This is a genomic window from Candidatus Tisiphia endosymbiont of Oplodontha viridula (assembly GCF_964264865.1).
GTDB lineage: Bacteria > Pseudomonadota > Alphaproteobacteria > Rickettsiales > Rickettsiaceae > Tisiphia.
Genome location: NZ_OZ183486.1, coordinates 1614802 through 1672472 on the forward strand (window position 1 = coordinate 1614802; position 57671 = coordinate 1672472).

A 57671-nucleotide genomic window follows, 5' to 3' on the forward strand; every position below is an offset into this window, starting at 1 on the left:
GTAATGAACATGCTTAAAGATTTTATCATTATAAAACATTCTACTCTTTTTATCTTACCTTATATATTTTTATATGGTCTATATATTCAAATTAATGGTGATGCATCACCAGGAGGCGGATTCCAAGCTGGAGCTATATTTGCTTCTATGATAATTGGTTTTGATTTAGTTCATGGTCAGTTCAAATTAAAACAATATTTTTCTACTGATTTACTAGTTGGTATGGCTACTATCGGGGTACTTATCTATGCCATGACCGGTATGGTATCAATATTATTTGACGATAATTACTTAAACTACTATTCTCTTGCAAATGAGAAATTATTAGCTCAACATATTGGTATCTTTATCATTGAAATTGGCGTTGGACTTTGCGTTGCATCGGTTATGTGTTTAATATATTCTATAACTCGATAATCAAGTTTTTTAGAATTATTAAAAGATACGTCTATTAGCGAGGAGTCGCTGGAAGCGGCGACGCGGCAATCTTGTGAAGTAGGGACAAGTATTACTTCAAAAGATTGCTACGATGCCGCTTTTCGCGGTTTCTCGCTAATAGACGGTTAAGGAAAAACTTGATTATCGAGTTTAAGCCATAGTAATAGTTATAGAATTTTAATGGATATAAAAACATAATGATTAACAATAAATTAGTACGTAACTATACTTCTGCTTTATTTGATAATGCATTGGCAAGTAGCTTGGAAGATAAAATATTACAGCAGATTACCATTATTAATCAATTTATCGAGGATAATCCGCAAATCAAGGCTGTTATATTTTCTCCTATAGTAAAGGATATTGACAAATGTAAAATAATTGAGTTAATTACAAAAACCTTTAATATCGAATCTATAGTTAAGCGGTTTTTGTTAATATTACTAAGGCATTCACGTATGCCTATTTTATCAAACATAATAGTATTATACCAACAACTACTTAATAACAGCAGAAATATTAAAATGGTAAAAGTAACTTCTTCTAAATCTTTGCAGACTAGAGAGAAAGAATGGTTAACAAAATATTTAGCAGATGACTTTCAGCAGAAGGTTGCTATAAATTTTCGCCAAAGTCAGTCAATTATTGGCGGTATTGTGGTGCAATATGATAGCATAGTTAGGGACTATTCTATTGCTGGAATGTTAGAAAAAATAACGAAAACCTTGAAATCTACAAAGATAACCGGAAGTTCGATGTAACTTGTTATAACTAAACTGGAAAGGTTTTAGCCAAAAAATCGTCTATTAGCGAGGAGGCACAAAGTGCCGACGTGGCAATCTCATGAAGTAATATCTGCCTTTGTTAGGCGACCTCGAGGTGTGATTTGAGTACTACTTCACAAGATTGCCACGTCGGCACTTTGTGCCTCCTCGCTAATAGACGGTTTTTTGGCTAAAACTTTTTCGGTCTAGCTATACATTGAACTTCCGGGATACATATAACGCGAATTCGGGATAAGAATTTGTCAATTCTTATCCCGAATTCGCGTAGGTTAAATAAATTTTATATGAGGAATAATTATGGGGTCTACCCAACAATTAAAGGCTGTTGAACTTGCTGAAATATTAAAAAAAGAAATTGCTAATATTGATCAGCTTAGCGATTTACGAGAAGTAGGGCAGGTTGTAACAGTTGGTGATGGTATAGCTAGGGTATATGGTATCGATAATGTGGAAGCTGGCGAGGTCGTTGAGTTTGCGTCAGGCGTGAAAGGTCTTGCTCTTAATCTTGAAACAGACTCTGTAAGTATTGTATTAATTGGTAGTGATCGAGAAGTCAAACAAGGTGATGTGGTAAAAAGAACTGGAAAGATTTTACAAGTACCAGTTGGTAAGTCATTGCTTGGTAGGGTCGTTGATGGTATGGCAAATCCTATTGATGGTAAAGGCGAGATTATAACTGATACATATAGGAATATAGAGGAAAAAGCTCCGGGGATAATTGTTAGAAAAAGTGTTAAAGAGCCGGTGCAAACGGGTATCAAAGTGATTGATGCCCTAATTCCTATTGGTAGAGGTCAGAGGGAGTTAATTATTGGTGACAGGCAAATAGGTAAAACCGCTATTGTTATCGATACTATTATTAACCAAAAACAAGCTCATCTTGACGGCGATGAAAAAAATAAAATTTATTGTATTTATGTAGCTATTGGTCAAAAAAGATCAACTGTTGCACAGGTAGTAAAAAGATTAGAAGACTCAGGAGCAATGGAATATACCACAGTTGTAGCAGTTACTGCCTCTGATCCTGTTGCGTTACAATATGTTGCCCCTTACACTGGTTGTAGTATTGGTGAGTATTTTCGTGATAATGGTATGCATGCACTAGTTATTTACGATGATTTAAGTAAACATGCTGTTGCTTATAGACAAATCTCACTATTACTTAGAAGACCGCCGGGACGTGAAGCTTATCCAGGAGATGTATTTTATCTACATTCTAGGTTACTTGAACGAGCCGCAAAAATGTCAGATAAAGCTGGTGGGGGATCTCTTACAGCTTTGCCAATTATTGAAACTCAAGCAGGTGATGTTTCCGCATATATTCCAACCAATATTATATCAATTACTGATGGACAGATTTTTTTAGAAAATGAGCTGTTCTATAAAGGTATCAGACCGGCAGTAAATATTGGTATATCAGTGAGTAGGGTAGGGTCAGCAGCACAAGTAAAATCTATGAAGCAAGTGGCAGGAAGTGTAAAACTTGAGTTAGCACAATTTAGGGAATTAGCAGCTTTTTCTCAGTTTAGTTCAGACTTAGACGTTGCAACTAAACAACTTATTTCACATGGTACAAAGCTGAGCGAAATATTGAAGCAGGATCAATATAGTCCTTTCCCTGTTGAGGAACAAGTGGTTAGTCTTTATGCTGGGGTAAAAAATTATCTTGATAGTATTCCTGTTGAACGAATAAAAGAATTTGAGCATAGAATGCTACAAGAAATGAAACTGAGTGAAAACGATATTTTAGTATCTATTAGAGAGCAAGGACGAATTACTGAAGAAATGGAACAAAAGTTAAAAATTTTCTTAGAAAATTTTGTGCAAAACTTTAATGCTTGTTCACTCGATAATCAAGTTTTGCCTTAACCGTCATCGCGAGGCATCTTTAGATGCCGTGGCGATCCAAGTAAACAGCGAAGCTGTTTTTTTAGAGTAACGCTTCGCGTATCCTAGATTGCCGCGTCGTCGCTTTTTCGCGACTTCTCGCTAATAGACGTATTTTTTAATAATTCTAAAAAACTTGATTATCGAGTGTTCAGTAAGTTAAATCGACTTCAGATTAAGATTAATTAGGTAGCTATGTCAGGTTTAAAACAGTTAAGATCTCGTATTAAGAGCATTACAACAACGCAAAAAATCACTAAGGCTATGCAGATAGTTTCGGCTACTAAGTTTACAAAAGCCAAAAACCAAGTTAAGGACTCAGAGGATTATATGGGGATTCTGCAGGGTATAATGTCTAGCGTGGCATCTAGCAATAATTTACAGGATATGCCTATCGAGCAGAAAAAATTTTTCTCGGAAGGATTATTAGACCAAGGTGACTTGAATATAAATAAGTCACATTTACTAATAGTAGTCACCTCCGAACGAGGTTTATGCGGAGCTTTTAATTTTTTACTGTCCAAGCAGGTAAAATCTGATATTGCAAATTTGGAAAATGCTGGTAAACAAGTAAGGCTTATTATTATTGGCAAAAAGGGTTATGATGCATTTAAGGGACAATATTCCCATTATATTGATGATTATTATGAGTTTCCAAAAGCTCATAATAATAATTTGTCATTTCAGATCAAAGAAAAACTGATGGAGATGGTAGAGGATTCTAGAATTAGCAATTGTCAAATATATTTTAATAACTGTAAAAATGCTATGATACAGATTCCAACTAAAAAGCAAATATTGCCAATAGAAAAACAGCTATGTTCAAATGAGAAATATTTGAGCTATGAATATGAAGGTGAAGAGCTTATTTTGCATATGATTAATCTTTATGTATCGGCTCAAATTAATTATGCTCTACTACAAAATAGAGCTAGTGAAGAAGGAGCTAGAATGACAGCAATGGATAATGCAACAAAAAATGCTAAGGAGCTTATTAATAAGTTAACACTAAAACTTAATAGATCTAGACAAGATCTGATTACTAAGGATTTGATAGAGATTATTGCAGGGGCAGAAGCCGTATAAAAAATAAATTAAGGTAAAATATGACAAAAACTATTGGCAAGATTGTGCAGATTATTTCAGCTGTAGTCGATGTGCAGTTTAGTAGTGATGGTAAATTGCCAAAAATTCTCAATGCACTTGAGTGCAATAATAATGGAGAGAAAGTGATACTAGAAGTATCACAGCATATAGGAGACGATATTGCTAGATGTATATCTATGGGACCAACAGAAGGGTTAGTAAGAGGGCAAGAAGTAATAGATACAGGTGAGACTATTAAGATACCTGTCGGTATTGGCACACTCGGACGCATAATAAATGTGGTTGGTATACCAATTGATGAAAGAGGTAAGATTGATTCAACTGACTTTGCTTCAATTTACAAACCAGCTCCAAATTTTGTTGATCAATCAACTGAAAGAAACATTTTGGTTACAGGGATTAAAGTCATTGATCTTTTAGCCCCTTATTCAAAAGGAGGAAAAATTGGGTTATTTGGTGGTGCTGGGGTAGGAAAGACAGTGTTAATTATGGAGCTTATTAATAATATAGCAAAAGCACATGGAGGATATACGGTTTTTGCAGGAGTTGGGGAAAGGACTAGAGAAGGTAACGACCTTTATCATGAAATGATTGCCTCTGGGGTAATTGATTTAAAAAATCCCCAAAAATCTAAAGTAGCTCTTGTTTATGGGCAAATGAACGAACCACCCGGTGCAAGAGCTAGAGTCGCTTTAACTGGTCTTACTATAGCCGAAAGTTTCAGGGATTTAGATGGAGGACAGGATGTCTTGTTTTTTGTCGATAATATTTTTCGCTTTACTCAAGCTGGTTCTGAGGTATCAGCCCTATTAGGTAGAATACCTTCAGCAGTTGGTTATCAACCAACATTGGCAACAGATATGGGAGAGCTGCAAGAGCGTATTACTTCAACAAAGCTTGGATCAATTACCTCTGTGCAGGCTATTTATGTGCCAGCAGATGACCTAACTGATCCTGCTCCTGCTGCTTCTTTTACTCATTTGGATGCGACTACCGTACTTAGTCGACAAATTGCTGAGCTTGGTATTTACCCGGCAGTAGATCCACTTGATAGTACTTCACAATTACTAAATCCGGCAATTGTTGGAGAGAAACATTACTTGGTTGCTCGTGAGGTACAAAAAGTTTTACAGACATATAAGTCTCTGCAAGATATAATTGCCATTCTAGGAATGGATGAGTTATCGGAATCAGATAAATTAACCGTTACTAGGGCAAGGAAAATTCAACGCTTTTTATCTCAACCTTTCCATGTTGCCGAAGTATTTACAGGTATAGCTGGAAAATTTGTCAGTTTAGCTGATACTATTGAAGGGTTTCATGGGTTGGTTTCCGGCAAATATGACTATTTACCAGAGGCTGCTTTTTATATGGTTGGTAGCATTGATGAAGCAGTAGAGAAAGGCGAAACACTTAAAGAAAAAGTGGCATAATGAATAAAACAATTAGGGTTAAAATTGTAACGCCAGCGAATGTTGTGTTTGACATGGAAGCTCAGATGGTAACAATGCCGGGAGAATTAGGAGAATTTGAGGTTTTACTAGGTCATGAGTTATTAATTGCAAATTTAAAAGATGGATTGACAAAAATTACAGTAGATAATTCTGTATTTAAGTATTTTATCTACTCAGGGTTAGCTGAGGTCACGTGGACAAATGTAAATATAGTAACAGAATTTGCTGTTGATACTAGTAGTTTGCAACTACATGAGATAATTAGGAAAATAGACTCTTTAACAAAAGAAATAGACGAAGAAATTGATGATACAAAAATTGATATTATTAAATTGGATATTGCTAGATATGAATCTTTGCTAGCTCATATTTAAAGAATTAAACAATTTTTCAAAGCAGAAGAGTATATAACATCATAGTACACATTTTTCTATAATCGTCATAGCAAGGCTCTTTAGATGCCGTGGCGATCTAGGTAAACAGCGAAGCTGTTTTTTTTTTCTAGTACGCTTCGCGTATCCTAGGTTGCCGCGTTGCCGCTTTTTCGCGACTCCTCGCTAATAGACGATCAGCAGCCATTTTAATAGTGGTTATATAAAAAATGTAGATACTATAGATATAACATCCTTCTAGGCTATTTTCTTAGATACCAGCCGCCTACGCCTGAGATGACATCAAAATGCATGGATGATATCCTAGGCTATTAAAACGATGTCTTACATCGATACTTGAGGTTAATTATGATAAAGTGTACTCGTAGAATTGAATTTGATGCAGGTCATAGAATTGTTGGACATGAGAATAAGTGTCAATTTCTACATGGTCATCGTTATGTCCTTGAAGTTACAGCGGGATCAAGTGTTACCGATAATCTTGGTATGATTGTAGATTTTGGTCACATGAAGTCAATAATACAAAAGTGGATAAATGATAATTTTGATCATAATCTTATATTACACCAAAATGATAGAGAAATGGGAGATAGAATATGTGACTGGACTGGTCAAAAAATATATTATATGCAACAAAATCCAACTGCAGAAAATATAGCATTATACCTAAAATTGAATATTTTACCAAAATTGTTTGCTAATAGTTCTTTTATTATTACAAAAGTCAAATTATTTGAAACACCTAATTGCTTTGTGGAGGTATAAGTGGTACAAAGATGTTGTATGATTTTAACTACAACCAATGACCAGCAGGTGGTAGACAAAATAACAACTAGCTTATTGGAAGAAAATCTAGCTGCTTGCATACAAGTAGATAATATAGTCAGCTATTTTAAATGGGAAGGCAAGATATCTTCTGTGCTAGAATATCGTATTGTGATAAAGGCTAAATCTGATAACTACAATACAATAGAAAAGGTGATTACTGATATACATAATTATGATCTTCCGCAAATAATAAAGCTCGACATTCAAGATGGGCTGTCTAGCTATTTAAATTGGGTAACTCAAAGTATCTAATTTAAGAGAGTGTTTATTAGAACTAAGATTTACCCAAACTATATAATCCACTGCTTCCTGAGTTTAAGTCAGCGATGTTATACTCTTCTGCTTTGAAGAATTGTTTTTTGAAAATATCATGGATTCGCATGCGTAACTATACTATATGTACTCCTAGCATGCTCACCATTCATTTTCAAATCCAATTCTTCAAATCATTTGAGTATATCTAGAATTCCAAAGTTGGTGTCATCCTGAACACAAGTGGACATTATCTTGAATTTATTTCAGGATGACGTCGGATCAAAACACTCTTTAAATTAATTAAGGAAAACAATGAAATTATGGAAAAAAGTTACCTTGGGATTAATCCTAGGTATAATGTTTGGTATATATTTTCCTGAATATGTATCTTATATAAAACCGGTAGGAGATATTTTTTTGCGTTTGATCAAAATGATTATTGCTCCTTTAATATTTTTTAGTTTAGTAGCAGGCATAACTAGTATGAGTGACCCTACTTCTCTTGGCAGAGTAGGAATAAAGGCTGTTGCTGCTTTTTTAGGAACTACTTTTTTTGCTGTAGTGTTTGGTCTTACAGTTGCTCTTGTATTAAAGCCAGGTCATGGTGTTCATATTAACTTTGATGTTGCCTCAAATATTTCACAAGAGAAATCCTTTAATATGATTGATTTTTTTGTGAATATTGTGCCTGATAATGTCGTAGGGGCTTTTGCCAATTCTAATGTTTTACAAATTGTATTCTTTGCAATATTTTCTGGACTTATACTAAATAAAATGGGAACTAGTGCTGCACCTGTTAAAGATTTATTTCATAGATTATCAAAAATGGTGTTAAAAATGATCTCAATGATCATTCAACTTTCTCCATATGGTGCATTTGCTTTAACGGCTTGGGTAGTCGGTACGCAAGGCTTTGATGTAATGATTAGTTTATCAAAATTAGTTGCTGCCGTAGTGATTGCCATGATATGTCAATATGGTATTTTTGGCATGCTAATTTATGTATTTTGTCGAATGTCACCATTACCTTTTTATAAAAAGAGTTTGGAATACCAAATACTTGCCTTTTCTACTTCTAGTAGTAAAGCAACGCTTGCTACAACTATGCAAGTTTGTCGTGAACGGCTAGGCATCTCTGAATCTAGTACTTCTTTCATATTGCCACTTGGGGCATCGATAAACATGGATGGGTTTGCTATAAATTTGGCTCTTACCACCATATTCTTTGCTCAAATGATGGGTATAGATTTAGCGGTGCATGATTATTTAGTCATTATTATTACCTCAACTCTTGGATCTATAGGTGGTGCTGGTATTCCAGGAGCCTCTTTAATAATGCTACCTATGGTTCTATCTTCAATCCATTTACCGATTGAAGGTGTTGCTATAATTGCTGGAATTGATAGGATATTAGATATGTTACGTACCACCATTAATATTACAGGTGATGCAACAATTACCTTGATTATTGATAACAGTGAAGGTACTTTAAACAAAGAAATATATAATTCAGTTTAGGTAATTAATTAAAATTCAAAGTAGAGGCAATGTATATGGTTAATTTGGATAATATAAGTTTTATTGAAGATTCACATGGTAAGAAGGCAGTGATTTTGTCTATAAAAGCTTATGAAGAAATTAAAGAAAGATTAGATGAATTAGAAGATATCAATGCTTACCAGCAGGTTAAAAGTAATATACAAGAAAATTTTCCTATTACTATTGCAGAAAGATTAATTGTAGGTAAAGAATCAAAAATTAAAATATTTAGAGAGTACCGCACACATACTCTAACTCAACTTGCTGAAAAGTTAAATATAAGTGCAGCATACTTGTCGCAGGTCGAAAATAGAAAACGCGAGGGTAATATAGATTTATATAAAAAAATATCTCAAGCATTAGATATAGATATTGATTTAAGTTAGTTATGAGGTTTATATGAAAGTTATTAATGTGAAAGAAGCACAGAATAATTTTGGTAATTTGATGAATAGTGCAATAAAAGCTCCAGTAGTTATTAACATGGTAAGCTATTTTCGATATTGATGTCTTATGAAGCATATGAGTATCTTAGTAAATTAGAAGATTTTTACTGGGTAGTATACTGTTCGTAAATGAAGAGTTGGTAGACGAAGGTCAACTTCAAGAAGAGCTAGGAGTGTCAAAGTCGAGCAGCGGAGCGTACATTAGTACGTGAGCAGCGGAGATCTTTAGACACGACGACGCCAATTCTTGAAGTTCATCGAGTATACAAGCTGAGCAAGCTAAGAAAAATGGTATGTTGACACAAAAGAAAACAGAAGAATTTTTAAGTAAGATATTAGAGGAGTAATGCTAAATATTAGCTTATCAAAAGATGCTAAAAATTAATAAAAAAATACATTTTTTGTATTAGTGAGCAACATAAAATATGATAAAAGAGAACATATGACAAATAATGGAATTAAAACTTTGGAAAATGTTGAATTAAAAATAGGTGATAAGTCTTTTAATTTACCAATAAAAAAAGCATCGATTGGTCAAGATGTTATTGATGTTAGCGGTATATATTCATTAACAGGCTATTTCACTTATGACCCTGGTTTTATGTCTACAGCAGCTTGTAAATCTGCAATGACGTACATAGATGGGGATCAAGGGATATTAAGACATCGGGGATATGATATTAAAACGTTAGCAGAAAAAAGTAATTTCTTAGAAGTCGCCTATTTACTGTTAAATGGTGAATTACCAACCACGAATCAGTATAAATCTTTTTCTCAGAAAATTACTAATCACTCTTTGGTTAATGAGCAGCTTAGAAGTTTATTTATGGCTTTCCGTCACTCAGCTCATCCTATGGCAATTATGTTGGCTGTGGTAGGATCTTTATCTGCATTTTATCCAAATTTTTTAAATGTAGAAGAAAATGAACGCGAGTTAGCTGCTATTAGAATGATTGCAAAAATGCCAACTATTGCAGCAATGGCATATAAATATTCAATAGGCCAGCCTTTTATATATCCTGATAATAGTTTAGATTTTACTGAGAATTTTCTCCATATGATGTTTGCGACGCCTTGTGAAAAATATAAGGTAAACCAAGTAGTAAAGAATGCCTTAGATAAAATATTTATTCTCCATGCTGACCATGAGCAAAATGCCTCCACTTCAACAGTACGTTTGGCCGGATCATCCGGTGCTAACCCGTTTGCCTGTATCAGTACTGGCATAGCGTCTTTATGGGGGCCAGCACATGGCGGAGCAAATGAGGCAGTAATTAATATGCTGAAAGAGATTGGGACAATAGACCGTATTCCACAATATATTGCAAGAGCAAAAGATAAAAATGATTCTTTCCGCTTAATGGGTTTTGGTCACCGAATCTATAAAAGTTATGATCCAAGAGCAGTTGTACTTAGAGAGACCTGCAAAGAAGTATTAGATGAATTAGGAGAAAATAATAACCCATTACTACAAATCGCTACTGAGCTTGAAAAAATTGCTCTCAATGATCAATATTTTATAGATCGTAAGCTTTATCCAAACGTTGATTTTTATTCTGGTATTATTTATCAAGCTATGGGGATACCATCACAGATGTTTACAGTGCTTTTTGCTATAGCAAGAACTGTTGGTTGGATGGGACAATGGAAAGAGATGCATGAAGATCCCGAACAAAAAATTAGCAGACCTCGGCAATTATATACTGGGTATGTACAAAGAGAATTTATTCCTTTTGATAAAAGATAATTATAGTAAAATCCTATATAGATAAAGCTAATCCGAGAAGGTTTAAGCATAGTACCTTTGTATCTTAAATATTGTCTTTAGTGAATAACTATAAGATACTTAAGAAAACTTAAGTAAGAAAGCTAGTATACAGAACAGATAGTACATTTCTTTATAATCGTCATCGCGAGGCATCTTTAGATGCCGTGGCGATCTAGGTAAACAGCGAAGCTGTTTTTTTAGAGTAACGCTTCGTGTATCCTAGATTGCCGCGTCGCCGCTTTTTCGCGACTCCTCGCAATGACGTATTTTTTATGTTAAATTAATATTTTGCTAAAAACATAATTTTAATCCTTTAAAATCATGTTTTTAGCTTTAGAAAGGTTTAAAATGCATTCGCGTTAGCCGCTTTAAGAATGCATTTTTCCTTATAAGCAAAATTAGGGTAATACTTCACTGTTAATTGTTGAATTGCTGAAGCTACCCTTGATTTTTTGTTACTTTTCCAGTAGTCTATTATATTAAATATAATAATAAATATCAAGTTTGTGCAAAAAGTGAAAGCCACTACTATAGAACCTAGGCTCTATAGTTGCACTCATTGTAAAATAATTCCCTACTTCAAGAGTTGTGAAAACAACTATTGAAGTAGGAGAGGTATACTAGTCAGTTTATGTCAAATACTAATGATTATGATAAGGCAACTCGTAGGGATTTTATAACCTTAACTGCCAGCAGTATGGTTGTGGTTGGAGCTGCATGTGCTACCTACCCTCTTGTTGATTCATTCAACCCTTCAGCGGATGTTCTTGCCCTATCTTCAATAGAAGTGGATTTATCTCACATACAACCAGGTCAAACTCTTACTGTTAAATGGCAAGGTAAACCGGTTTTTATTACTAACAGGACTCTAGAAAAAATTGCTGAAGCAAGAAATGTAAACCTTTCCGAGTTAATAGATCCTGAACTTGATCAAGTACGAGTTAAAGCTGGACATGATAAATGGTTAGTAACTATCGGCATTTGTACACATTTAGGTTGTGTACCACTTGCAAACCAAGGAGATTATGATGGTTGGTTTTGTCCATGCCACGGCTCTCAATACGACTCATCTGGTCGCGTTCGTAAAGGACCAGCTCCTTTAAATTTGGCTGTCCCACCATATGAGTTTATTTCCGATACAAAAATTAAAATCGGATAGTTATTTATGAATGAAACTAATGATCCTAAAAAATCAAACCCCGTTATAGAATGGATAGACTATAGACTACCTGTTTTCTCGTTCCTTAAACATTTGGGAGAATACCAAACACCCAAAAATTTAAGTTACCTATGGAACTTAGGGTCAATAGCTGGTATCGCTTTAGTAATTCAGATAATCACTGGCATTATTTTAGCTATGCATTACACTCCTCATGTTGATTACGCCTTTGAGAGTGTTGAAAAAATTATGCGTAATGTCAATTACGGCTGGTTAATACGTTATATACACTCAGTTGGAGCATCAATGTTTTTTGCTGCAGTTTATCTACATATCTGTAGAGGATTATATTATGGCTCATACAAAAAACCTAGAGAGTTGTTGTGGCATATAGGCATAATAATTTTTCTTACTATGATGGCTACTGCTTTCATGGGATATGTACTACCTTGGGGACAAATGAGTTACTGGGGAGCAACTGTAATCACCAATTTATTCTCAGCTATACCTATTATTGGCAAATCAATAGTTACTTGGCTTTGGGGGGGTTTTTCAGTTGATAACCCTACACTTAACAGATTTTTTGCTTTACATTATTTATTGCCATTTATTATAGTAGCTTTAGTACTACTCCATTTAGTAGCACTACATATTCATGGATCAAATAACCCTAAAGGGATCGATGTTAAGTCATCTAAAGATACTATTCCTTTTCACCCGTATTATACGGTAAAAGACTTCGTTGGATTCGGTGTTTACTTTTTAATATTTGCCTTTTTTGTCTTTTACCAACCAAATTATCTAGGGCATCCTGACAATTACATACCAGCTAATCCTTTGGTTACTCCAGCTCATATAGTTCCCGAATGGTATTTTCTGCCATTTTATGCCATTTTACGTGCAGTACCGTCAAAGCTAGGTGGCGTAATATTAATGTTCTCTAGTATTTTGTTATTATTTGTTTTACCTTGGCTTGACAGTTCAAAAGTTAGGAGTAGCAATTATAGACCAATGTTCCGCATAGCTTTTTGGCTGTTCATATTTGACTGCTTGACACTTGGGTATCTTGGAGGACAACCAGCAGAAGAACCTTACATTACCTTAAGCCGGTTTGCTGCTACTTATTATTTCTTTCATTTTTTAATTGCAGTACCCCTAATTAGCAAATATGAAAAAACTCTGCCATTACCGGATTCTATATGAAAGACAACAAAGTTATACAAAGGTATTTTATACAGGGGCATATGATATTTAAACCAATATTTAATGGTCTTTCAGGATATCTTTCTTGGATTCCCGCTGTAGCTCGGATGACGTTTTTTCTGTCATGGAGAAACTCTATTATTTGTCTATTCATATTATTACTATCAAACATCTCTATCGCAAACGAAGCACTACCTACAAAAAAGATTGCTTGGCCATTTGATGGAGTTTTTGCAACTGTTGATAGGAAAGCTGCGCAACGTGGCTTCCAAGTATATAAAGAAGTATGCAGTAGCTGTCATGGTCTTTATAATTTATATTATCGTAATCTTAAAGATCTAGGATTTTCAGATGAAGAAATTAAAGAAATAGCCAAAAATTATACTGTACAAGATGGTCCAAATGATGCAGGAGAAATGTTTGAAAGACCGGCTCTACCCTCTGATCCATTTGTTCGTCCCTACCCTAACGAACAAGCAGCAAGAGCTGCCAATAATGGAGCAGATCCGCCTGATTTATCGTTGATTATCAAAGCAAGACCTGATGGAGCAAATTATTTATATTCTATACTTACTGGTTATACTGATCCTCCTGAAAATTTTAAACTAATGCCAGGATTAAATTACAACCCATATTTTCCACATAGTCAGATTGCCATGCCAGCTCCCTTGTCAGATGGACAAGTAAAGTATATAGACGGAACAAACTCATCAGTCGAACAAATGGCTATGGATGTTACGATATTTTTACAATGGGCTGCTGAACCTGAAATGGAAAACCGTAAATCCATGGGTTTAAAAGTGATGATGTTCTTAGTAATTTTTATAATTTTCTTCTATATCTCTAAAAATAGAATTTGGAAGAATCTAGAAACAGAAGAGCATAAATGAAGAGTATAAATATAACACTAGTAAATGAAGAGTTGATAGAATCAACATTATGATAGTAGCAGGAGTCGAAGGGTCGAGGTACACAACTGTTGAAAGTTAAAACCGTCTATTAGCGAGGAGGCACAAAGTGCCGACGTGGCAATCTTGTGAAGAAGAGCTTAAATTATCTCGAAGCCGCCTAACAAAGGCAGATATTATTTCATGAGATTGCCACGTCGGCGATTTCATCGCCTCCTCGCAATGACGGAGTAATACTATTCGGGTTAGCTATAATTTGTTATAACGTTTGTACTATACAGATAAATTACTGTACTGAACAATATTAATAACAATAGCAGAAAAAATCCTAGCACTAAGAATATTGAATTAAAATATTGCCACAATAACATACAAAAAAATGGTGTTGTTGACGAAAATATCATGCCACCAAGTGAATGCGATATGCTACACATTCTAGCCCTAATATTAGTAATGAATAGAGATTGGACAATAACTTGTAATGGTACTACATAAAATGGAGCAAGGGCTATAAGAATGATGGGGAAGTAAATCACAAAGATTTCTTTATATAATAGAAACTGTACAATAATTATAACTAACAAACTTAATGATAACGATGTAATAATTTGTTTTTTAGGATAAATCCTATCAGCTAAAAAACCAGAAAACACTGACATAATAGCATAAATGGTTATTAAGACTATATTGATAATTTGAGCTTGATTGCTATTCATAAGCAACGCACTTTTTGCTGCAAAGACTCCCCAAAAAATAATTAAAAAATGGTAAATACCTCCTATGCAACCACTTATTAATATTGCTATGATAAATCTGCCAAATGAATTTTTTATAATCTTTCCTAAATCAAAAAAGTTGTAATATATAGATTTATGATCCTTTTTAGACTTTAAAAACTCTTCACTTTCACGAAAATAGTGCCTTAGACTTATGATAAATAAACCAAAAATTCCACCAATAATAAAATTGACCCGCCATAAATGAGACATTTGTTCAAACTTTGTCGAAAAATGATAAATTGTTGCAGCAAGCAATGCCCCAACCTGAGTACAAAATGACACGATACCATAAGTATAATTTTTGTGCCTCATACCCACCTTTTCTACAACATAAATTTTTATTGCATCGCTCTCCCCTGCCAAACTCATTAAAAATGTCATACGACAAAATATTAAAATTATTGTAGCATACATACCAATTTTATCAAAATTAGGGGTTAATCCTATAAGAATTGTAGAGATAGTAGCCAAAAATACTGAGATTTTAACTGATACAATTCTACCATATTTATCACTGATAAAACCAAAAATGATCGAGCCTATGGGACGAGCTATTACAGCTATGCTGAATATAGCAAAAAATAATAATATCTGCCTATCATTTGATCCTAGAGGTAAAAAATTCTTGGATAGAGCTGCTGCCGAGAGACCAAAAAGAGCATAATCATAATAACGCACGATTGTCGTAAAAAAAGCAATTAGGAATGCCGGTCTTGTCATACATCTATATCTATTATGTTTTTCATGGTATACTCTTCACCGCCCATATGGTAACTAAAGTAATCATTGCAATATAAACTCCTATGGCTATAGAAGAGCCAGTAAAATGCCAAAGAGCTATGCACACTGCAGGGGTAGATCGTCCAAATATTGAAGTACCTAAAGCATCACCAATACTAACTAGCATATATTTATCTGAACTACGGAATAAGCTATTAAGCCAATAATTTAGTGGACATGCAAAAGTTACCCCTAAGGTAATAATCCATAAACGAACAAAATTAATATACCATACAGAAGCATCAGTAATATATAACCATAATGGTACTATGCTAATAAATAGAATGCTAGTGCTTACGATCATTACATCCACAGGGCGATATTTTTTAATAAAATGCCCTACTAATGGAATCATTGCTACATCTATGATTAATAAAATAGTATTAACACTCATCATCGCCTCCAAAGATATAGAAGTGATAAGAGGTATAAAACTATTCATCACGACAAAAGGTATGACATATGTCATATAGGAAAAACCACTAACTATAGATACACGTAGAATATTGCACTTATTATTCAATATCACATTTGATGTAGAGGATTTCTGTTCTATTGCTCTTTGAGACGTATTAGAATAACGTCTAAGATAAATCCCGACAATCCCTGTACTCCCTCCTAATATAAAACATAAACGCCAATATTCATGGTGATTAGAACTAATTAGAATGTTACTTATAAAAGAGGCAATAATAATGCCAAACATTGTTGATAACTCGTATAGATAAGATGCTTTCACTCCTTGAATCTGCGTCTTATTTTCTACAATATATAATTTGGCAATACAGTGTTCTCCTTCGCCAAAAATTGCTAACATCATTCGAATAATGAGCAACATCAATGGTGAAAACCAGCCAATCATTTGATAAGTTGGTATAAATCCTATTGACATAGTAGTAATAGCAACACCTATTAATGAATAGGATAGAGCTAGAGTTGGCCCTCGTTTTTTGACAATTATACTGAAAATTATCGAGCCAACTGGTCTAGTAATGATTGAAGTTGTTAGCACACTATAGGTTAAGATTAAAGCAACTATAGGATCATCTTTGGGAAAAAAGATCATTGATAAAACTGGAGCAAGAAAACTATAAATAGCCGTATCAAAATGATCTAGAGCATTACCTATTAGAATTGATATATCTTTTTTTTGCATAAGAAACCCTAAATTTCTTGTTAACAAACTATCTACTAGCTTTACATGGGCTACTACTTTATACTACTATGATTTCAAGAGTTGGTACTCGATAATCAAGTTTTTCCTTAACCGTCATTGCGAGGAGGCGATGGAATCGCCGACGCGGCAATCTTGTGAAGTAGGGACAAGTATTACTTCAAAAGATTGCCACGTCGCTGCTGTCGCAGCTCCTCGCAATGACGATTTTGGTGTCTGTAGGTGCATCGCGATGATGATTACACAAAAAATGTACTATGGGTAAACATACACATAAAAACTAATTAGGCTATATTTAAATTGCAAAAATTATTTGACTATTTAAAAATTACCTCTCAGATTGAACCTAAAATTTTATGTTGCGACTCTAGACTAGTTAAATCAACTAGTCTATTCTTCGCCATTAAAGGAGCAAGTTCGGATGGTAATAAGTTTATTGATGATGTAATAAACAAAGGAGTGAAATTCATTGTTACCGATGATGCTGCAAGTTTGAAAAACCCTAACATTATCGCTAATGGTGTACATATAACGCTTGTGAGTGATGCACGGGTGGCACTGAGCCAAGCTGCTAATATTCTTTACCCTTTATTACCACAATATATGGTAGCTGCTACTGGTACTAACGGTAAAACCTCGGTAGTATCCTATTGCAGACAGCTATACACATTGCTAGGAGTACCCAGCTGTTCTATTGGTACTATCGGTATAGAATGTCCTGAGAATTTGGATTTAACAACCATCCAAGAGATTTCAGATAAGTTTCCTGCCCTCACTACCCTTGATCCTGTAACTTTCAGACATATTTTACATAATCTAGCTGAGAATAATATAAGATATGTAGCTTTTGAGGCTTCCAGCCATGGTCTAGATCAAGAAAGATTACATGGTCTAAAAGTAGATGCTGCCTGCTTTACTAGTTTTAGTCAAGATCATCTTGACTATCATAAAAATATGGATAATTATCTTTTAGCCAAGCTAAAATTATTTACAGATAATTTATCGCAGGCAGGAGTTGCTGTATTAAACTCGGAAATAGAACAATTAGATTATATCAAAAGTTATTTACAGGATCGTAATATAAAATTTTTAACCGTTGGTATGAATGGTGATCTGAAAATTATCGACAGCACAATTTGTAGTTATAACGGGCAGAAATATAATTTTACTACCGATATAGTTGGTAGTTTTCAAGCAACCAATTTACTAATTGCCGTTATGATGGTGCATTTGACTGGCTTTCCTTTTGAACAAGTCATATCGAAATTACCACAAATTAAAGCAGTTAAAGGACGTTTAGAGAGAGTAGCTAATAGCAATATTTTTATTGACTACGCTCACACTCCAGATGCCTTAGAAAAAAGCTTGCTAGAACTAAAAAAAATAAAATCAGAAATATACTCAAATAGGGGATCATTAAAAGTAATTTTTGGCTGTGGGGGGAATAGAGATAGTGGTAAAAGAGCATTAATGGGGCAAGTTGCTGCAAAAATTGCAGATAGAGTTATTATCACTGACGATAATCCGAGGAATGAAGACCCAAAATTCATACGGCAGCAAATTATACAAGGTATTATATCTATCACTAATAGATATATAGAAATAAATAATAGAAAAATTGCAATTACTGAAACAATAAATAATTTACAAGAAGATGATATTTTGCTGATTGCCGGCAAAGGTCACGAAAATTATCAAATAATCGGTAATAAAAAACTACCATTTAGCGACTTCGATATAGCCAAAGAAGCTCTACAAAGTAGAAAAAGATTTTGAATTAAAAAATATCAACTAATAATAAAATTATATGCAAGTTTCTAGAATATTCTTAGTCTCCTTCTATATAATTCTACCATCCTTATTAACTATACATTTTGCATATGCCAGCCCATTTAACCATCCAGAAACATGGAAAAAAGTTGAGATCTCAAAATTACTTAAAACATCTACAATACACCATATAGAACCTATGAGAAAGTTTCTTGCGGGAAAAGGTAAAAAAGCCGAATTCAATGGAGAAGTTTTTTTAGTTACTTTAGATGATCAGGTAAAAGCTGTCTTTAAAAAATTACCTGCAGATGATTTAGGAGATGCACAAGCTGAAGTAGCAGCGTATCAAGCTTCTCTAATTCTAGGTTTCCCTCATATTCCTCCAACAGTAATGCGTAAAATTAATGGAATGACAGGATCATTGCAACTCTACATTGATACTAAAATTGATCCTTTAGTACCTGAAGAGTATGAAAAAGCTCTTCAAGAGGTTTCCATAAAAGATCAAATGAACCTACGAACTTTTTACTTTATTTTTGGGCAGTGGGACTCTGGATCACATAATTTATTAATATTTAAAGATATTAATAAAACATATTTTATTGCAATAGATAATTCAGGCATTCGTAATCGCCAATATGTTAAGCTTGGTGAACTTCCTTTTGTTAGAGTACTGTATAGTGATAAATTAAATACCAATGATTGGGATAAACCATTTCCTTTTGATAAAGCAGAGGTTATTGATCTCCCTAATGAAGAAAAGCTAAAACAAAGATTTAAAAAACAAATACCTCCTACCTTTTACAAAAATTTTCAGTCTTATAACCACCCTTTTCGGTTTGTTATTTATCAAAATAGCCTATGGATTCAGTATCATGCATTTGATAAGAGTTTTATAATATCTTATCCAACACAATGTTATAACGACACTATAAAAGCTATAAAAAAATTAGACTTACCTCTTCTTAGAAAGATTTTTATAGCAGCAAAAGGTTCTGATTTTTTAAATAATTCTTACCTTAATTCTATATTAGAACGTCGTGATCAAGTTTTAAGGTATTGCCTTAAAATTAAATAAGAGAAAATTTCATCCTATAATTTTATTAATTCTGCTTTTTTTGTTAAAGATTCTATGCCATTTAAGTCAGTTGCAGTCACCCATAGCTGTAATCCTAATTCTAGGAAGAAATCAATTAAGTACTGCCTCCTTTTGTTATCAAGATGTACAAAAACCTCATCTAACAGTAAAATAGGCATAGCAATGTTTTCTTTAATAGAATAATTAACTTGGGCAAGTATTATGGCAATGAGCATAGCCTTCTGTTCACCGGTGGAACAGTGTTTAACTAAGGCATTTTTTTCTTTATGAATAACTACAAAATCACTTTTATGCACTCCAAAATTAGTTCTATTAGACATCTTATCACGAACACGAGACACCACTAACTCATTTTTTATAAAATCAATATCTATTTCAGAATTTTTTAATATTATATCTTCTATAACCCCATTAATTGATAAAATAGCTTTAGGAAAATCATTATCCAAATCTGAGATAGCTTTTTGCATATGTTCTAAAATTTTTAGCCTATTAATAGCGATCTCAATTGATAATTCCGCCATTTTTTCTTCAACCACTCTTAGCCAATTTGTATCCACTTGGTCTTGTGCTAGTATTTTGCTACGTTCATACATGTAATATTCGTATTTACTAACTATTCCTGCGTGCGATGGATTAAAGTTATAAACAATTCTGTCAAAGAATTTACGCCTATCGCTAGTACTGGAAGAAAAAATACCTTCCATTTGGGGTGTAAGCCAAATCATAGCAGTGAACTTACTTAGTTCATTATTTTGTATTTTAACACCATTAAATTCCGTAAAACGTCTATTAGATTCACGCTTTAAATTCGTTGAAATTTCAACTAAGCCAAGTTTACTGTGTAATAATGTATAAGCTAAGCAATGATCTGCTCCCCTTTGACAAATATCATCTAATTTGGCTGATCTCAAGCCTTTACCAGGTGAAAATAGTGATATTGATTCTAAAATGTTAGTTTTTCCACTACCATTCCCCCCTATTAGTATAACAGGATTATTACCAGCACTAATATCTAAATTCTGAAAATTACGATAATTTAGTAATTTTAATTTTTGTAGGTAAATATTATGCATAACTTATTTGAAATAGTGAGAGAAAAACCGAATCAACCCAATTATAGCTAAATTGAAAAAATTTTAGCCAAAACCGTCTATTAGCGAGGAGACCATAGCATAACTGTCGAAAGTTAGTAAATACAGCTTCCCTACACGTCATTGCGAGGAGGCTGTAAAGCCGACGAAGCAATCCAGTAACATCATTTATCTATAGATTGTTTCCTAGATTGCTTCGCTTACGCTCGCTAATAGACGCTGTGGTATAGGTATTTGTAAACTTTCGACAGTTGTGGAGACCATAGGTCGACGAAGCAATCCATATGACAAGCTTCATGGATTGCCACGCTCACATACGTTCGCTCGCTAATAGACGGCTTAAACCTTACAACAGCACTTCGCTAATAGACGATTTTTTAACTTTCAACAGTTGTGATCTTTATGGTATACTCAAATGATTTGAAGAATTGGATTTGAAAATGAATGGTGAGCATGCTAGGTGTACATATAGTACATGAGCCTGCGAATCCATGATATTTTCAAAAAACAATTCGTAGGAGCAGAAGAGTATACAATGACCTTAATTTTTGAAGTTCTACCTGAGTATATACTCAAATCTAATTCAAACAACTAAATATATCCATGACTTTATCCATGACTTTAGAAGAATTTCGCCATAAATATAATTATGATCAATCAACAAAGATGATGCAACAATATTTAGACATCAAATTTGCCAATCTTGATTGTCTTCTATTATTTAGGATGGGCGATTTTTATGAAATGTTTTTTGATGATGCAATTCTTGCCAGCCAAGTTTTAGGTATTGCTCTTACCAAAAGAGGGACTAATGGAGACTCTGAGATTGCTATGTGCGGCGTACCCCATCATGCTCTTGAGACATATTTAAATAAATTAATTGAAGAAAATTACAAAGTTGCTATTTGTGATCAACTAGAAACACCGGAAGAGGCAAAGAAACGTGGTGGCTATAAAGCTGTAGTAAATAGGGATGTAACGCGTATTATCACCCCAGGTACTATTATCGAGGAATCTTTAATTTCGTCATGCGAACCTAATTATTTGGCAAGCTTAGTTTTGCTAAAAAACAGGGCGTCAATTTGTTACGTTGATCTTTCCACTTCAGAAATTTCAGTTATAGAGATTCCGCAGGATGAGATTCTAAATGAACTATCACGTCTTAAGCCTAAAGAGATTTTACTTAGCGAAAATTTGCAGGGAGAACAATTAGCTAGTAGTATTCAGCACCAATTACATTTTCGTGTCTCGTATCAAGTTGATAGTTTTTTTGCTCCTAAAAAATGCCATAAAATTATTTTAGATTTTTACAAAATCAATGATCTAAAAGCCATAGGGGAAATATCTGAATGTCAAACAAGTAGTATTGGTAGTATCTTAGAATATTTATCGCTAACGCAAAAGCAAAATATACCCTCGCTACCTTTGCCCTTGTTGGTCAATTACCATAATTTTATGATTATTGATTCGGCGACTCGGCGGAATTTGGAAATTACTAATAATTTATTAGGAAAAACCAAGGGTAGTTTACTGGTCACTATTGATCATACAGTTACTAAGGCTGGTAGTCGTTTACTATATCACTTTTTATCTACACCACTAATAGATATTGATGAAATAAATTATCGACAAAATATCACAGAATTTTTTTATTCAAATATTGAACTAGTAGGGAATATTAAAAAGTTACTCAAGAAAACTGGGGATTTAGAACGTTGCTTGGCTAGAATTACCATGAATCGTGGCTGCGGGCGAGATCTGCTAAATATTAAATATACGTTAAATGCTGCACTGGAAATAAAAGGAGAGTTTATTGCCCATTATGGGCTAAATTTGCTAGATTATATAGAGAAGTTAATTAAACCTCTATCTGGAGATGAACAGTTATATTCATTAATAGATCAAGCAATTAGAGAGGATGCACCTAATACTATCAATGAAGGTGGGATAATAAATCATCATTATCATCCTAAAATACAAGAATTATATGACTTAATTAACAATGGCAAAGCACATGTAGAAAAATTAAAAAATGTATATCGCCTTGATACTGGCATTGACACCCTAAAAATATCTCATAATAATGTACTTGGCTTATTTATTGAAGTTACCCTAAGACATAGTGATAAAATGTACGCTTCAAAATTTATTCACCGACAAACAACCTCTAATGCTAGTCGCTATACTACTATTGAATTACAAAAGTTAGAAAGCGATATGGTTAATAGCAGAAGTTTAGCGGTTAGTCTTGAACTAGAATTATATAATAAAATATGCCAGCAAGTTATTGATAAAGCTATATTCTTACGATTACTTAGCTGTTCCTTGAGTCAGCTTGATGTATTTTGTAATTTTGCTTATATTGCTGATGAATATCATTACGTCAAGCCTAGGTTAAGCAATGATTTGAGTTTTGAGATTATTGAAGGGCGTCACCCAGTCGTTGAGCAAAGTTTATCAAATGATAAAAAAAGCTTTATTCACAATAACTGTACTTTATCGGAAGCTCATAGAATTTGGTTAATTACTGGACCTAATATGTCAGGTAAAAGTACTTTTTTACGGCAAAATGCCCTAATAGCCATATTAGCTCAAATTGGTAGTTTTGTGCCGGCTAAAAGTGCCAAAATAGGTATTGTAGACAAGATATTTAGTAGGATAGGGGCAGGGGACGATTTACAAGCAGGCCAATCGACTTTTATGGTGGAAATGCTTGAAACATCAGCTATTTTAGCACAATCTACTAAAAATTCTTTAGTCATATTAGATGAGGTTGGTCGTGGAACTTCCACCTACGATGGTGTGTCAATTGCTTTCGCGGTGCTGGAATATATTCATGATAATCTCAAATGTCGATGTTTGTTTGCATCGCATTATCACGAATTAACCAGCATGAGTAATTTTTTGCCAGCCTTGCAAAATTATACGGTGGCTATTGAGGAATTAGGGAAAGAAATATTATTTTTGCATAATATTATAGCAGGTATGGCTGATAAATCTTATGGAATTCATGTAGCCTACTTAGCGGGCCTACCAAAATCTGTTATAATTAGGGCGAATGACATTTTAACAAAATTAGAAAAAACCGCAACGTACAAAAGCAAAAATATATTAAACACTGAATCAAACAACTTAAGTTTATTTAGTCTGCCAGTAGAAAGTAAAAAAGAAATAAAATTTAATAAGTTAGAAGAAGAACTTATTAAAATCGATCCTGATCAGCTCTCCCCTAAACAAGCCTTAGAGTTGATTTATAAGTTAAAGGAACTAATTTTTTAAATAGGGTTGCCTTACATGATAATACCACTAGAACCCAAACGTTCAGTAAATGGAAAAATTTGGCAACAGCGATCAGTAAACGAGGATGATGTTTCAGAACTTTGTCGTTCTGTAGGAATCAGTGATTTTCTAGCACGGGTTCTATTTCCTCGCTTAGAGAACTTGTCACAAGCTATAGATTTTTTATCACCTAAGCTCAAGAATTTACTGCCAGATCCTTTTCATTTACTTGATATGCAAAAAGCAGTAGATAGGACTATAGAAGCTATTATAAATAAACAGAAAATCTGTATATTTGCTGATTATGACGTTGACGGGGCTACATCTTCATCACTACTTAAGAATCTATTTAGAGATTTGGGGCAAGAAGCTGATATTTATGTTCCAGACCGAATTGCTGAAGGGTATGGACCAACTCCAGCTGCTATGCAGAAAATTAAGGATAATGCTACTGAGCTACTGATTACTGTTGATTGTGGAGCAATGGCACATGAGGCTCTAAAATATGCATCACAAGTAAAGCTTGATGTAATAGTTATCGATCATCACATTAGTAGTGATATATTGCCTGACGCTGTTGCTGTTGTTAACCCGAATCGTATCGATGAGACCAGTAGATATAAGTACCTAGCGGCTGTAGGAGTATCATTTTTATTTGCTACCGCCTTATTATCCGATTTAAAAAAACAAAATTTCTTTGCTGATCGTCATTGCGAGGAGCAGCTTCGCTGCGACGAAGCAATCAAGAAAAATGATGATAAAAGAAAGCATTTGGATTGCTTCGTCGCTGCTGAAGCATCTCCTCGCAATGACGCCAGTTTGCTACGGGCTCTACCAAATTTAATGCAATATTTAGACTTAGTCGCACTTGGAACAGTATGCGATGTAATGAAGCTTATTCACTTAAATCGTGCTTTTGTTGCTCAAGGATTAAAAATCCTTGGTCAAAGAAAAAATTTAGGTATGAAGACTTTATGTGATGTTGCTGGTTTAAATGAAAAACCAAACTGTTATCATTTGGGATTTGTGTTGGGACCTAGGATCAATGCCGGTGGAAGAGTTGGTAAATCATCCTTGGGTGCTAGTCTTTTATCTACCGAGTGTGCAATAGAAGCAAATCTACTTGCACAGGAGTTGGAGAAACATAATAATGAGCGAAAAGTAATAGAGCTGATAATGATAGAGGAAGCTACTCAAATAGCTTTAACCCAAGAAAATGATAGTTCATTATTTATAGTTGGTAAAGGGTGGCATCCAGGTGTTATCGGCATTGTCGCTGGCAGATTAAAGGAAAAATTTAATAAACCGGTTTCAGTTATAGCTTTAAATGATGCAATCGGTAAGGCTTCTTGCCGTTCTGTCAAAAATGTTGATTTTGGTAGTAAAATTATCAATGCCAAGGCTAAAGATTTAATCATAGCTGGCGGGGGACATGCAATGGCAGCTGGATTTACAGTATTGGAAGAGAAATTACAAGAGTTACAAGAATTCTTAAATCACGCCTTTAAGATTGATATTAGTAATCAAAATGACATTGCCTATGAAGAATATGATGCGGAACTTACTACAAGTAGTGTAAATTTGCCGCTAATGGATGAGCTGAGTAAACTCGAACCATTTGGCCAAGGAAATTATGAGCCAATATTTAAATTCTCTAATCTTTTGGTGTTAAAAGCTGACATAGTCGGTGGTAAGCATATAAGATGTTTGCTTGCTCCTTCTAAGGAAGCTTTTGGTTCTAAACCGCTTCATGCTATTGCGTTTAATAGTGTATCTAGTCCTATAGAAAATATTTTACTTAATATTAAGTCACATAATATTTCTGTAATTGGTTCATTAAAAATGAATAGTTGGCAAGAACGTCATACTATACAATTACAAATAAAGGACTTGATAAAATGATATTTGTTAGCTATTTTGCTATGATTATAAGTTTTTTATCAACTCCAAGTATAATGTAAATTTCCTATGTCAAAATCTAAACAAGTTAAAACAAATAGCCATGTTCCCATTGAGGGAACTGGTGATTTGGCTGTAGTGCAAGAGCATTATCAAGATTACCCCTATCCTTATAGAGATCCTGAAGATGAAACAAAAAGATTACTGGTAATTAGCGGCGAATTTTTGGGTGAGTTAAATCATTATTTATATAAAGGTAAAGAAGATTTTAATTCAGGTTTTCGGGTGCTAATTGCCGGTGGTGGTACTGGTGATTCTGCTATATATATGGCAGAGCAACTAAAAGATAAAAATGCTGAAGTGGTGTATTTAGATTTTAGCAAGCCAAGCATGGAAATTGCCCAAAAACGTGCTGAAAAACGTGGTCTTACCAATATTAAATGGGTATATGATTCTATTTTAAATATTCCAAAGCTTAATTTAGGTAAGTTTGATTATATTAATTGTATAGGAGTATTACACCATTTGAAAAGCCCTCCAGATGGTTTAAAGATATTAAAGGATTCTCTCTCTGATCAGGGAGCAATTAACATAATGGTTTATGCTAAATATGGTCGTACTGGATTATATCAGGTACAAGATATCATGAAAATGGTAAACCAAGGTGTTAGCAATAGGGTAGAAGAAATAATGAATACCAAGTCTGTTATGGCTGGTTTCCCTGCAACTAATTGGTATATACGTGGGCAAGAACTGCTAGGTGACCATGTTGTTTTCGGTGATGTAGGTTTATATGACATGTTTTTGCATAAACAGGATAGGGCTTATTCTATTCCCGAATTATACGAATTTATTCATAATGCAGCTTTAAATTTTGTGGAATTTTCTGATGTTAGCGAAAAATTAGCTCTAAGGATCGAAAATTATATTAGTGATTTTTCTCTTCTACAGAAGATTAAGAAGATGGATATCATAACACAGCAAGCAATTTGTGAATTAATTGTTGGAAATATTATTAAACACAGTTTTTTTGTTTCTAATCAAAAAGATACTATTGCTAGTCTTGATAATTTGGATAATATACCATATTTTTATGGTATTACTGGGGCTATTTCTAAACAAATTTATGATCATATAGAAACTAATGCTTTAGTAGCTGGCAATATTGTTAACTTTACATTAAATAATTCATTATTAAAGGATATCAATATTACTATACCAATTTCTAATTATACCAAATATGTTTTTAAACAAATGATAGATGGTGGTAAAAGTTTACAGGAAATCTTTGATTTAATCAGAGAAGATTTACAACAAGAAATTAGTAATGAAACCTTGTTATTGGAAGTAAAGAACATATTTGCCCCGTTTTTTACTACGGGAATTATGTTACTTCATGACAAATCAGTAAAACCTTTTTAACTAATTTGACATTTATAGCTAACTTCAAAAGCTGTAAAAACAGCTTTTGAAATGGTAGGTTTGTGCTTTATTCTTGAGAGCCTTCGCTGTCGTCTCCTAATATTGGTCGAACATCCTGCTCATCAGTGAACCGTAAGGTAGCATTTGAATTAGACGTGATTAAGGAAGGCTGTAAGGTATTATCAGTAGCATTAGATACAGGAAACTGTAAGGCATTACTAGGGGTAGTAAGCTGTACAGTATTATTAGGGGGAGTAAACTGTAAGGCATTACCAAGGGTAGTAGGCTGTGTAGTAAAGGCTGAGTCACGTTTTAAGTCAGCTGTGCAATTAATGTCTTTAACGAGAGGTCTGTTCTCGTGGGAATTCATCATATATAATGGTCCTTTATTAATTTTTAAGAAGCACATTATACACATTATACAAATAATATCAACTGTTAATTAGGAAATGAATTAATAAATTCTTTATTAGACTTTCTGCATCTTCGATGTTACCCCACAACTGTTGAAAGTTTACAAATACCTATACCACAGTGTCTATTAGCGAGCGTAAGCGAAGCAATAAAAGTAACCAAAAATGGATTGCTTCGTCGGCTTATGCCTCCTCGCAATGACCTTGGTTATTTTTCTACAACTTTTAAACTGCCATAATGAGTTCTAAAACCGCTTCCTCTTCTAACTTTCGACAGTTGTGGTGACATCACCCCTAATGGCGATGATTATTTGAGCCTACTATTAATTTATTACATAGATACTTGAGGTTATTATAAATTAATATAAATCCGTTTGAAACGGATTTTGCACAAAGTTCATTATACAACATTTAAATCTAAAAATCTAAAGTCAAACGTTAAAAACAACTATCAATTAGCAACAAGTTGGAGCTGATGGGCTGAACACATCAATCTATGCTGAAATCATCTTCTAGTCTAGAGTATAGTTCTCTGAATACCCCAATATTTTCCCATGAGTCTTTATGTCCTATAACATAAATAACTTCTTTAGCCCTAGTAACTGCCACATTTAAGATGTTAGGAGATTTACCTGCCCATTGTCGACTATGACCTTGAGTGGATCCCTGAGCTCCTAACACTAAGATTACTGCTTCAGCTTCTCGTCCTTGTACAGTATGTACTGTGCCAATTCTCTCATTAAGCCAAAGTTGCGTATCGGTTTCTATCCAAGAATCTAAAACTTTATGCTCTTTAATCAACTTACGTAAATTATAGGCAACGAGCTTAAACGGGCTTATAATATATAGGTCTGGAAATATTCTAGCAGTTTTTAATTGATTTAATAGTCTAATTACCTCTTTTCCTTCTTCTAAGCACCATTTGTCCATAATATCACCTTTAACATCAAACCATTTAGAAGAACCAAGACAGTTGCGTATTAATGAATCGCTATTATCTTTCTTTATTTGTATCATTAAATTTTCATAAGCAATAGCATTGGAAATACTAAACATAGGATCTGCACAACGCCTATGTACTAGTAAAGGTACTCCAGTTTCCCGATTCCCATATTTAGTAGTAAATTTAGTATATATGGACTTACAGCATTTGCTAAGGTTTGAACTGACGCTTCTGGGGCATTAAAATTATCAGGACTTACCTCAAATTGTTTGCATATATTTTTTGTTAAACTATCAGGTAAGATAACAATTGGTTCTATTTGTAGAGGGTCGCCAGTAATTATAATTCGTTTTGTTCTCATTATAGCTCCAACAGCTGCTTGAGGTAAGGCCTGTCCAGCTTCATCAATGAGCAACCATCCAAGATAGTTTAATGGAAGACCCTGTAACATTTTCTCTACGGAAGCAAAAGTTGTTGATATAGTAGGAACTACTAGAAAGAAAGATGACCATAAATCTGCTAAACACTCCATAACAGTAGTAGAATTAGTAAAATTTTCCATCCAAGCTCCGAGATTATGAAGTAAAGGTTTAGCTGCTGCATCTATGAAAGCTTTATGTACTTTTATAGCAGCAATAAATACTTCATCACGTAAGGAGTGTGTTTGTGCATCACACCATGGGGAAACTACATACTTTTCTTTAGGAGATTTTAAAAACAAATTCTTATCAACAATATGAGGAGCAAGCTGACTAAATAACTCATAAATATTTTTTTGTGTATACTGAAAATTAGTAAGCTTTTGATTTTTCTTTTGCCAACTACGAAATGCAGAAGTTTTTAGAATAGAGGAAATAATACAAGGTTTATGCTTATTATGTTTGGATAAAAGATCATTTAACCCCTCTCCTGGCTCTAATTGAATTGCTATATCTGCTAAATATTGCAACAAATTCTTTATTTCCTGTAATTCAGCAAGTCTAGTTCGGCTTGTTTGTAATACTTGTTTAAAATGGTTGCACACTTGTCGCCAGCGTATTAAGGCTTCGCTGCGATTACGTGGTGGATTACTGTCTTGAATAATTTGTGGTGTTCGAGTTTTAGTAATTTTTTTAGTAACTGGATCTCTTTCGTGAAATATTTGTGGGGTACCATTTATTTCTGCTAAATATGTATCAAGTCCAAAATCTTGATTTCGCCAAAATTTTTTACTAAAATTAATACGATTAGTGCTATTGCCAAGCATTGCTGAAATCATCCCCCAACTACTATATCCCAATAAAGCATCGGATAGGGGTGTAAAATAGCGTAAGTCATCTGCATCACTTGCTATGGCTTTTAAATTAGGTAATTCAGCACTAATATTTTCTACAGCCTTATTATTAGATGAAGCAATTAATATTTCAAAACTCTTTATACTTTCATCTAATGTATAAATATCGAACCGACTAGATCTAGATTTTACTGTATTGCCTGAATTAGTAAAAGCTTTTTCAGGGTCATCAAACTTCAGTAATGCTTCAGCTCGTTTTGAGACTAATTCAGCAACAATGTCACGTAACAAAGTAGTTTTACCAGTACCTGGGGGTCCATTAATTGCCAAGATTCCACCATCGTTTAGTTTCGTCATAGCTAAATTAACTGCTGCTTGTTGTAATAATACTAGAGGCTGTCTTCCTGGTCCAGGCCATCTTGCTGAAGGAATATTTTTGGGAGCAAGGGTATCAGCTAAAACCGTATCATCTAAAATATTATGACGATTTGATGGAATATTTACACCTAGATATTGTAATAAGTTAGTGTTATCCTTTGAGTCTTTAATTACCTTAGTGGCTTTCTCTAGATCATTTAAATAAAAACTGTTGAGCAGCGGAATTTTACTAGGAAAGTTAGCAGGAAAGCCTTCTTTATGTGGTTCATAACTTCGAATAGCAAATTGTTTGTTTATAAGCATTTCAGCTGGTATATCAAATGTATTAACAAGGTAATTATAAGCTTCCTGTATTGTTAGTTTGTTTAAAGGAAGAACCTCACCGTTGTGATTTATTTTACGGATAATTGCTCCAAGTTCTATCTTAACAGTACTTTCAGTTATTGACCATCTATTTAACTCCTTAATGTTGCCCTTTAAAGCTTTTGGAGTACCCCAAGCAAAACTTGCAAGATTAATTGGATTATATCCACTAATAACACACCCCTTTTGGTCGACAATAATTATAGCAATTATAGCCTCTCCTGATGTAACTTTTGCCTCTACACCACTATCAGTATATTTTTTATTTAAAGCAGAAAAGGCATTTGTTACATTAATTGAACCTAATACTATTTGGTAAAATAGTGTAAACTTAGATGGAACCTTTTCTCCACCATTTTCCCAGGGTAGAGTGGAATCCAAAGAAGCGATTAACTTTTGATTTCCTCCTACTAAATCCTCTGGTTTTTTAAATGTTTGGGGCGTTAATATTTCCAAGACAGTCCAAGCGGATAATACGTTACATGCTTCTTGCGTAGTTAATTTTTTCATTTTATTAGCAATTTAATGTTCTAAGAAGTTTGTTGAGTTGTTTTTATGAAATCGTTCTTTCATCCACATTTTAAATGCAGATTCTTGAGCATGTATTTTAGAGGTATATCCTTGGTAGTGGATACCAAATCTTGCTATATTCCATCCTGGTGACCATGGATAAACGGTAGCTTCTAGTATTGGGTTATAGTAATTTCCATTTCTACTAAGATACCACCTATTGCGTACGGAAAATATATGCCAAATATATAGTCGTCGTATAAAATATTTGACTACTTGCCACACTTCAAATATGAAAAATAAGATATACTGGAAAGCAGCATTTACAATTTCTTGAACTTTTTCACTCATCTCTCTAATCGCTTTCCAAGTTTCTGTATTAAACTTCTTACATAACTTTATTACACAGTCCATTCTTAGTGTATTACTAAAACCTGAGATCACTAAGTTATTTTTCAAGTTTTTGGGAGGAATATTAGTAGAAAACGTTAAGGAGAGCTTTTTTTGTTACAAAATAGTCTCAATTACAAATTGCTTAATAATTTGGTAGTAAATTGATCCTTTATAAGGGAAAAAAACTTTGGTTGTTTTTGTTCCTCGTATTCCTTTAAGAAATCATACATACCGATTGGCAGAAAATTTTTATGTGCTAGGTTGCTAAATTTCTCCCAATGGAAAGTTAAATGTTGTTCCTTTGATATTACTTCTTTATTTTTAGATAGGCTATGTGAATGTACTTTAAATACAAAAGACTGTTCATGAAATGGTTTGCCATTATTATCCCAAAGATTTTCTACCACTCCTATAAAATCATTAATTATAGGATCAATTGTGCCAATCTCTTCTGCTATTTCCCGTAGTAATGCTTGATAAACCGTTTCCTGATATCTAACATGTCCTCCTGGGAGAAAGAGATGGCTACCACTATTTGCTACTAATACATAATCTCCCTCTCTTATATAAGCTCTAACTATAACATAAATTTTACCTGCACTAAGCATTATACTACAATATTTACTATTTTCGAGGGTATTATGATAATCTTTCCTTTTTGCCAAAGTTCTCCTGTAATATAATTATAAATCAAAGGTTTGCTGGTAAATTTCATTTGCTGGTAAACCTATAGCAGTTATATCAAATTTAAGAGATGGAGTTACTTTGCTTTCTGCATTGTGGATTCTAAAGTTGATGCTATAACCACGGTTAAATACGATGGTTTTTGAATATTGACCACCATTCTTATTGTTTATTGCATTAATACATGTTGGGTGCTTTGTACGTTTGATAGATAAGGTATTATTTAAATTAAACCCTTGTACAATAACCCGTTTTTTTCCTTCTCTAATGATTTTGTAAAAATCAAAACGTCCAACGATAAAAGATATAATTGTCTTGCAAAGTTCAATCTCTTTTATCTCGCTGATGGCACACACTCTACTTATTTCATTGCTCCACGCATCCAATATCGGCCAATAAAAGCTAGATGGTTTATCAATAACATCCCTCCATAATGCAGTTCCATTAGAATCGTTTTTAATTTTAGTTAACTCATCAAAGATTGTTGTGACAATGAGCCAATATTCATCACTACATCCAGAGTCATCAATATTCCATTCTTTAATAAAGTTAGCTGTTCTTGATAACCTTGGGTGTTTTAAGGCTTTGTGATTATTTTTACAAGATATGCCGAATGTTTTGCCATTTATTGTTATCAACACATCTCGTACATCACCCTGCTTACCTACAGTATCACTATTAAATGAAATTAATCCATTGTTACCTGATTCAAAGAAGACCTTTTCTTTCAACATAATATGTTCGATGGCGATAGTAGCTGCATTCAGGAAATCAGATTTGTCCCTATCTGCTATTTCAAAAAATGCTTTCTCATTAATTTCTGAATAAGCATTTTCTTCAATTGACATATTTGTTTGTAGTTTAAGTGCTAAGCCTACCGCCCACTCAAAAGCTCTGCCATTATTTGTTTGCGTAGCCATTTATACCCCCAAGTCCTTTCTAATTGATTTGGCTACCCAGTACGCCAAATTTACTGGTACAGCATTACCAATCATTTTATAGCCGTTTCTGATATTGGTATAAATGAACTCATAATCATCTGGAAACGTCTGAATTCTTGCACATTCTCGGACTGTTAATCTTCGATATTTGTTTTCATGACCAGGAGCGAATTTTCTTAACTCTTGTCCATCAACTTTTATCATTTTAGGAGCTTGTGGATGAAATGGAATATGTCTATCTGTTGCCAAAATAGTAAATGATTGTTCATCCCAACCTCGCACTCGATTTCTCGACATAAAAATTGGGGAATAGCCTGAATCAATTAGCTCATGATTTTTAACTTCTCTAGTTGTTCCAACTTTTAGATTAGCTAGGTCACCTATCACTTGTTTTAAAGTGATTTTGGTTTCCAAAGGTTTAGGAAATTCAAATTTTTTGTTCAAAGATTTGTGATAACCAATTATAAAAACTCGCTCGCGATCTTGGGCTACACCGTAGTCACTTGCTTTTAACAACTTCCAACTAACCTCATAGTCTTCTTTTTTGAACATATCTATGATATTCATAAAGGATTCAATATTTCTTGAATGGATTATTCCATGAACATTTTCTGCAACACAAAACTTTGGCTGTACATGCCTAATAACCCTGATATATTCGTGGAATAATTGACCTCTTAAGTCATCAAGTCCACGCCTAGCACCAGCTTCTGACCATGATTGACATGGCGGTCCACCAATAACACCTGTTGCACCAAGTGGAATATCTTCATTTGGAATATCCAAAATAGAACGCCCATCAAACTTTGATTCAGGAAAGTAGTTTTGATAAGAAGGGGCAATTGTTTTATCATACTCGTTTGCCCAAATTGTCTTGAATCCAGCTTGTTCAAAACCAATATCCATACCACCTGCACCGGCAAATAATGAAATAAGAGTAATGTTTGAGGCAGATTCTTTTTGTTTTGCTGTTTTAACTGTAGCATTTTTATTTACATTGTCTTTCATCCTTATTCACACCACAATATTTACTATTTTCGAGGGTATTATGATAATTCTTTTGGGTTCTTTGCCACTTAGGTATTTTTGCACCTCGGGTAATTGCATTACTGTGTTCTGAATTTCAATATTGCTAGCCACAACAGCAAATTCATGCGTAGCTCTCAGCCTACCATTAACTTGGATGGCCATAGTATAAGATTCTAGTTCTAAGAATGATTCGTTGAAAGAAGACCAAGGGGTTTGATATAATCTTTGCTTTTTACCTAATTTTTGCCAAATTTCCTCTGTAATATGTGGAATAAATGGGTTAAGTAATATAATCAAGATGCTGAAACCCTCTTTAATGCTATCAATATCACCTTCCTTGCCCTTAGATATTTCATCTGACAACGCATTAAATAGTTCCCGCATCCTTGCTATGGCTTTATTTAGCTTAAATTCCCTTATCTCATTGGTAACATGCTTAATAGTGTGATGAGTAAGCTTTGTTAGTTTATTTCTAGGAGTCTCTGTTATTTCACTAGACTTCTTTTGAAACTCTACTTCTGCTGGTGATTTGTACGCGACGTCTGTACTCGAATCCTCACGTACATTAGAGTACGCTGCGGGTCGAGATTCCGCGTCTCCTTCACACCCTTGCGCATAAGCGAGTTTCAAAAGAGGTCTACTATTAATTAGTATCTCAGCCATATTTTCTAACTTACTAATAAAACGGCTGCACCCTTCAAGACCATTTGCCGACCATTCACAATCTTTCTCCGGTGGGCTATCAGAGAGTACAAATAGCCGGATAGCATCTGCACCATGGTTTGCTAATATTGATTCTAAATCCACGACATTCTTTTTGGATTTACTCATTTTTTCTATTCGTCCTTGAAATACTTCTTCCCCTGTATTTTTATGAACCCATTTACTAGATTGTTTTGTTATCTCATTTGGGTACAACCAATTATTATTGGTATCTTTATAGGTAGCATGTAACACCATACCTTGAGTCAGCAAACTAGTAAAGGGTTCACGAATACTAAGATAGCCTTGTTCGTTCATTACTTTAGTGAAAAACCTTGCATAAAGAAGATGCATTACTGCATGTTCAATTCCACCAATATACTGATCAACAGGTAACCAATAATCACAGGCTTGTTTGTCAGTCATATCTTTTGCATCTACATTACAATAGCGGGTGAAATACCAAGAAGACTCAAAAAATGTATCTAACGTGTCAGTTTCACGAATAGCTGGTTTCTGACATTTTGGGCAATTAGTATGTTTCCAAGTAGGGTGTGAATCAAGAGGATTGCCATGCCCATCAAATGTAACATCGTTTGGTAGGATTATCGGCAATTGTTCTTTAGGTACTGGTGTAATTCCACAAGTCAAACAATAGATTATTGGAATAGGACAGCCCCAAAATCTTTGCCTAGACACTCCCCAGTCTTTTAGTCGGTAGTTAATGGTACGTTTGCCTAAACCACGTTTCTCAAGTTCTTTTATAGATTTTTGCTTAGCATCTTGGACAGCAAGACCATTCAGAAAGTCTGAATTGATCATGATACCATCACCTGTATAAGGTTCTAAATATACGTTCACCTGAACATCCTCATTAATTACTACCTGCTTTATTGGTAATGCCATTTGTTTGGCTAATTCATGATCTCTTTCATCATGTGCTGGGCATCCAAAGACCGCTCCAGTACCGTAATCCATTAGTACGAAATTTGTTATTATAACAGGGATAATAATGCTAGGATCAAATGGATGAATGGCCAAAAGGTTAGTACATACCCCTTCTTTTTCAGCTTTATCTACTACAACATTACTGTCTAATTGCGAACATTTCTCAATGAAAGATATTATAGCGTCATTTTTATCTACTAATTGCTCAATTATTGGGTGGTTATAGGCTATCGCAACAAAGCTTGCTCCAAAGATAGTTTCTGGTCTAGTAGAAAACACTTCAATATTGGCATCATGATCCTGTATTTTAAAACTAAAATTTACTCCTTCCGATTTGCCTATCCATTTTTCCTGCATAGATTTAACAGAATCAGGCCAAGAGCCTAGTTTTGCAATTTCATTTAACAATTCTTCAGCATAATTAGTGATTTTTAAAAACCATTGTTTTAGCTGTCGTTTTTCGATTAAAGCACCCGAACGCCATCCACGACCATCTACTACTTGTTCGTTAGCTAAAACAGTGTTATCTACAGGATCCCAATTGACTAAAGATTCTTTTTGATATACTAAACCTCTCTCATAAAGTTCTAAAAAAAATTTCTGTTCATGCTTATAATAATCCGGATCACAAGTTGTTATTTCTCTCGACCAATCATATGAAAAACCAATTAATTTTAGCTGATCTCGCATAGTTGTGATATTTGAGTAAGTCCAGTCCTTAGGGTTAGAGTTATTATTGATGGCAGCATTCTCTGCTGGCAAGCCGAAAGCATCCCAACCCATAGGGTGTAATACGTTATAGCCCTGTGATTTCATAAAACGGGCTATGCAATCTCCGATAGAATAGTTACGTAAATGTCCGACATGAATCTTCCCAGAAGGGTAGGGTAACATTTCAAGTACATAATATTTAGGCTTGTCGCTATCGTTTGTTGCAGCAAAAGCTTTTTCTTCAAGCCAAATTTTTTGCCATTTCTTTTCAATATCTCTCATAATTTGTATTGTAAACTATCCTTATTGTAGCAAGTATATCATTCTTTTCTTTCAGCACTAATATATAATTCTCTAGATTTTCTTAAAATTTTATCTTCTATGCTATTAGCTAGGTCCGAAGTAGTATGATTGTCTAGCCAATTACCATTTTTAAGTGTTTGTTCAAATATTTTTACTTGGATTGCATCCGGGCTAATAACGTTATCTTTAATAAAAATATTTATTTTAAATCGAAAATTTGTTTGTCCTTTTGGACTATACCATTCAGTAATAATGACTCCACCGACTGAATCGGTTGAAGCAAGAGGTGCAAAACTTAAAGTTTCTATAGAAGCTTGCCATAAATATTTATTAACGTTACAGCCTACAGTTTTGGTAGATTCATTTTTGATTCTACTTGGTCTAAACACCAAACCTTCTCCTCCAACTATCGACCCCATTTCATCCATCTTTCTTTCTTGCACAGTTTTGGGATAGTCTCCATTCCTTGCAATTGTGGAATTTGGAAAAAGAAATAAAGCTAACATTATGCCAATAATAGTTTTTTTTAAGTGTGTTTTCATAAATGATTTTATTTTTTTACTATTTCAAGTAGTTTAGCTTTAGTGTACCATAAGAACCACGTGATGTAAAGGATAGCCCCGTTCTTTAATTAATAAAATAAATATAATATAGTTGTAAAAGAATAAAGGATACGATAATTTAAATCTCTATAAGAAAATGTGGAATATCCATCTTCTAATAGAAGTTATTAAACATAAAATGGTAAAAAATGAAAAATTTGTTATTTTTAATCTGTTTGTATTCCACTATTGCTATAGCCAGTGAATCTAAGTTTTACCCTAATAAGCTTAATTGTTGTAAGATCAGTAAGAGTGCAATGAATGATTACGAACCGGAAGAATTCCAATTATCCAATAACTTACTTAGAAAGACAGGACAACAAGCAGTCTATCGTGGTACAAAAATTATAGTAAAGGGTAGATTATTAGACCAAGATTGCGTTCCAGTAGCAGATGCAAAAATATATTTATGGCAGGTTGGAAGTGACGGAAAATATCCATACATACCACTTCGTACTCGTATCAATAAAAAAATGCTAAACCTTGTAAGTAAATCAAGTTTTACCGGATCTGGCATCGCTACTACTAATAATAAAGGGGAATTTTATTTTATTACTATATATCCTAGTGGAGTTTTGCGTGAAACGCCTAATGTAAACATTAGAGTCAACCACCTATATCTTGGACAGCTACAAACAAAGCTATATTTATCTAATTCAAGGGTTAATTTAGAAAATTGCGGAGAAGTTAGTCATGCTTTGTCCACTGCACTAGATGGCATTAAAACGTATGAATTTGACGTAGTAATGTCGGGACGAACTTTCAAAAGATATTAATGTTTTGAGTTTTCACACCCTCCGCAACAATCTTCTGCAACTGGATTTCTTGAAGGTGGGTTTTCTAATGGTTTTTTTAATCCACAAGAAGTTAAGATTAAGCAGCTTAGTAATATTAGAGATAAAAAAATATTGTTTTTCATGATGATCAATAAATTAATTGGAAATATATTTGTTATTTATATGCATATTAAAAAATATAGTAAACGATTTTTTTTGATTGTAACATACTTGTTGATCAGCACTAATAGTTTTGCATTAGATCAGATCAAATCAGGTGTTAAAATGCTTGATTTATCTAGTGTTCCTGATACGGTAGTTTTCTTTGATGATAAAGGAGAAAAATATTCTCTTGATAATTTTGAAGGAAAAACGATATTATTGGTATTTTGGGCGACATGGTGTGCATCTTGTATTAAAGAAATGCCGGATTTGGATGTATTGCAAAAAGATTTTAGAAAGTTGCCATTTGCGATAATTCCTGTATCACAAGACTACCAAGGAATAGAAATTATCCAAAAATATTATAAAGATTATGATATAAGATATTTGCCAATTTACCATGATTTTAAGAATCAACTATTTAAAGCTTTTTCAATAGTTGGTTTACCAACTGCTATTCTAATTAATCCAGATGGAAAAATGTTAGTAAGTTTTGTTGGTACTATTAATTGGTATGATGAAGAAATTCGCAATATTATTTTGTCAAATATTCCTGGAAACCACCCAGAACCTAAAAATAGTTACCGGGAACAAACCCTTAATCAACCGGTTAATAAACAGTTAAAGCCTGAAGAGCAGGAAAACAAAGATGAAAAACCAAAAATACAACAGAATAATGAGGAAAATAATGCTTTTAAAAACGATAATAAGGAGTAACTAATGCACATAGAACATAATAAAAATTCAATTGCTGAGGCAAAATTTGATCAGGTAATTGCTAAACGTCAAATAGGTAAGTTAGAGCAATTACTTTCATTGCTACCTGGAGTAGGTTCTAAGGCATCAAAGCCGGTAATTGCTGTTCTTCGTCTTAGTGGGGTTATAGGTAAAGTAAGCTCAGTAAAATCAGGGCTTAGCATAGAATCGCTACATGAGTTAATTGACAAAGCTTTTGAGATCAAAAATCTTAAAGCTTTGTGTTTAACTATTAATTCTCCAGGTGGTTCACCTGTACAATCTGAACTGATTAGCAAACGTATAAGGTCATTAGCTGGGGAAAAGAAAATACCAATTTATAGTTTTGTAGAAGATGTAGCAGCATCTGGTGGATATTGGCTTGCTTGCATTGGTGACCAAATATATGCATCTAAGAGTTCAATTATTGGTAGTATAGGGGTAGTTTCGGCTGGTTTTGGTTTTCCTGTTGCTATCAATAAGCTTGGAGTAGAAAGGAGGGTTTATGCAGAAGGTAAAAATAAATCTATTCTCGATCCATTTCAACCAGTGCAAGAGGAGGATATTAAAATTATTAAGCATATACAAAAACAGATTCACGGGCATTTTATAGATTATGTTAAAGAGCGTCGTATTGGTAAGTTAACACAAGAAGATGATATTTTATTTAATGGAGCATTTTGGTCCGGGGAAACTGCTATTGATTTTGGTTTAATTGATGGTATAGATGATATGTATAGTTTCATAAAACAGAAATATGGTGATGTAACTATTAAATATATATCTGCTAAACAATCGTGGCTTAAGAAGAGATTGGGTATGGTAAGGCAAGATTTCGTGCAAGAATTCTCTGATACGTTGATTGAATCGGTAGAGAATAAGATTACTTATGATAGGTTTAATATACGGTAACTTTTAAAATTAACCTGAATTTCACCGAGTTAGGGATAAGAATTAGTTAATTCTTATCCCTAATTGGCTTTAATATTAGTAAATACACCTTATCTACACGTCATTGCGAGCGAACATACGTGAGCGTGGCAATCCATGAAGCTTGTCATATAGCTAAACTGGAAAGGTTTCAGCCAAAAAACGTCATTGCGAGTAAGCTTTGGTTCAATAAAGCTTGCGTTTTCTACTTTTAAAGAAGAAATATCAATTATAGCCAGCACATCCTTAGGCAAATGAGTTTTAAGAAAATCATAAGCTACTCTAGGATTTTCCATTGCTACTTTAACAATTTCATCATGCTTCGGCTTCTTTGATTTTTTGGACTTCTTTGTGACCATTATGATAATTTATTATTAGTTTTTTTGTTTGCTATGCTTGAGTACCAAACAAATTAGGTTGTATATGTTTACTATCAGTAGGTATAATTGCCTATTACTTATTCAATATATGATTTACTAGCAATTGACAAGCTTATTTTTATTTGTTAGCATTAAAGACTACCATAATATTATTTAAAAAACAAATCCATTACAACTGAACTAAAATAGCAAATATGCAATCTCAAGATACTAACGATTTACGTAAAATAGCCGATATTATTAATACTAAGCTAAGTGAAAATGATATAGCAGCTTTTCATATTGATGTACTTTGCTGACTATAAAAATAATATTCTCTAATTTCGTACATGTATTATAGCATTTTTTTAAAGTACTAATTATAATAAAACTAGACAATAAACTAGGTAATTCCTTTTATGCAAAATTCAATTACAGCTTTTGATGCTAAAACTCATTTTTCTAAAATATTAGATCGAGCTAGCAAGGGTGAAGAAATATTGGTTACAAGAAGAGGAAAAGCTGTTGCAAAGATTGTCCCAGTTAATACTATACAAGATATTGAAATTGCAGAAATGGCAGCTGTAAGACTTAGAAAACTTGCTAAAGAAATTAATTTACAACCATCTGACTTAGAAGAATGGAAAAAATATAGAGATGTAGGAAAAAAGTAACTATGACATCTTTTGTTTTAGATTCTTCAACTACCCTTTCGTGGTTTATGCCTAACGAGACAGCCTCTTTAGATTTATTAAAAAAAACTGTGAAAGAAGGTGCAATTGTTCCTACTATTTGGTTACTTGAAATAGGTAATGTTTTATTAGACTTCTTTCGAAACTCGCTTATACTGAGGGATTTGAAGGAGACGCGGAACCTCGACCCGCAGCGTACTCTAATGTACGTGAGGATTCGAGTACCGCATCGACGTACAAATCACCAGCAGAAGTAGAGTTTCGAAAGAAGTCTAATGCAAACTTTTAGAGATTCACTTTATATTGCTAAAGACAAAAATATTAGTAATATAGAGAGAATATCAGACAACTTGGCTATTACTTATCAAGCTGCCTGATTATTACTTATTGTCAGATTAAGTCGTAACTAGTACACATGAGGTTCTATGGAGGTTGTTATTTAATTTTGTAGATTTAGTTGACTTTCTATTATTGAATACACCATACTAAATCTCAATTGGTCCAGTAGTTAAACCATTAACAAATTGTTGCAAGTAAGGATTATCACTATTTTTTATCTCATCTTTTTTACCAAACCATAAAATCTTCCCTTTATAAATCATAGCAACCTCTTTAGCTATCATATAAGCACTATTCATATCATGAGTTATGGTGATGGTAGTAGCCTTTAGCTCTTCTTGAACTTTAATTATTAATTCATTGATAACATTAGCCATTATAGGGTCAAGACCGGTAGTTGGTTCATCAAGGAAAAGAATCAACGGATCGCCACAAATAGCCCTAGCTAAAGATACTCGCTTTTGCATACCTCCGGAAAGCTCAGATGGATAAAGACCCAGTATTTTTGTAGACAAACCTACAGAATTGAGTTTAGATGCAGCTAACTCCTCTTTATTTTTTGGAGATAATTTATACAGTTTTTCAGTAAAGAATGTAATATTATCTTGAACAGTTAAAGAATCAAAAAGAGCTCCTCCCTGAAATAGAAACCCCATGGTTTCCATCATTTTAAATCTATCTTTACTTGAAATATTTACAGTTTCCACTTCATCAATAACTATACTACCTTCATCAGCCTGCATTAAACCAACTATAGTCTTTATTAACACTGATTTACCAGTTCCTGATCCCCCAAGAATTACTATTGAACTATTTCGCTTTATATCTAAGTCTATACCATCAAGTACCTTATGATCGCCAAAAGATTTATATAATGAGCGTATTTTTATTTTTGATTCATCCATAATCTATTCTCGAGTCTTATACTTTAAAAAACAACTCTGTTATCAAGTAATTACTGATTAGAATAAGAACTGAAGAATTTACTACCGCGGAAGTTGTACTCGTCCCAACTCCTTTTGCTCCTGTACCTGAATAATAACCACTATAACAACTTACTATTGAGATAATAAAACCAAACACTGCTGCTTTTACCAAACCAGAAATGACATCTATTGGTTCTAAAAACTTAAAGCTATTCGTTATATAATTAAAGCTATTAAAATCAAGCTTATAAACACTTACCAAATAACCACCCATTACTCCTAATATATCACCTATTAATACTAAACATGGTAATGTAATAACTGCGGCTAGTACTCTTGGAAAAACTAAATATTTTATAGGATCAGTTGACAAAGTATAAAGTGCATCTATTTGTTCAGTCACTCTCATAGTAGCTATTTCAGCAGCAATTGATGCACCAACCCTACCAGCAACCATAAGACCAGCAAGAACTGGTCCAAGCTCTCTAGTTATTGAAAGAACTACCACCGTAGCTATTGAACTTTCAGCTGAGAAACGAGAAAAACCTGTATAACTTTGTAATGCCAGCACAGCACCGGAAAAAAAGGTAGTCATAGCTACAACTGGTAGGGAATAAAAACCTATAGACAATAACTGCTTTAATACTAAGTTGTAGTATAAAGGTCTCTTAAAAATACTAGTGACTCCCGCAATAGTAAATAGAGAAAAAGCCCCTATAGTCCTTGCAAAACCAATAGTATGTTTACCTAATAAATTAACGGTATCAAGAATCATTTTTGTATACTCTCTTATATCTGCTGCCTAGTAGAGTGAGAATTTCATAACCAATGGTATTTATTATATTCGCTATTTTATCTAAAGTACAATAATTCCCTATAATTTCAGCTTGTTGTCCTAGAAAAATTTTGTTTGGTGGTAGTTCAGTAACATCAACAGTAATTGAATCCATTGACACCCTGCCAACTACAGGAGCTGAATACGAATCAATAACTACTACCCCACAATTGCTAAAAGCCCGGGGATAGCCATCAGCATAACCAAGAGGCAAGGTAGCAATTAGCCTATTACTATTTGTTTTAAAGGTCATATTGTAACCAATGTAACTTTCCGGTGGTAATTCTTGCAATTGTATTATTGGAGCAGTCAGTCTTATTGGATTATGCATTGGATTTTTAAATGTATTACCCAAAGGATTAATACCATACAATGCAGCACCAGGGCGTATTAAGTCAAAATGATATTCTTTCCCTAGAAATATACTACTAGAGTTAGCTAGACTAGCTTTGACTTTTGGGAAATATTTTAAATAATGCTTAAACTTTTTTAATTGTTGTAAATTATAAGGATCATCAACTACTTCAGATGCAGATAAATGACTTATAATATACTGCAATTCAAGGCCAACTAATAGATCAGGTTTGTCTATTATATGTTGCATTTCTGTGTCGAGCATTCCTAAGCGATTCATACCAGTATCAACATGGATTGTACAAGGTAATACTTCTTTTTTAAGAGAGGCAAACTCTTGCCAAATTTCAATTTGTTTTAAACTATTAAGTACGGGAATTAAATTACTATTTCTAAATTCCTCAACATCATTGCTAAATACACCATTAAACACAAAAATATTAGGTTTTTTATTAGATTTTTGCCCCAATACTTTACGCAATGATATTCCTTCATCAACTGAGGTTACAAAAAAACTTTGACAATTCTCCATCTGTAAGGCTGGTGCGATAGCATCAGCACCAAGTCCATAGCTGTTAGCCTTTACCACAGAAGCAATCTCTGAAGTTTTACAAATTTTAGAAATAATACGATAATTAGCACGAATTTTTTCTAAGTCTATTTCAAGTGTACATTTATCAGTATGCATAAAGTTTTAAATTCTCATAATTTTACAGATTTTTGTAATGCTGCTATAATAATTGGAGCAACTGATATTACATGGAACTTAGATGGTAAATCAGTAGTTTCTATTGTATCAGTTATATATACGTTCATTATATCAGAATTCTGAATATTTTCTTTAGACATGCTAGAAAGCACTGGGTGAGTTATAAAAGCATTGACAGATAAAGCTCCTACTTCCATTAATAGCTTAGCTCCCTTACACAGGGTTTCGCCACTATCAACAATATCATCAATTAATATACAATGCTTGCCGGAAACGTTACCTATTATTTCTGATATTTGGCATTTATCATTAGACCTCTTGACATCTCTACTTTTATTAATAACAGCTATATTCATGTTAAAAAGCCTATTCACATCACGTACACGTACAAAACCACCAACATCTGGAGATACAATAATAGAATTATTATAAGTTTCAATAATCGGAGCAAATAAACTTATTGGATCAAGATTTTGTACTGGAATTTTAAAAAAACCCTCTAATTGCTGTGAATGCAAATCGACAGTTATTACATGATTAACACCAGCAACTTCCAGCATACTCGCTACAAGACGGCTCGATACTGGAGTAAAACTACAAGATCTACGATCTTGGCGGCTATAACCAAAATACGGTATAACCGCAGTTACTTGTGAAGCTCCTGCTCTTTTTACCGTATCAACTAATAATAAAAGTTCCATCAAGTGGTTATTGGCTGGTCTAGAAGTAGATTGTACTATAACAACATCACACTTATGCATATCTTCAAGGATTTCCACCCTTGTTTCAGTATCATCAAAAGTTGTAATATAAGTTTCGACATATTTACAATTTAGTTCCTCAGCTAAATATCTAGCTAATTTTTTATGACTAAGACCTGCAAGAATTTTCATGCTAATTATAATAATTGGTTTAAGAATTGGTTTAAGTTTCTGTAGTATACAATAATTATAATTTGCACTAAGTGTTTTATGAAAAATATTTTTATTATTTTTATTCAAGTTGTCGTCTATTAACGAGTAGTAGCATTGCTGCGACAAAGTAAAGCTCCCACAACTGTCGAAAGCTCAAATCGTCATTGCGAGCGAACGTATGTGAGCGTGGCAATCCATGAAGCTTGTCATATGGATTGCTTCGTCGACCTACGGTCTCCTCGCAATGACGTATAGAGAAGCTGTATTTACTAACTTTCAATAGTTGTGGAGGTCGTAGGTCGACAAAGCAATCTATTGACAAGCTTCATGGATTGCCACGCTCACATACGTTCGCTCGCAATGACATATTAAGTATACGCCTTTTAAAAAATCACGACCTCTTTCCCAATTCATCTATTAACTTATCAAAACCACTATTACTGAGAATATTCATGAACTCTGACTGTTGAGAATTGATAAGACTAACACCTTCTGTAATAACATCTGAGACTTTTAAATTAGTTTTATCGCTTGTACCCTTTACTTGACGTACTAAGTAATTTACTTTAGCAGTTCCTATTAACATTTCTACCATAAACTCTCCTTCATCAAGAACACGCACTTGTTGAACTTTAGGTTCTTGACCATGGTAATTCTTTACTAAATCAGCATAGGCCTTGCTTACATAATTACTGTAAACTTCTGTGAATTGTTTAATTTGTTCAGGAGTTAGAGTTCTTCTGTAAACACCAAGGGTGAATTTAGCCATCCAATTCAGATCTAAGTTAGCTAAAATTAGCTTTTTAGTTTTAGCTATTTTGGCATCTTGATCTAAACTCTCATCATTACATACATCTAGCCCATCTCTTATTAGTTGATTAACATAATTATCAACCACCATTTTGTCATCAGTAGCAGAATAGGCTGACAAAGACAGACAACTTAAAATTAAGCAAACAATAATTTTTTTCATAAGTAACTACTCTTAATTAGGTTTAGGGCATTTAAATTGATTAGGATAGACAATTACCGATTCACGATTTTGATGTGTAGCTGATCTTACAGCTATGTAAGGGTCAGTAGAACTACATCCTATATAGTCAGTAAACGGTAATAATCCTAATCTAGTATTTATAACTTGTACACCAGAAACTATGATTTCAAAATCTCTATGTACCGCGTACATTATAGGATTTAAGTAACTATTTGTAAATATAGCATCTGTACTATCTCTTGCATTAGTACCACCAAGAAATGGTATGACTAAATATGGTCCTGGACCAACTCCATAGTGGGCGAAAGTACTACCCAAAGTTTGTTTGGTAACTCTCAATCCAATTTTATCTGCTACATCAAATAACCCACCTATACCAAACGTGGCATTGATTAAAAATCTCCATAGACTTTTCATAGTTTGGTCATAATTCATCTGTAGACCATAATTGACAACAGTCAAAGGCACACTAATGTTATCTAGAAAACTGCTCACTCTAGCCCTAGTATAATTATTACTAATTCGTTTATAGCCTATAGTAATAGGTCGTAAGAACAGATAGTCTAAAACAGAATTAAAGGCAAAAATTTTACGATTTAGTTTCTCATAAGGGTCATAGACTTGAGTACATCCCTTACCTTCATTATAAACATACCTAAAATCTTCATCATCTTGAGTATTTTGAGTACTCGCTATTGCAGTTATACTAGAAAAATTAACTAACAACAGTAATATAAATTGCTTCATGGCTTCATTAATGGTTTTTCTTACAAATCACCATATAGTATTTATCATTTTTTTCTAGAGATAATTCTTCACTATTTAATATGGTAAACTTAGTTTGACCTAAAGCTTTCTTAATATCTGCTATAGTAAAAACAAATCCTTTTCTCTTTAATGAAAGGTTTGTGACGTTATCTATTGGTAAACAAAATGCAAAATACCCTAATGTATTGACTATAGAATAAATAGAATTAAAGTAATCTAATAGGTTTTTAGTAAAAGAAAGAGAGTTAAAACTCAGTACTACATCATATTTATTAGAGTCGTGTTTAATAAAATCCGATATTGAAATTTCTAATAACTGATCATAAATATTACCATATATAATGACAAGCTTATTCATAATTTCTGAATTTTCAATACCGGTAAAAGTAAAGCCATCAGGAAAACGCTTTTTTACTTCATAACCCACTAAGCCTATATTACTACCTAACTCCAAAATATGGTAATTATCAGGTAAGTCTGTTATATTATTCATAGTTGTGCTTACAAAACTGTAAGGTAGGTACAGTTTATTATTACTGCGAAATTTATTGCCATAATATTCAGCGGTAAGATTTTTATATTGATGCCAAATTTGCGGTGGAATCTCTGACAAATTATTATAATTTTGTAGAAAAGATGCTAACTTTATTTGATCAGCTTCAAAAGCTCTTTGTAGATGATACAAAGCTTTTTCATAATTATTTTTTAAGAAATATGTCCAACCAAGCCAATAATTAGCTTGATGGTCGTTAGGAGAAAGAATTTTATCAACCAATTTAAGCCTTAGTATAGCGTCATTTAAGTTATTTTTATACAAATGTTCTATACCAAGATTAAAATTAGTTTCTTTTAAGTGTGTTACCCTATATTTTACATCGACAAAATAATTGATAGATGTAAAGATTTTCTCCCTATACCAAGATGGGAAATTCTTAATATAATTATAGTATAATTTTATTTTGTCTTTTATTGAGTCGTAACTGTTACGAATAATTTTGCTGCCGAACATAAATTGCTATAAATTTGATTTTTTAAACATATATTCATCATATACTACTCGTAAATGAAGAATTGATAGACGATAGAATCAAAATCATGATAGTAGCAGGAGTCAAAGGGTCGAGGTGCTAGGCGTACATTTAGTACGTGAGTACCGAAGAACCCTGAAGACGACAACGCAATTCTTGATTTTCTATCTGAGTATATGATAACATATATATCAAATGACACTAATACTTAATAGTAATAAATTATATAAAATAAATCATATTGTACTAAATTCTGCTTTCAAGAATTGTTTTTTTTTAACAATATGGTATAATACACCCCTATTTTGGATAAGAATTAACAAATTCTTATCCCGAATTAGCTGTGATATAAAGAAAAATGTACTCTTGAAGCGGTTCTGCGAGTACATTTTAACTTTTTTACCGTTCAATAGATGATTTTAATAATTAAAATCATCTATTGAACGCAAATGATATTTTAACAATCAGGTGGGCAGCCGCTTCAAACCTGATTGTTTCTATATATACAGCCGAATTTGGGATAACCTGTTATCCCGAATTCGCGTAAATTCGCGTAATACGAAAATAATTATAAGGTTCTACAGAATCATGTCACTTATTGCTAAACGCTTAGATATAATAAAACCATCTCCAACTTTAGCTTTAGTTAAAAAAACATTTGAACTAAAAAAGCTGGGTAGAGATATAATCTCTCTTGGGGCTGGTGAACCTGACTTTGACACACCCAATAATATCAAAGAGGCTGCAATTAAAGCACTGCGAGATGGTTTCACAAAATATACTAATGTTGATGGCATTTTAGAGCTGAAACAAGCAGTACAGACTAAATTCAAGTATGAAAATAATTTAGATTATGAGTTAGATGAGATAATAGTATCAAGTGGCGGTAAACAAGTAATCTATAATTTATTTATGGCTTCCCTTAACCAAGGGGACGAAGTAATTATTCCCAGTCCTTACTGGGTCTCATATCCAGATATGGTAATGTTAGCTGAAGGGATTCCAGTATTTGTTAACTGTGGCATTGATAGCAATTTTAAGCTTACAGCTGAAGCTCTAGAGCAAGTAATTACCCAAAAAACTAAATGGTTAATTATTAACTCACCGAGTAATCCAACAGGAGCTGCATACTCTTACCAAGAGCTAGCAGATATTGCCGAATTACTACGCAAATATCCCAATGTAAATATTATGTCAGATGATATTTACGAGCATATTATTTTTGATGATTTTAAATTTTATACTTTTGCCCAAGTAGCACCGGATTTAAAAGATCGAATATTTACTGTTAATGGTGTATCAAAAGCTTATTCTATGACAGGATGGCGTATAGGATATGGGGCTGGTTCTAAATCATTAATTAAGGCAATGACTATTATTCAGTCACAAAGTACTTCTAACCCCTGCTCTATAAGCCAAATGGCAGCTATTGAAGCTTTAACTGGCACTCAAGATTTTATTAAACCTAATGCAAAAAACTTTCAAGAAAAACGTGATCTAACCTTATCAATTCTAAGTGATACTAAGGGTATTAGTTGCGATAAACCAGCAGGGGCATTTTACCTGTTTCCTAAATGTAATGAATTATTTGGTTTGAAAACTCCCACTAGTAAAATTATCAAAAATAGTAACGATTTTGGAGAATATCTGCTTGAAGAATGTAACGTTGCGGTTATTCCTGGTATTGCATTTGGTCTAGAAGGTTATTTTAGAATTTCATACGCAACTTCGATAAAAAGCTTGGAGCAAGCATGCTCGCGTATAAAGAATGCTTGTAATCAATTAACGTGATAAAAAAAATCCTTAAAAAAAACAATTTTGTACTTAGTGTAGTTACTAAGATGCTGTATACTTATTTGAGAGTGGTTTATTTTACCTGTCGTTGGCAATTTGTTTTTTCAGATAATCACAATAAACAAGAATTTTTGGCACAAAAAGGGGTAATTTTTGCTTTTTGGCATAACAGATTGGCTTTAGGTCCAGGAATATTTGCTGGTCATAAAGATATTTATGCTCTTATTTCCCCTCATCGAGACGGCAGAATAATTAGTGATATAGTAGGTAAATTTGGCTTTGGGGTAATAAATGGTTCTAGTAATAAGAATCCTGTATCAGCTTTAAAAATAATTATCCAAAAGTTACATAATGGTAGTAATATAGTGATTACACCAGATGGTCCACGTGGACCTATTTATAAAATAAATAGTAATATTAACAAAGTTGCTCAAAAATATAATATAAAATTGATACCAGTTTCTTGTAGTGCTTCTAGATATTTTTTACTCAAAAGTTGGGATAAACTGATTATGCCTCTACCTTTTGGTAAAATAACAGCTTTTATAGGCTTACCACTAGCTTTTGTAGGAAATGAAAACCAAGACAATATTAATTTAGCACAAGCATTAACGGGGTTGAAGTAAATCTATCTATGATCTATTTATACCATGCCTTAAGTTTTCTACTTCTTCCAGTGTATTTCTTTTTATTAGTATTAAGAGTTATTATTGGCAAAGAAGATGTAAAACGTATTAAGGAACGTTTTGCTATTTCCCATGCACATGCTAAAAGAAATGAAACTTTAGTTTGGATACATGCAGCCAGTGTAGGGGAATCTCTTATAGCTTTTACCTTAGTTGAAAATATCAATAATCTTTGGTTAAAAAGAACTATGCCAAAAACCTCCTTAAAGTTTTTGGTTACTTCGGGAACTAGATCTTCTGGAAAAATATTACAACAAAAACTACCGCAAAATGCCATTCATCAATTCATTCCTATAGACAATATTATTTTTGTTAAAAAGTTTTTTAGAAATTGGCAACCAAACCTAGGAATTCTTGTTGAATCAGAGTTATGGCCATGTCTCATTAGCGAAGGGGCAAAACATTGTGAACTATTATTATTGAATGCACGTATTTCTGATAAATCATTTGAATCATGGAAAAAAATAAGTTCATTTTTTAGATTAGTTACCGCTAACTTTAGTGAGATTATTGTGCAAAGTAATCGTGATTTCCAAAAATTTACGCAACTTGGTGTGACAAATATAGTTAATTTAGGTAACATTAAATTTGCCAACAAAAAATTACCTGTACATGAACAAGAGTTAACAATTTTAACACAACATATGAGTGGTAAAAGAGTTATTGTATTTGCTAGCACCCACTTAGACGATGAGGTAGTAGTACTTAACATTATAAAACCAATAAAACAACGATACCCAGATTGCTATTTTATTCTAATTCCACGCCATCCTGAGCGTAAGAATGATATAGGAAAAGCGTGTACTCAATTAAATTTAACTTATAGTATCAAGTCCAAACAAAATATACCTATTCTAACTGATGATCTTTACATTGTTGATAAATTTGGCGAACTTGGATTGTTTTTTAGCATAGCCTATATCTCATTCATTGGCGGTTCATTTAAACAAGGAGGACATAACGTACTTGAACCAGCATATTTTGCTAATTATATTATATTTGGGTCAGATATGAGTAATTCTACTAATATTGCTAATGAAATGCTTACTAATAAAGCTGCTACTCAAATTCGTGATGAAAACGATTTACTGAATAAAATTGAGTATCTTCTATCTGAGACTGGTACTCAGGAAGCTAAAGTCTATCAGGCTAATGCTTTGGAATTTGTCAATAAAAACCAACAAATTTTAGGTAATTATTTAAATGTTATAGAAAAATACTTAGTGGGAAATTAATGTTATGTTATACTCAGAACATGTGGTATTAGTTGATGAACAAGATAATATCCTTGGAATAGAGGATAAGTTAAAAGCTCATAATTCTAATACTCCATTGCATAGGGGATTTTCTGTATTTCTTTTCAATAGTAAAAAAGAATTTTTGATACAAAAAAGAAGTTTACTCAAAAAAACTTGGGGTGGATTCTGGTCAAATAGTTTTTGTGGACATCCACAAATTAACGAAACTTATGAACAAGCAATTTATAGGCATGCAAAGTTTGAATTAGGTTTAGTAAACCTACAGAAAGTAGATATTATTGCTAATTATCGATATAAATTTGCTATAAATAATATTGTAGAAAATGAAATATGCCCGATATATTTGGCTTTATCAGATGATATCATAAAAATAAATGAACAAGAAATAGCAGAAGTAAAATTACTTAAATGGGTAGACTTTAAGTTATATATGGAAAAATACCCAACAAAATTTTCCCCTTGGTGCATCGAAGAGTTCGAGATATTAGAAAATAATGAAATATTCAAAAAATTTATGGATTCAGCTCTGTAACTATAGTATAAAGCTGAACTAATGATATAAAGTATTTCTAGGGGTCATAGCTCAGTTGGTAGAGCGTTTGAATGGCATTCAAAAGGTCGGGGGTTCGATTCCCCCTGTCTCCACCAGATACCTCCAACCTTTCCAAGGTTTTTATAATTTCTTAAAAGTATTTTTATTTTGGTTTTATTTTGGTTTCCCACCAAAAGTCTCCAAATTTGACATACAAAATAGTCTATTTTTAACCGTTTTTCACGGGGAGGAAATATGACAGAATCGTTAATTTTTTCCGACAACTTAATTGAAAATCCTGATATTATTTTCTATAATATAGTCGGTAATTTTGTCCCACCTGAGTGGCGGAATCTTACCAATAATTGTGGTAAGCAATTAAGTAAAACCTCTCGTCAACTTTTGTCATTGGTTTTACGAATGTTGGTTGGATATATGAGAGTTTCGTCTGAAAATGAAATATAGAATACAGATTTGCAATATAATGCTTTGATAAAAGCTTGAGTTGATCAATGTAATATATATAAAGATCAAGCTAACTTACACAAAAAAAATTATTGACTCGATGTTAGTTATATGTGGACCTACCGCTAGTGGCAAGTCTTATTTGGCACATTATTTAGCTAAAATATATAATGCTGAGATAGTTAACTGTGATTCTATGCAGATATATAGGCAGATTCCCATTATTACTGCCTCGCCATCACAAATATACCGTAATGAGATTCCTTATCATCTTTATAATTTTTTATCTATAGAACAAGAATTTTCGGTAATACAATATATAAATTATGCTCTTGAAAAAATTACAAACATTCGTAGTAGAGGCAAGTTACCAATAATTGTTGGCGGTACGGGGTTATATATTAATTCATTACTTTTTGGTTATAATGAAATACCATCAATATCTCCTAAAATTAGGCAATATGTTAGAGAGCTACACTCTAAGATTGGTTCAACCCAGTTTTTTTATAAACTAAAAGAGCTAGATAACCTAGCTGTTCAGAAGTTAAATGAACACGACACTCAAAGGGTTATAAGAGCCTATGAAGTATTTATGGAAACCGGGCAATCTATATTTGCTTTCCAAAGCTTACAAAATAAATCTATTCTTCCAGCATTTGATTTTAAGGTAATTTTTCTACATCCAAAGAGGGAATTTCTTTATCAAACATGTAATACTAGGTTAGAAAAATTATTTAATGAAGGAGCAATTGAAGAAGTAGCTCAAATTAAAAAAGATTTTCCTGATATATATTCTTCTGCAATAAAAACCATTGGTCTACGGGAAATATTATGCTATTTAAATAATGAAATTACTTTGCAAAATGCCATAAATCTAGCACAAATTAAGACTAGGCAATATGCAAAAAGGCAAATTACTTGGTTCAAAAACCAAATAAAGGACAAGGTAACTCTAGAATATTCTAATAATCAGCAATTTGAAGAGTTGATTATTGATTTGGAGATATTATAAATTAACTAGACCTATAATTAACCTAAGTTCGATGTAAGCACCAAACAAAATGCAGTGCATTATGTAATAACATAAACAAACTGTTGTTGGTGAGCTATCAACCTCATTGTATAGTATTTACGACTATACTGTGTTAAAGTTGCAGTTAGCCGAGTTGGTTAAAGAGCTATTAATTGTATCATATATGTTGTAAATATATTCCATCAATTTTAATGTGATAAATTGTACAGCAAGTTTGCAAATCAGAATGCCTTCGTTAAGTGAGGAGTTTGACGATGTCATTTACACTCCTGATAAATAATACTGCTAATCACTAGTTACGTTGGGATAAGGTTATAATTTAGAGGTCTATCGGCGTTATACATGTCAAAAATCACCATAAGGGATTATACGAACTTTGAGATTGTAAAGATGCCCTACTGATACTAGGTTAGTGAAATTTAGGTTCAGAATTAGCAAACAAACTTTCCTATTTTTTTTAATGATTTTTATTATTAATATTCAAACTTAAGTTGAGTTATTTTTGCTTATTCTTTATAATTGTTCGTAATAATATGTTTTATACGTACCGTTAAGGCATAATTTATTTTTCAACAGTTTCATTATATGAAAAAATTTCTAACATTATTCATATTACTAATTATTTATAGTAATACTTTTGCTCAAGAACAAGTATCTAATTTAATCACTCCAGTTAGTTATTTTGTCAATCATGAGCAACAACTTAAAATCCTTGATGAGCATTTAAATAAATATAGACAAGCAAGTATAGTTGGTACTAGTGGTATAGGTAAAACTCAGTTAATTAGGATGTATAGTTATGAGAATAAAAATAATTATGATCTAATTTGGTTTTTTGATTGTAACCTAGACCTTAATGAACAATTTGTTAAATTAGCCCAACAACTCAATATGGTTAAACAAGCTAATATATCTGAAGCAATAACTCTATCCAAAAAAGAAGTAATGTCATATTTAACTACTACTACTAAATGGTTATTGGTGTTTGATAATTTAAAAGTTAATGAAAATAAAAAAGTACAAGATTTAATTGATTGGGAACATAATGGTCATGTAGTGTTTTGCTCGCAAGATAATGAAAAGTTACATAACATTATAGCCATGCCGCTACTCGATCACCCTACTATTGTAGCTTTAGCTAATAACTTATTGAACAATAAGGATAATAATAGTATCGAATTTTTAGTGCAATCTTTTAGTGGTTATCCAATACTTATCGTGCAAGGGGCGCAATTACTTAACAAAATTAAAGGTTTAGATAAAGAGGAATATAAAAAGAAAATCTATCAATCGACTAATAAAATAGCAACAAATATTAGTATGGCTATTCAACAGCTAAACCCTAATGCAGTAAAGTTACTTAATAAAATAGCTTTATTAAATAACCAAAGCTTTTCAAAACAGCTTCTTACCATCATTACTGATAATAAAGATACTTTAGAGGATGATATATATCAATTATCTAAATTTGTGCTAATCAGTAATATTAATGCTAGCGAGGATAACCCTATTTTTGAAATGCATGATATAATCAGCAATAAAATAATAGAACTAAATGGCAATAATAATAAAATATATTTAGAAAATATGATTAGCAAATTACCTAAACCAAAAGGAATTTATTCAGCATATTTGTGGAGAAGTGCCAAAACTATACCAGAAAATTTAGAGATTCTTCTAAAAAACTCTGAAAAATATAATATTAATTTATACGCAATACTTACCTTAAGGTCTGAGTTATTCTCTCTATATCTAAACATTTATAACGACAAAGCCAAACAAATGTTTGATTGGTTTAATCAAAAAGATAAAAATAAGGAATTTAAATTGTGGCAAATGTCTGAATCTCAAAAATTTTATTATGCTAGGTACTTAGGAGCAATAGGAGTGTATCATGAAATGATATTAAGGAATTTTGACACAGCGAGTTCTTATCTGAATAAATCATTAAATATTGTAGATAAGTTTGATGATGATGAAGCCAATTATTCTCTTAAATTTAGTATTATGTCAAATATATCTGAATCTCAGATATTTTTAGGTAATATAACACTTGCTGAAGAATTGCTTAAAAAGATAGAAGAACTAGCAAAACAAGGAGTAATACAAGAAATTGATATATCTATAATGTATCAATTAAAAAGTGCATTATGTGAGATACAAGGCAAATATAAGGAAAGTTTAGAGTATGTAGATAAAGCTACTGAAATATTTATAAAAAATGGATTTGATATTAATGCCCTAGCCCTTAGTGAACACCGATTATATAGAGCAAGTATATTAAATTTTCTTGGTAGATATCAAGAAGCTTATACTCAAGTTCAACAGATATATGACATATATAAACCCCTTAAACATAAGCCTAATAAAATATTTGCAGATATTTATACAGAAATGGCAAGAAGTGAATTAGGTTTAGGTAAAATAGATAAAGCTTCTGAATACATTAATAAAACTATTTCCATATTTTTAGCAGATGAAAACAACGATTTTGAAAGCGCAAATTATTCTAAAAATGTTGATTTAGCAGATAGTTATAGAGTACAAGGTGATGTTTTGTTTGCTCAAGATAACTTTAAGCAAGCTATAGAATCCTATAAAAAAGCGTTTGTTATATATCATTATTCATATGGAGATAGAAGTAAAAATGTTGCCCGAATAAGTGATCTGTATAATCATGGAGCAAGAGCCTCTTGTAAAAGCAAAGATTTATATAATTACAAATTCTTTGGCAAGCCACAAATTAAGGAGTTTGGCATACACCACCCTAATACAGTTGATATGTTTGAATATTGCAAACAATATAACATGGATTTGTGGGTCAAGAACAATTAAACATTAAGGTTCTATGATTTCTACTCGGCAGCTGTTGGTAAAATCATTGATGGCATTATGTGTTTATAATATATAAGAGACCTTGTTTAAGAGATTAATTTTTGCATTCAATACTCCAACTTTACATTAGCTCGGTTTAATTAATGTAGGAGATTTATTCTTTAGGCTTCTTTGTTCCTGCTGATATCCTATCATTTATTATAGTATTTATAAATATTGAAGATTTGGTTGAACGATAGCAAGAAAATTATAATATCGAAAATTGAAATAATAAATCTTGGTTGTAACAATATCACGGTTCTATAAACAAATTAGAATTAGAAGGGGGAAAAGAGATATTTGGTAAAAATATAGCCTGAGATCAAAGAGATGTTGATTATCAAAATCGTATCGCATACGAGTAGAATATTAGATATTGTTTATATTATGAAAAATAATTAATTTTTTTATTAAAATAAGTTGACTATTATTTTAGAATTGATTCTAATTAAAATATGGCAACATAAATCAACCTAATAGCATGGCAAAATATAAAATGGCTGATGTTTTTTTAGAGGCAGGGTAAGGGGTTGAGGCTATTAAGGTAATCAGTACAAAATATCCTAATAAGGATGTAGAAATTTCTGTGTCTGCTGCAGTTTGGGCTGATAGACAATTAGAATCGCGTTGTCAACAATTCCTCTCATATCAGAGGGCATCTTCTTCCCAGCATAATAGACTTCTTTCGAAACTCTACTTCTGCTGGTGATTTGTACGTCGATGCGGTACTCGAATCCTTACGTACATTAGAGTACGCTGCGGTTCTGCGTTCCGCGTCTCCTTCAAATCCCTCAGCATAAGCGAGTTTCGAAAGAAGTCTAATAATATTTTAATGAGGTTGCCTTGGTA

Annotated in this window: 48 protein-coding genes, 1 tRNA gene and 2 pseudogenes (1 of these 51 running past the window's edge); 31 read left to right on the forward strand and 20 right to left on the reverse strand. The window is 33.0% G+C overall.

What is annotated here, in order from left to right; translation table 11 throughout:
• The 14 genes and pseudogenes from ACFEL1_RS07885 to ACFEL1_RS07950 all read left to right on the forward strand — a co-directional run.
• Nucleotides 1-417 (forward strand): annotated as a pseudogene (locus tag ACFEL1_RS07885) (DUF4040 domain-containing protein) (it extends 568 nt beyond the left edge of the window).
• 218 nt (nucleotides 418-635) lie between these two features.
• Nucleotides 636-1199 (forward strand): ATP synthase F1 subunit delta, encoded by a 564-nt coding sequence (gene atpH / locus ACFEL1_RS07890; RefSeq protein ID WP_342278700.1) that lies wholly within the window; start codon nucleotides 636-638, stop codon nucleotides 1197-1199.
• A 321-nt stretch (nucleotides 1200-1520) separates the two neighbouring features.
• Complete coding sequence (atpA, locus tag ACFEL1_RS07895; protein WP_375330995.1) at nucleotides 1521-3092, forward strand: F0F1 ATP synthase subunit alpha; 1572 nt, start codon at nucleotides 1521-1523, stop codon at nucleotides 3090-3092.
• 213 nt (nucleotides 3093-3305) lie between these two features.
• Complete coding sequence (atpG, locus tag ACFEL1_RS07900; RefSeq protein ID WP_375330996.1) at nucleotides 3306-4196, forward strand: ATP synthase F1 subunit gamma; 891 nt, start codon at nucleotides 3306-3308, stop codon at nucleotides 4194-4196.
• 20 nt (nucleotides 4197-4216) lie between these two features.
• The gene (gene atpD / locus ACFEL1_RS07905) at nucleotides 4217-5650 is read left to right on the forward strand and encodes a F0F1 ATP synthase subunit beta (protein WP_375330997.1); all 1434 of its coding nucleotides are present in this window, start codon (nucleotides 4217-4219) and stop codon (nucleotides 5648-5650) included.
• Entirely contained in the window at nucleotides 5650-6045 is a 396-nt protein-coding gene (gene atpC, locus ACFEL1_RS07910) for an ATP synthase F1 subunit epsilon (protein ID WP_342278696.1), read from the forward strand. Before atpD ends, atpC begins: the two co-directional genes overlap by 1 nt.
• 366 nt (nucleotides 6046-6411) lie before the next feature.
• Complete coding sequence (locus tag ACFEL1_RS07915) at nucleotides 6412-6828, forward strand: 6-pyruvoyl trahydropterin synthase family protein (RefSeq protein ID WP_342278694.1); 417 nt, start codon at nucleotides 6412-6414, stop codon at nucleotides 6826-6828.
• Nucleotides 6829-6846: 18 nt separating this feature from the next.
• Entirely contained in the window at nucleotides 6847-7143 is a 297-nt protein-coding gene (gene cutA / locus ACFEL1_RS07920; RefSeq protein ID WP_341755864.1) for a divalent-cation tolerance protein CutA, read from the forward strand.
• 315 nt (nucleotides 7144-7458) lie between these two features.
• The gene (locus ACFEL1_RS07925) at nucleotides 7459-8664 is read left to right on the forward strand and encodes a dicarboxylate/amino acid:cation symporter (RefSeq protein WP_342278693.1); all 1206 of its coding nucleotides are present in this window, start codon (nucleotides 7459-7461) and stop codon (nucleotides 8662-8664) included.
• 35 nt (nucleotides 8665-8699) lie between these two features.
• Nucleotides 8700-9071: a helix-turn-helix transcriptional regulator gene (locus tag ACFEL1_RS07930; RefSeq protein ID WP_341761251.1), complete on the forward strand. Its 372-nt coding sequence runs from the start codon at nucleotides 8700-8702 to the stop codon at nucleotides 9069-9071.
• 502 nt (nucleotides 9072-9573) lie between these two features.
• Complete coding sequence (locus ACFEL1_RS07935; RefSeq protein ID WP_342278692.1) at nucleotides 9574-10878, forward strand: citrate synthase; 1305 nt, start codon at nucleotides 9574-9576, stop codon at nucleotides 10876-10878.
• A gap of 652 nt (nucleotides 10879-11530) precedes the next feature.
• Nucleotides 11531-12058: a ubiquinol-cytochrome c reductase iron-sulfur subunit gene (gene petA / locus ACFEL1_RS07940; protein WP_342278691.1), complete on the forward strand. Its 528-nt coding sequence runs from the start codon at nucleotides 11531-11533 to the stop codon at nucleotides 12056-12058.
• A 6-nt stretch (nucleotides 12059-12064) separates the two neighbouring features.
• Nucleotides 12065-13261 (forward strand): cytochrome b, encoded by a 1197-nt coding sequence (locus ACFEL1_RS07945; RefSeq protein WP_341761248.1) that lies wholly within the window; start codon nucleotides 12065-12067, stop codon nucleotides 13259-13261.
• Between the two features lie 107 nt (nucleotides 13262-13368).
• Entirely contained in the window at nucleotides 13369-14151 is a 783-nt protein-coding gene (locus ACFEL1_RS07950) for a cytochrome c1 (RefSeq protein WP_375331573.1), read from the forward strand.
• A 263-nt stretch (nucleotides 14152-14414) separates the two neighbouring features.
• On the opposite strand, the gene ACFEL1_RS07955 is transcribed toward ACFEL1_RS07950, so the two are convergent.
• Both ACFEL1_RS07955 and ACFEL1_RS07960 read right to left on the reverse strand, forming a co-directional pair.
• Entirely contained in the window at nucleotides 14415-15668 is a 1254-nt protein-coding gene (locus ACFEL1_RS07955; RefSeq protein WP_375330998.1) for an MFS transporter, read from the reverse strand.
• A 22-nt stretch (nucleotides 15669-15690) separates the two neighbouring features.
• Nucleotides 15691-16884, reverse strand: coding sequence for an MFS transporter (locus tag ACFEL1_RS07960; protein ID WP_375330999.1), 1194 nt, complete (start codon nucleotides 16882-16884; stop codon nucleotides 15691-15693).
• 318 nt (nucleotides 16885-17202) lie between these two features.
• On the opposite strand from ACFEL1_RS07960, the gene ACFEL1_RS07965 reads away from it, so the two are divergent.
• Entirely contained in the window at nucleotides 17203-18678 is a 1476-nt protein-coding gene (locus tag ACFEL1_RS07965; protein ID WP_410521688.1) for a UDP-N-acetylmuramoyl-L-alanyl-D-glutamate--2,6-diaminopimelate ligase, read from the forward strand.
• 31 nt (nucleotides 18679-18709) lie between these two features.
• Nucleotides 18710-19750 carry a hypothetical protein gene (locus ACFEL1_RS07970; protein ID WP_375331000.1) on the forward strand — a complete coding sequence of 347 codons (1041 nt, stop codon included), beginning with the start codon at nucleotides 18710-18712 and terminating at the stop codon, nucleotides 19748-19750.
• A gap of 14 nt (nucleotides 19751-19764) precedes the next feature.
• Here ACFEL1_RS07970 and recF read toward each other — a convergent pair whose 3' ends face one another.
• A complete protein-coding gene (recF, locus tag ACFEL1_RS07975) occupies nucleotides 19765-20847 on the reverse strand; it encodes a DNA replication/repair protein RecF (RefSeq protein ID WP_375331001.1) in 1083 nt (360 codons plus the stop codon).
• Between the two features lie 621 nt (nucleotides 20848-21468).
• On the opposite strand from recF, the gene mutS reads away from it, so the two are divergent.
• From mutS to ACFEL1_RS07990, 3 genes and pseudogenes are all read left to right on the forward strand, one after another.
• The gene (gene mutS, locus ACFEL1_RS07980; protein WP_375331002.1) at nucleotides 21469-24144 is read left to right on the forward strand and encodes a DNA mismatch repair protein MutS; all 2676 of its coding nucleotides are present in this window, start codon (nucleotides 21469-21471) and stop codon (nucleotides 24142-24144) included.
• 27 nt (nucleotides 24145-24171) lie between these two features.
• Nucleotides 24172-26046, forward strand: a pseudogene (gene recJ / locus ACFEL1_RS07985) (single-stranded-DNA-specific exonuclease RecJ); the annotation flags it as partial.
• A gap of 66 nt (nucleotides 26047-26112) precedes the next feature.
• Nucleotides 26113-27465, forward strand: coding sequence for a class I SAM-dependent methyltransferase (locus tag ACFEL1_RS07990; RefSeq protein WP_375331003.1), 1353 nt, complete (start codon nucleotides 26113-26115; stop codon nucleotides 27463-27465).
• 67 nt (nucleotides 27466-27532) lie between these two features.
• Here ACFEL1_RS07990 and ACFEL1_RS07995 read toward each other — a convergent pair whose 3' ends face one another.
• The 9 genes from ACFEL1_RS07995 to ACFEL1_RS08035 form a co-directional block, all read right to left on the reverse strand.
• Nucleotides 27533-27838, reverse strand: a complete 306-nt coding sequence (locus ACFEL1_RS07995; protein ID WP_375331004.1) for a hypothetical protein — start codon at nucleotides 27836-27838, stop codon at nucleotides 27533-27535.
• A gap of 529 nt (nucleotides 27839-28367) precedes the next feature.
• Nucleotides 28368-28934, reverse strand: a complete 567-nt coding sequence (locus ACFEL1_RS08000) for an AAA domain-containing protein (RefSeq protein WP_375331005.1) — start codon at nucleotides 28932-28934, stop codon at nucleotides 28368-28370.
• 23 nt (nucleotides 28935-28957) lie between these two features.
• Nucleotides 28958-31345, reverse strand: a complete 2388-nt coding sequence (locus ACFEL1_RS08005) for an AAA domain-containing protein (RefSeq protein WP_375331006.1) — start codon at nucleotides 31343-31345, stop codon at nucleotides 28958-28960.
• 12 nt (nucleotides 31346-31357) lie between these two features.
• Complete coding sequence (locus ACFEL1_RS08010; protein ID WP_375331007.1) at nucleotides 31358-31759, reverse strand: hypothetical protein; 402 nt, start codon at nucleotides 31757-31759, stop codon at nucleotides 31358-31360.
• Nucleotides 31760-31869: 110 nt separating this feature from the next.
• Nucleotides 31870-32403 carry an NUDIX domain-containing protein gene (locus ACFEL1_RS08015; protein WP_375331008.1) on the reverse strand — a complete coding sequence of 178 codons (534 nt, stop codon included), beginning with the start codon at nucleotides 32401-32403 and terminating at the stop codon, nucleotides 31870-31872.
• Nucleotides 32404-32421: 18 nt separating this feature from the next.
• Nucleotides 32422-33342, reverse strand: coding sequence for a HaeIII family restriction endonuclease (locus ACFEL1_RS08020; RefSeq protein WP_375331009.1), 921 nt, complete (start codon nucleotides 33340-33342; stop codon nucleotides 32422-32424).
• Nucleotides 33343-34371 (reverse strand): DNA cytosine methyltransferase, encoded by a 1029-nt coding sequence (locus tag ACFEL1_RS08025; protein WP_375331010.1) that lies wholly within the window; start codon nucleotides 34369-34371, stop codon nucleotides 33343-33345.
• A 6-nt stretch (nucleotides 34372-34377) separates the two neighbouring features.
• The gene (leuS, locus tag ACFEL1_RS08030) at nucleotides 34378-37035 is read right to left on the reverse strand and encodes a leucine--tRNA ligase (RefSeq protein ID WP_375331011.1); all 2658 of its coding nucleotides are present in this window, start codon (nucleotides 37033-37035) and stop codon (nucleotides 34378-34380) included.
• A gap of 38 nt (nucleotides 37036-37073) precedes the next feature.
• Nucleotides 37074-37598, reverse strand: a complete 525-nt coding sequence (locus ACFEL1_RS08035; RefSeq protein ID WP_375331012.1) for a DUF3576 domain-containing protein — start codon at nucleotides 37596-37598, stop codon at nucleotides 37074-37076.
• A 209-nt stretch (nucleotides 37599-37807) separates the two neighbouring features.
• Here ACFEL1_RS08035 and ACFEL1_RS08040 point away from each other — a divergent pair, with 209 nt between their 5' ends.
• From ACFEL1_RS08040 to ACFEL1_RS08050, 3 genes are all read left to right on the forward strand, one after another.
• Entirely contained in the window at nucleotides 37808-38434 is a 627-nt protein-coding gene (locus ACFEL1_RS08040; protein ID WP_375331013.1) for a dioxygenase, read from the forward strand.
• A gap of 183 nt (nucleotides 38435-38617) precedes the next feature.
• The gene (locus tag ACFEL1_RS08045; protein ID WP_375331014.1) at nucleotides 38618-39313 is read left to right on the forward strand and encodes a TlpA family protein disulfide reductase; all 696 of its coding nucleotides are present in this window, start codon (nucleotides 38618-38620) and stop codon (nucleotides 39311-39313) included.
• A 3-nt stretch (nucleotides 39314-39316) separates the two neighbouring features.
• Nucleotides 39317-40243, forward strand: coding sequence for a S49 family peptidase (locus tag ACFEL1_RS08050; RefSeq protein ID WP_341761233.1), 927 nt, complete (start codon nucleotides 39317-39319; stop codon nucleotides 40241-40243).
• An 89-nt stretch (nucleotides 40244-40332) separates the two neighbouring features.
• Here ACFEL1_RS08050 and ACFEL1_RS08055 read toward each other — a convergent pair whose 3' ends face one another.
• Complete coding sequence (locus ACFEL1_RS08055; protein WP_375331015.1) at nucleotides 40333-40620, reverse strand: Rpn family recombination-promoting nuclease/putative transposase; 288 nt, start codon at nucleotides 40618-40620, stop codon at nucleotides 40333-40335.
• Nucleotides 40621-41039: 419 nt separating this feature from the next.
• Here ACFEL1_RS08055 and ACFEL1_RS08060 point away from each other — a divergent pair, with 419 nt between their 5' ends.
• A complete protein-coding gene (locus tag ACFEL1_RS08060; RefSeq protein WP_342278672.1) occupies nucleotides 41040-41294 on the forward strand; it encodes a type II toxin-antitoxin system Phd/YefM family antitoxin in 255 nt (84 codons plus the stop codon).
• 503 nt (nucleotides 41295-41797) lie between these two features.
• Here ACFEL1_RS08060 and ACFEL1_RS08070 read toward each other — a convergent pair.
• The 7 genes from ACFEL1_RS08070 to ACFEL1_RS08100 all read right to left on the reverse strand — a co-directional run bounded on the left by ACFEL1_RS08070 (nucleotide 41798) and on the right by ACFEL1_RS08100 (nucleotide 48160).
• Nucleotides 41798-42556: an ABC transporter ATP-binding protein gene (locus ACFEL1_RS08070; protein WP_375331016.1), complete on the reverse strand. Its 759-nt coding sequence runs from the start codon at nucleotides 42554-42556 to the stop codon at nucleotides 41798-41800.
• Nucleotides 42557-42572: 16 nt separating this feature from the next.
• Complete coding sequence (locus ACFEL1_RS08075; protein WP_341753861.1) at nucleotides 42573-43352, reverse strand: MlaE family ABC transporter permease; 780 nt, start codon at nucleotides 43350-43352, stop codon at nucleotides 42573-42575.
• Entirely contained in the window at nucleotides 43342-44454 is a 1113-nt protein-coding gene (locus ACFEL1_RS08080; protein ID WP_375331017.1) for an alanine racemase, read from the reverse strand. The genes ACFEL1_RS08075 and ACFEL1_RS08080 overlap by 11 nt, the downstream gene beginning before the upstream one ends.
• Nucleotides 44455-44468: 14 nt before the next feature.
• Nucleotides 44469-45476, reverse strand: coding sequence for a ribose-phosphate diphosphokinase (locus ACFEL1_RS08085; RefSeq protein ID WP_375331018.1), 1008 nt, complete (start codon nucleotides 45474-45476; stop codon nucleotides 44469-44471).
• A 304-nt stretch (nucleotides 45477-45780) separates the two neighbouring features.
• Nucleotides 45781-46362, reverse strand: a complete 582-nt coding sequence (locus ACFEL1_RS08090) for a phospholipid-binding protein MlaC (RefSeq protein WP_342278667.1) — start codon at nucleotides 46360-46362, stop codon at nucleotides 45781-45783.
• Nucleotides 46363-46374: 12 nt separating this feature from the next.
• On the reverse strand, nucleotides 46375-47130 hold the full coding sequence (locus tag ACFEL1_RS08095) for a VacJ family lipoprotein (protein WP_342278666.1): 756 nt from the start codon (nucleotides 47128-47130) through the stop codon (nucleotides 46375-46377).
• 7 nt (nucleotides 47131-47137) lie between these two features.
• Entirely contained in the window at nucleotides 47138-48160 is a 1023-nt protein-coding gene (locus tag ACFEL1_RS08100; protein WP_342278665.1) for an SAM-dependent methyltransferase, read from the reverse strand.
• Nucleotides 48161-48767: 607 nt separating this feature from the next.
• On the opposite strand from ACFEL1_RS08100, the gene ACFEL1_RS08105 reads away from it, so the two are divergent.
• From ACFEL1_RS08105 to ACFEL1_RS08140, 8 genes are all read left to right on the forward strand, one after another.
• Entirely contained in the window at nucleotides 48768-49970 is a 1203-nt protein-coding gene (locus ACFEL1_RS08105) for a pyridoxal phosphate-dependent aminotransferase (protein ID WP_375331019.1), read from the forward strand.
• Between the two features lie 50 nt (nucleotides 49971-50020).
• Complete coding sequence (locus ACFEL1_RS08110; protein ID WP_341763401.1) at nucleotides 50021-50599, forward strand: lysophospholipid acyltransferase family protein; 579 nt, start codon at nucleotides 50021-50023, stop codon at nucleotides 50597-50599.
• An 8-nt stretch (nucleotides 50600-50607) separates the two neighbouring features.
• Nucleotides 50608-51894: a lipid IV(A) 3-deoxy-D-manno-octulosonic acid transferase gene (gene waaA / locus ACFEL1_RS08115; protein WP_375331020.1), complete on the forward strand. Its 1287-nt coding sequence runs from the start codon at nucleotides 50608-50610 to the stop codon at nucleotides 51892-51894.
• Between the two features lie 4 nt (nucleotides 51895-51898).
• Nucleotides 51899-52450, forward strand: a complete 552-nt coding sequence (gene idi, locus ACFEL1_RS08120; RefSeq protein WP_341761220.1) for an isopentenyl-diphosphate Delta-isomerase — start codon at nucleotides 51899-51901, stop codon at nucleotides 52448-52450.
• A 40-nt stretch (nucleotides 52451-52490) separates the two neighbouring features.
• Nucleotides 52491-52566, forward strand: a tRNA-Ala gene (locus ACFEL1_RS08125).
• Between the two features lie 139 nt (nucleotides 52567-52705).
• On the forward strand, nucleotides 52706-52915 hold the full coding sequence (locus tag ACFEL1_RS08130; RefSeq protein WP_375331021.1) for a hypothetical protein: 210 nt from the start codon (nucleotides 52706-52708) through the stop codon (nucleotides 52913-52915).
• A 100-nt stretch (nucleotides 52916-53015) separates the two neighbouring features.
• A complete protein-coding gene (gene miaA, locus ACFEL1_RS08135; RefSeq protein ID WP_341761218.1) occupies nucleotides 53016-53927 on the forward strand; it encodes a tRNA (adenosine(37)-N6)-dimethylallyltransferase MiaA in 912 nt (303 codons plus the stop codon).
• A gap of 606 nt (nucleotides 53928-54533) precedes the next feature.
• Nucleotides 54534-56783, forward strand: a complete 2250-nt coding sequence (locus tag ACFEL1_RS08140; protein WP_375331022.1) for a tetratricopeptide repeat protein — start codon at nucleotides 54534-54536, stop codon at nucleotides 56781-56783.
• Nucleotides 56784-57671 lie beyond the last annotated feature (888 nt).

Coding starts and splice junctions, on each gene's coding strand:
- ACFEL1_RS07935 (WP_342278692.1), top strand. CDS start 9,574: ATGACAAATAATGGAATTAAAACTTTGGAAAATGTTGAATTAAAAATA.
- ACFEL1_RS08090 (WP_342278667.1), bottom strand. CDS start 46,362: ATGAAAAAAATTATTGTTTGCTTAATTTTAAGTTGTCTGTCTTTGTCA.
- ACFEL1_RS07995 (WP_375331004.1), bottom strand. CDS start 27,838: ATGATGAATTCCCACGAGAACAGACCTCTCGTTAAAGACATTAATTGC.
- ACFEL1_RS08100 (WP_342278665.1), bottom strand. CDS start 48,160: ATGTTCGGCAGCAAAATTATTCGTAACAGTTACGACTCAATAAAAGAC.
- ACFEL1_RS08140 (WP_375331022.1), top strand. CDS start 54,534: ATGAAAAAATTTCTAACATTATTCATATTACTAATTATTTATAGTAAT.
- ACFEL1_RS08040 (WP_375331013.1), top strand. CDS start 37,808: ATGAAAAATTTGTTATTTTTAATCTGTTTGTATTCCACTATTGCTATA.
- ACFEL1_RS08105 (WP_375331019.1), top strand. CDS start 48,768: ATGTCACTTATTGCTAAACGCTTAGATATAATAAAACCATCTCCAACT.
- ACFEL1_RS08055 (WP_375331015.1), bottom strand. CDS start 40,620: ATGGTCACAAAGAAGTCCAAAAAATCAAAGAAGCCGAAGCATGATGAA.
- atpD (WP_375330997.1), top strand. CDS start 4,217: ATGACAAAAACTATTGGCAAGATTGTGCAGATTATTTCAGCTGTAGTC.
- miaA (WP_341761218.1), top strand. CDS start 53,016: ATGTTAGTTATATGTGGACCTACCGCTAGTGGCAAGTCTTATTTGGCA.
- ACFEL1_RS07930 (WP_341761251.1), top strand. CDS start 8,700: ATGGTTAATTTGGATAATATAAGTTTTATTGAAGATTCACATGGTAAG.
- ACFEL1_RS08025 (WP_375331010.1), bottom strand. CDS start 34,371: ATGAAAGACAATGTAAATAAAAATGCTACAGTTAAAACAGCAAAACAA.
- atpA (WP_375330995.1), top strand. CDS start 1,521: ATGGGGTCTACCCAACAATTAAAGGCTGTTGAACTTGCTGAAATATTA.
- ACFEL1_RS08095 (WP_342278666.1), bottom strand. CDS start 47,130: ATGAAGCAATTTATATTACTGTTGTTAGTTAATTTTTCTAGTATAACT.
- ACFEL1_RS08110 (WP_341763401.1), top strand. CDS start 50,021: ATGCTGTATACTTATTTGAGAGTGGTTTATTTTACCTGTCGTTGGCAA.
- ACFEL1_RS07970 (WP_375331000.1), top strand. CDS start 18,710: ATGCAAGTTTCTAGAATATTCTTAGTCTCCTTCTATATAATTCTACCA.
- cutA (WP_341755864.1), top strand. CDS start 6,847: ATGATTTTAACTACAACCAATGACCAGCAGGTGGTAGACAAAATAACA.
- ACFEL1_RS08045 (WP_375331014.1), top strand. CDS start 38,618: ATGCATATTAAAAAATATAGTAAACGATTTTTTTTGATTGTAACATAC.
- ACFEL1_RS08005 (WP_375331006.1), bottom strand. CDS start 31,345: ATGAAAAAATTAACTACGCAAGAAGCATGTAACGTATTATCCGCTTGG.
- ACFEL1_RS08130 (WP_375331021.1), top strand. CDS start 52,706: ATGACAGAATCGTTAATTTTTTCCGACAACTTAATTGAAAATCCTGAT.
- ACFEL1_RS07955 (WP_375330998.1), bottom strand. CDS start 15,668: ATGACAAGACCGGCATTCCTAATTGCTTTTTTTACGACAATCGTGCGT.
- atpC (WP_342278696.1), top strand. CDS start 5,650: ATGAATAAAACAATTAGGGTTAAAATTGTAACGCCAGCGAATGTTGTG.
- ACFEL1_RS08060 (WP_342278672.1), top strand. CDS start 41,040: ATGCAAAATTCAATTACAGCTTTTGATGCTAAAACTCATTTTTCTAAA.
- ACFEL1_RS08020 (WP_375331009.1), bottom strand. CDS start 33,342: ATGGCTACGCAAACAAATAATGGCAGAGCTTTTGAGTGGGCGGTAGGC.
- ACFEL1_RS08010 (WP_375331007.1), bottom strand. CDS start 31,759: ATGGACTGTGTAATAAAGTTATGTAAGAAGTTTAATACAGAAACTTGG.
- ACFEL1_RS08070 (WP_375331016.1), bottom strand. CDS start 42,556: ATGGATGAATCAAAAATAAAAATACGCTCATTATATAAATCTTTTGGC.
- ACFEL1_RS07960 (WP_375330999.1), bottom strand. CDS start 16,884: ATGCAAAAAAAAGATATATCAATTCTAATAGGTAATGCTCTAGATCAT.
- ACFEL1_RS07950 (WP_375331573.1), top strand. CDS start 13,369: ATGACGTTTTTTCTGTCATGGAGAAACTCTATTATTTGTCTATTCATA.
- mutS (WP_375331002.1), top strand. CDS start 21,469: ATGACTTTATCCATGACTTTAGAAGAATTTCGCCATAAATATAATTAT.
- ACFEL1_RS07990 (WP_375331003.1), top strand. CDS start 26,113: ATGTCAAAATCTAAACAAGTTAAAACAAATAGCCATGTTCCCATTGAG.
- idi (WP_341761220.1), top strand. CDS start 51,899: ATGTTATACTCAGAACATGTGGTATTAGTTGATGAACAAGATAATATC.
- waaA (WP_375331020.1), top strand. CDS start 50,608: ATGATCTATTTATACCATGCCTTAAGTTTTCTACTTCTTCCAGTGTAT.
- recF (WP_375331001.1), bottom strand. CDS start 20,847: ATGCATAATATTTACCTACAAAAATTAAAATTACTAAATTATCGTAAT.
- leuS (WP_375331011.1), bottom strand. CDS start 37,035: ATGAGAGATATTGAAAAGAAATGGCAAAAAATTTGGCTTGAAGAAAAA.
- ACFEL1_RS08035 (WP_375331012.1), bottom strand. CDS start 37,598: ATGAAAACACACTTAAAAAAAACTATTATTGGCATAATGTTAGCTTTA.
- ACFEL1_RS07945 (WP_341761248.1), top strand. CDS start 12,065: ATGAATGAAACTAATGATCCTAAAAAATCAAACCCCGTTATAGAATGG.
- ACFEL1_RS08075 (WP_341753861.1), bottom strand. CDS start 43,352: ATGATTCTTGATACCGTTAATTTATTAGGTAAACATACTATTGGTTTT.
- ACFEL1_RS08050 (WP_341761233.1), top strand. CDS start 39,317: ATGCACATAGAACATAATAAAAATTCAATTGCTGAGGCAAAATTTGAT.
- ACFEL1_RS07915 (WP_342278694.1), top strand. CDS start 6,412: ATGATAAAGTGTACTCGTAGAATTGAATTTGATGCAGGTCATAGAATT.
- atpG (WP_375330996.1), top strand. CDS start 3,306: ATGTCAGGTTTAAAACAGTTAAGATCTCGTATTAAGAGCATTACAACA.
- ACFEL1_RS08080 (WP_375331017.1), bottom strand. CDS start 44,454: ATGCATACTGATAAATGTACACTTGAAATAGACTTAGAAAAAATTCGT.
- petA (WP_342278691.1), top strand. CDS start 11,531: ATGTCAAATACTAATGATTATGATAAGGCAACTCGTAGGGATTTTATA.
- ACFEL1_RS08000 (WP_375331005.1), bottom strand. CDS start 28,934: ATGTTTAGTATTTCCAATGCTATTGCTTATGAAAATTTAATGATACAA.
- ACFEL1_RS07925 (WP_342278693.1), top strand. CDS start 7,459: ATGAAATTATGGAAAAAAGTTACCTTGGGATTAATCCTAGGTATAATG.
- atpH (WP_342278700.1), top strand. CDS start 636: ATGATTAACAATAAATTAGTACGTAACTATACTTCTGCTTTATTTGAT.